Consider the following 57,671-nt stretch of genomic DNA (forward strand, 5'->3'; position numbering starts at 1 on the left):
CGGAAATCAACATTTTCTATTATTACTTCCATTGTAAAAGAAAAAAGACTGTAGGCAAACTCTGTAATTTCTCGAGTTTGTCTACAGTCTGAAGCGCCATCCATTTATTTGGATGGCGCTTTTTATTACCGCGCGGCAAGCTCTGATTCAGGTTTAGGAACGAGATAAAGAATCGTTCCACCGATGATAAACAAGATGACCAAGCTAAAAACACCATATGCGGAACTGCCTGTTAGCTGGGCCGTGACACCGAGCAATAACGGACCCATTACAGACGCAAATTTACCAAAAATATTATAGAAACCGAAAAACTCGTTCGCTTTTTCCTTCGGCACGAGCTGCGCATAATAAGAACGGCTCAATGCCTGAATGCCGCCCTGCGACGAAGCGACTAACATGGCCAATATCCAGAAGTCGAGCGTCGTTTCAAGGAAGAAGGCGTACACACACACTGCAATGTAAACAAAGATGCCGACATAGAGCATTCGCTTTACAGAAAACTTCTGAGCCAGCCGGCCATATAAAATAGCAAACGGCGCAGCAACAACCTGTGTAACAAATAAGATGATTAGAAGACTTGTTGCATCAATGCCCAAGTCCGTCCCATACGCAGTCGACATGGAAATGATGGTGCCTACCCCATCGATATAGAAAAAGTACGCAAGCAGAAACAGGAAAACCGTCCGATACTTGCGGATTTCTTTAAATGTCGCTCCTAAGCGGCGAAAACTCCCCGCCAGCAGTCGAGGCTCCCGTTCAATCCCGTACTGTTGCACAACATTTTTAAGCATTGGAATCGTAAAGCTGAACCACCAGATACCTGTAATGACAAAGGCAATCCGGCTCGCCGTGGACGTTCCGATCGGCAGCACGCCTTTCTGCGCCAGCAGAATAACTGCGATGCTTATAATAAATGGAATGGTACTCCCGATATACCCTAGCCCAAAGCCCCTAGCTGACACATCATCCATTTTATCTTCCGATGTTACATCCACAAGAAAGGCGTCGTAGAATATATTCGCCCCATGAAAACCTACCGCCGTGATTGTATATAAAACAAGTAACATGAACCAATTGTCTCCGGGAACGAACGCTAATGAAACGGTCGATAGCGATCCCAATAAGAAAAAGGCGAAGAAAAACTTCTTTTTTAATCCTTGGTAATCTGCAATTGTGCCAAGAATCGGGCCGATCATCGCCAGGATGAACGTTGCAATGGCCACCGTGTAGCCCAAATAAGCCGTTGAATGGGCCAGGCTCACTCCCGCATCAGTCGCCACCGCTTTGTAGTACAGCGGAAAAACTGCTGTCGTGATGATAATGGAATAAGCTGAGTTGGCCCAATCATAGTACATCCAACTCTTCTCCGTTTTCGTATATTTCTTTTTCAAAATGCTCCCCCTTCCCTCTTACTCTCAGTTTACAATCAAAACGACCAGAACAGTAGAGAAAACTTGTTTTTATTTGTAAAAATTCCGTCAATCTTCTTCCAGACTGCAAGTAGATAACGAGATAGTAAGATGGTATAATCGGATAAACAATAAATAAGAAAAAGGTCATTATGATTTCGTAAAAATTATATATGAATTATCATTCATAGTACCAACGGATTACTTGCATTGCCACCCATCTAGTGGAAAGGAATAGAAGCTATGATTATAGAGGAATTAAAAAAGCATCCATCTATTTATCTGCTCGTCAATCAAAAATTTTGCATATCCACGGCAGACCGGGACGGAATCCTTCTTCATGTAAACGAAAACTTTTGTACTCTTTCTCAATACGATGCATCTGAATTGATCGGAAAAGATTTTGGTTTATTAAACCCCGACTATGATAAGGACAAATTCTTTGCCGAGATGAACGAGGCTTTTCTGAGCAATCGCTACTGGCATCGCAAAATTAAAAGTGTGGCAAAAGACGGTTCACCCTACTGGGTCGAGGCGATCATTTCCCCTATTTTTAATGAGCAAGGCGAATTTGATGGGTTCATTTCCGTAGATACGGACGTGACGGCATCGGAACTCACAAGCGAGCAATATATCGAGACTGTCGAGAATCTACGGAATATCGAAAATGCACTCGATCACTCTTCAGTCGTGGCAATAACCGATTCAAAAGGGATCATCACGTATGTGAATGAGAAATTCTGTGAGCTCTCGCAATACTCGGAAGTTGAACTGATCGGCAAAACACACCGCGTCGTCAACTCGGGCTTTCATCCAAAAAGCTTTTTCCAAGACATGTGGGAGACGATTGGAAGCGGACAAGTCTGGCAAGGAGATATCCAAAACCGGGCGAAAGACGGTTCGCTCTATTGGGTGGCGACCACTATCGTCCCCTTCCTGGGTAAAGAAGGGATGCCAGTTCAATATATTTCAATCCGCCACGACATCACTGCACGGAAGCAGGCGGAGCAATCACTTGAAATTGCATTGCTCAATGACTTTAGGCAAACGGTTAAAAATCTGCAAAATGCGATCTTCAAATATAAGCAGGATGAAAGCGGAACGATCACGTTTACGTTAATGGAAGGAAAAACTGCTGAGAAATTAGGGGTTACAGCTGATTCCTTAAACAATGGAAAACTTAGCGTGGAGTACGGCGAAAAAGAGCTATCATGGCTCTCTCCATTGTTCCATCAAGCACTTGCTGGCGAAACCGTTCAATTTGAGCTCCCCTTTTCATCCATGACGTTTCTCGTTTACCTCTCCCCTATTTTTAGGGATGGCCAGGTAGAGGAAGTGGTAGGCACGGCGATCGACATTACCGAACGCATGGAAGCGGAACGGGTCATTGAACATATGGCTTATTACGATTACCTGACCGGATTGCCAAACCGGCGGATGCTCCAGGAACAGGTGGCAGATTGGATCCAATATGCACAAGAGGGCAACTCAGAATTTTCCTTGCTCTTCATGGACTTGGATCGATTTAAAATGATCAACGATACGCTAGGGCACCATGTCGGGGACGAATTGTTACAAGCAGTCGGCAAAAGATTGTCTCTCTCTGTGGGTGAAAAGGATTTTGTTGCACGGCTAAGCGGCGATGAATTCGTCGTCCTCGTTCGTTCAGGCGATCGCCCTGCAGTGCAAGCCATTGCTGAACGAATCGTGGAGGATCTGTCTTATCCGTACCTGTTGGGGCAGCACGAAGTCTTCGTGGCGCCAAGCATTGGCATCAATTTCTATCCGGCAGATGCCACGGATTACAATTCCCTGATGAGAAATGCGGATTCCGCCATGTATCTGGCAAAGGAATCCGGCCGCGGCACGTATCAATTTTTCACAAAACAACTGCACGATGAATTAGTAGAGCAAACCATGGTAGAAATGGAATTGCGGCAAGCCTTGCAGCGCAATCAATTATCTCTTGCCTACCAGCCACAATTTGATTTGAAAACGGGCCAGATGAAAGGAATGGAAGCCTTGCTCCGCTGGTATCATCCGATACGCGGATTCATTTCCCCCGCCTATTTCATTCCGATTGCGGAGGATAACGGATTCATCCTGCCCATCGGCGAGTGGGTGCTGAAAACGGCCTGCCGCGACGCAAAAGAATGGCAGCAGCAAGGCTTGCCGCCCATGCGAATCAGCGTCAACGTATCCATCCGGCAATTCCGGCAACCTTCTTTCGTATCAGATGTCAAAGCAATTCTGGACGAAACAGGACTCGAACCGCAATACCTCAACTTAGAAATCACCGAAACCATCATGTCCGATGTCCAGCATGGCAAACTAATATTGCAAGAACTGCGCAACCTGGGAGTCAACGCAAGCATCGACGACTTCGGTACAGGCTACTCCTCCTTGATCTATTTAAGTAAATTTCCACTCACTCACTTAAAAATCGATCAAGCATTTATTCGCGAGCTGGACGAAAACAACACAATGATCGTCAAAGCCATCATCGACCTAGCCAAAAATCTGAATCTGCAAGTCGTCGCAGAAGGCGTCGAAACCCAAGACCAAGCCTGCTTCCTCAACAAGCTGCACTGCGACGAAGTCCAAGGCTACCTGTACGCCAAACCCCTCTCAAAAGCAGACTTCACCCGCTTGCTGGAGGAACAAAAAAATTAAAATTGAGCCGCGCCCTCTATTGCAGGGCCGGCTTTTTTTAATGAGCATCTGCTGAAGGAATCAGCGGACGCGGAGCGCTGTTATGAAAGGCGGCTCGCGGCATTATACGAGCGGTTGGCAACAAAATACGAGTGGTTGCTGGCATTATTCGAGCGGTACCCGGGATATTCGAGCGGTTGGCAACTGGATACGAGTGGTTGCTGGCATTATACGAGCGGACCGGCGATCGAAGCGTGAACCAACCTCATAGGAGCGCCCGGACTTAGGTGTCAATCCGCGGCAAACCCTCATGTACTGGAACACTTCATTCCGCGCTGAATGCTTTTGACAATTTAGGCTTTGTTTCATAGATATCGCAGGCGGGCTTATGCGCCATCTTGGTACGCCGAAGATGTGATTCGAGCACGCATGCGCCACTGACCCAACGTTAAAACACCTGTCCTCATTTTCATTGAACATTCTAATTTATCTATCATTATATAGTCAGGCGGAATACTTTTATGGTATAGTAGCTCCTAATTAATTGTTTCGTAACCTAGAGTAAGTGCTTGGGGAGGTTGGTGTTATGCATGAGGGCTAGTCAATCCGTTACACTGCTGGCGGGATTTCAATGGTTGTTTTTCATGTTTGCAAATACGGTGGTCATTCCGATATCGATAGGCAGTGCATTTGATTTGGAGCAGGTGGAAATTGTGTCAGCGATTCAGCGATCATTCATCCTCACGGGGATCGCTTGCGTGCTACAAGGTTGGATCGGCCATAAGCTTCCATTGATGGAAGGACAGTCAGGGCTGTGGTGGGGTGTCATTTTGAGTTTGGCGGGAACCGCGGATGCGCTCGGAATGGAATTGACAACGGTCGGTGGAAGCATTGCAGTGGGTGCCATGATTTCGGGAGCACTTCTAGCGGTTTTCGGTCTGCTGGGCATAGGTGAATTGTTGAAGAAGTGGTTCACGCCAGCCGTCATGTTCGTGTTTCTTTTATTGCTAGCCAATCAATTGATTTCTATCTTCCTGAAAGGGATGGTCGGCTTGAATGAAGGGTCTGTCATTGATATGAAAATGGCCGGCTTTTCCTTTCTGCTCGCTACCTTCACGATTCTCATCCATGTAAAGGGCAAAGGTATAATCAGCCGGTTGAATCTTTTGATCGGCATGGTGGCAGGCTGGGTGGCGTCATCTTTCTTTTTCCCGTCTGAATCGGAGGAAGCGATACATACAACCCCCTTCCTTCAGTGGTTTCCCTGGGGCGAGCCGGCATTGGAGTGGGGCATTGTCCTGACTGTCATTATGGCGGGTTTGTTGAATACGACAAATACGGTCGCTACCTTAAAGGAATCCGAGGATCTATTCGGCAAAGTGACAACCCGTTTTCAATATAAGTCTTCTTTCTTTTTAACAGGAATCCTGACAACCTTATCCGGAATGCTTGGTCTTGTCCCCTTTGCGCCGTACGCCTCTTCTCTTGGCTTCCTCCAGTCGACCGGCATTCGTGAACGCACTCCTTTTTTTCTTGGGGCCGCCTTGTTCATTGTTTTAGGTCTCTCCCCTTCCCTGACAGCTTTCTTTTCCACCATCCCGCACAGTGTCGGCAACACCGTCCTGTTCGTCGCTTATTTGCAATTATTCCGCTCTTCGCTACGCAATATCGAAGGGTTATCATTCGAACCGAAAACGGTGTACCGTGTTGCTTTGCCTGCGCTTGTCGGCCTGGCCGTCATGACCTTTCCGGCAACGGTGTTTACTCCGTTACCGGAACTCGTCCAGCCTTTACTTTCGAACGGGCTTTTAATGGGCATTCTATCAGCTCTTATCTTAGAACTCTTCTACTGGTTCGGGCCACGGATCAAGCGCTTGCCGATCGGAAAATGAGTTATAATGGAGGGAAGCTGAAACGACGAGGTGTACACGATGTTTAAAACGATAGGAATTCTTGCACATGTCGATGCGGGCAAGACAACATTTTCCGAGCAATTGCTCTTCCACACGAACAGCATCCGGACACGGGGACGGGTCGATCATCAGGATACTTTCCTCGATAACCATGAAATCGAACGGAACCGCGGCATCACCATCTTTGCGGAGCAAGGAAATTTCACATACAACGATTCCATTTATACAATTATTGACACGCCAGGCCACGTCGATTTTTCACCGGAAATGGAACGGGCCATTCAAGTAATGGATTTTGCCATTGTTTTGATCAGCGCAGCTGATGGCGTGGAAGGACATACCGAAACGGTTTGGCAACTCCTGCAGAAACATCGGATTCCGACCTTCTTTTTTCTCAATAAAATCGATCGGGAAGGCACCGATATTCCTGGCATCTTAAATGAAATGAGCATGTCCTTTACAAGCGAACTTCTGGATTTATCCCAATTAAATGACGGGACCTTAACTGACGAACTCATTGAGTTTATTGCAGAAAGAGACGAAGAGCTTTTGGAGCGTTATATGGATGGGGAGTATGATGAGGCTGCATGGATGAATGCACTGAGACGCATGATCCAGGAGCTTCAAGTTTTCCCGTATGGCTGCGGCTCCGCGTTAAAAGATATTGGCATCCAGGAGTTTTTGGACGCCTTCGACCGCCTGACGGAGACGAATTATTCTGCGGAAGGTGAATTGGCAGCCCGGGTCTATAAAATACGACATGACGAGAACGGCAGCCGGGTAACGTTTTTAAAACTGACGAGCGGTACGCTCCGTGTGCGTGATGAAATAACTACCGCCACAGCGGTTGAAAAAGTGACCCAGTTGAGACGCTACAACGGGAAGAAATTTACGAATGATGATCATGCGGTCGCGGGTGAATTGATTGCCGTGACGGGGCTGGCTGAATCCGCCATCGGGGATGGAATCGGAACAATGCTGGACTCCGCTTCCTATGATTTGATTCCTACATTGCGATCCAGCGTCCGTTTTGATTCGTCCATCCCACTGAAAGATATGCTGCACGCCTTTCGAACACTCGATGCGGAGGATCCATCCTTGCAAGTCGTCTGGAATGAGCACGTCCAGGAATTGCATGTTCATGTGATGGGCGTCATTCAGCTGGAAGTGCTGAAGCAAGTCGTTCGTGACCGGTTCGGCTATGACATTGATTTTGGACAGCCGACTATTCTTTATAAAGAAACAATCTCAGCACCTGTGAACGGCTACGGGCATTTTGAACCGCTCAAACATTATGCGGAAGTGCATCTTCGAATTGAACCAGCAGAACGGGGTTCAGGCATATCCTTTGCAAATGAATGTCACGCGAACGACCTATCCGTTGGCAATCAAAACCTGATCAAGCACCATATATTTGAACAGGATCATCATGGCTTATTGACAGGTTCGGCACTTACTGACGTAAAAATCACATTGCTGACCGGTAGAGGCCATAATGAGCATACATCCGGGGGCGATTTCCGGGAAGCCACGTTCCGCGCCTTGCGACAAGGGCTTGAGAAAGCGGACAATGTCCTGCTTGAGCCGTATTATGACGTGAAAATCAAAATAGACATGGATCACATCGGCCGGGTCCTTTCGGATATCCAGCAGGCGCACGGCACGTTTGATCCTCCTGAAACACTCGGAGACAAAACGATCATCACTGCCCGCGTTCCCGTCGCTACCTTCATGAATTACAGCACCGTATTCGCTTCGTTCACGAATGGCAAAGGGGCGATGACACTGCGATTCAGCGGCTACGACGTCTGTCATAATCCAGACGCGATTATCGAGCAGATCGGCTACAACAAAGACGCCGATCCAGAGTACACGTCGTCCTCCATCTTCTGCGCCAAAGGGAAAGGCTACGCCGTCCCGTGGGATGAAGCGGAAGAAGCGATGCATTTATTATGAAATCAGGCCACCTTTCTGTAAGGTGGCCTGATTTGTATTGATTAATACGAACCTGCGTTCTACTATATAGAGAGGAGGTAAGTTCATGAGACCAATCTTAAATGCAGATATTTCAATTGAAGAGTTCTTGGATTATTACTGGCTTAAAGTAGAACTACAAGAGTTTTGCAGGGGAAACGGACTGAGCGCAGCAGGTTCAAAAGGAGAAATAACTGACCGTATCCGTACATTTCTACAAACCGGGGAAATAACAAAGCCGATGCGCCAGGCAACTGCTCGGCCAAAGAAACAAAAAGAATTAAATCTTGATACGGTCATTACAGAAGACCACCGATGCAGCCAACATGTACGGGCCTTTTTCAAAACGGTCATCCCGACGTTCCATTTTTCGACGTTCATTCAAAATTACTTTAAGCAAAACATCGGCAAAACTTATCGTGATGCAGTGACCGCTTGGCACGAGGAGGAGGAGCGAAAAAAAGATCCTTCCTATAAAAAGCAGATCGCTCCCCAATTTGAATACAATCGATTCATCCGAGACTACTTCGCCGATCCGAATAATAAGGGTAAAAGCCAGGCGGAGGCCATTGCAGCGTGGGATAACTGCAAAGGTCTGCCGGGAAGTCGTACATACCATCCTGTTTCTTCAAATGTCACGCCTGAAGCTGATAAATGAGAAATCGTTCGTCCTCATTATTTTCATAGATTCCGCCCAATTTGATTTCTTTGAGCAAATTGAAGGCCGTTTTGGTTTCAAGATATTGCACGTAATCCATCGATGGGTAATATAGAATGAGATCGATCGGCCGCCCGTGATCCGCAACCGATTCCAAAATGCGGCCGACGACCTTAGTGAAGACTTGCACGGAAAACGGATTGAAGAAATAGAAGCGGTTATCGGTCGGTGCCACTTCAAATGTTTCCGCGTAGCAGCGCTCAAAATGAAGCGGCCCATCCTTTTTCCTTTGTGCCTTGCCGCGATAATGAGATAAATTCGTCAAGGCATCCTCGTACAGTCGGCCATTCATCTCAATCCCGGTCACTTTACAATGAAAACGGTTGTGGATGTAAAAGGAGACCCGTCCCTTCCCACATCCATAATCGACAAAGCCATCTGACTTCTGAAGCTCGTATTCACGAAACAACTCGTCTAACGCATCATACGGAGTGGCTTCATATCGGTTATAGTGCGGAGACTGACTTAAGAGCTCAAGCGTCCCCTCTGTTTTAATACGCAGTTGATTGTCCATTTCCTTGGCATTCATGATGGGCGTCTCCCCCTTTCTTCCTTTCATTGTACAGATGGAACGGCCTGCCGGTCGAGTCTTGGACAATAAAAAAAGCGCTTGGAACTTTTCATTCCAAACACTCTTGTAAATCAAAGAACTTCTTCTAGAAAATCAAGGAAGTCTTGACGATTTAAATAACCAATATACGTTTTGACAACTTCACCGTTTTTGAAAAGATACAACGATGGAAATGCAACGATGTCGTATTTCAATTGCACTGGGTTTGATTTCGCTTCAAAGTCTTCATATGTGACCCAATGTTTAACGAACTTGACTTTATCGGATAAATCTTCTGCCACATCTTCTAAAACCGGTTCGAACGCTTGGCATGGACCGCATTCATCTGTAAAAAAATCAACAAATACCGGTAATTCGCTTTCCAATACTTCTTTTTGAAAATCCTCTGCTTTAACTGTCAATACGTGAGACATTTTGTTTCCCCCTATTCCTAAATCGCTTTGAGTGTTTCCCTGAATCCGGATTTCTCAATACTTGTACTCTAACGGGAATTGAAACGGACTACAATAGAGTGCGTTAAAGGCATCCTTTTTTAGGTTAATTCGGTCAGGTGGGACAGCTTTCCTGGCGTTCCGTTCATATGGCGTCTGTGGCTATTATTTGGTGCGGGCTACAGGTAATTTGGCACCTGTTGTGGCTAGTATTTCGCGCGGACTACAGCTTATTTGGCGCCCGCAATTATTATCTGGCGTTCGGCTTGATTTTCTGGCGTTCAGCCCGGTTTTCTGGCGTTCGTCCTGATTTTCTGGCGTTCAGCCCGGTTTTCTGGCGTTCATCCTGATTTTCTGGCGTTCAGACCGGCTTTCTGGCGTTCATCCTGATTTTCTGGCGTTCAGACCGACTTTCTGGCGTTCGTCTTGACATTCTGGCGTTCAGACCGGCTTTCTGGCGTTCGTCTTGATTTTCTGGCGTTCAGACCGGCTTTCTGGCGTTCGTCTTGATTTTCTGGCGTTCAGCCCGGCTTTCTGGCGTTCGTCTTGATTTTCTGGCGTTCAAACCGGTTTTCTGGCGTTCGTCTTGATTTTCTGGCGTTCAGACCGGTTTTCTGGCGTTCATCCTGATTTTCTGGCGTTCAGCCCGGTTTTCTGGCGTTCGTCCTGATTTTCTGGCGTTCAGCCCGGTTTTCTGGCGTTCGTCTTGACATTCTGGCGTTCAGCTCGGCTTTCTGGCGTTCATCCTGATATTCTGGTGTTCAAACCGGTTTTCTGGCGTTCAGACCGGCTTTCTGGCGTTCGTCTTGATTTTCTGGCGTTCAGACCGGTTTTCTGGTGTTCAACTATTATTTGGCGCGGGCTACAGCTTATTTGGCGCCCGCAGCTTTTATTTGGCGCCACCAACGGCTAATTCGGCGCCACCTGTAATTCACTCAAGTATGCAATGACCAAACATAACCCCTGCCTGCACAAAGTGGCAGGCAGGGGCTGTAAGATGAGTTATTTCACAAATTCCGGCACGCTTTTCGTTAGCGCTTTGTCTGTCACCTTCTCTGTTTCTTTCACGGCAGCCACTCGTCTAGTGACAAGACGGTACACCGCAGGAATCAACAGCAACGTAATGATAGTGGCAAACAACAATCCGGAGATGAGCACTGTAGCGAGCGGCGCCTGGTAATTGCCGGACGCACCGGATGCCAGGGCGAGCGGGAGCATGCCGCCTACTGTTGTCAGTGTCGTCATGAAGATGGGACGGATCCGCTGCTTCCCTGCTGCGACAAGCGCTTCCTCCACTTGCATGCCTTCTCTTCGTAATTGGTTCGTCCGGTCAATGAGCAGGATGGCATTGTTCAGGACGATGCCGATGAGCATAATGACGCCCATTCCGGATAATAGATTGAGTTCTCGCTGCGTCAGGAAGAGGCCAATGATGACTCCGATAATGGCCATTGGAATGACGGACATGACAATCAGCGGATGGCCGAGATGATTGAATTGGACTGCCATGACGAAGTAGACTAGGAACATCGCGATGCCAAGCACGATCGCCATTTCCATCATTAGCTGCTGTTGCTGCTCGATATCGCCGCCTGCGTCGATTGCATAGCCAGCTGGCAGATCGAACGAATTGATCACCTTTTGGACGTCCCGATTAATCGTTCCTAAATCTTTGCCTTCGATATCGGCCCCAATCGTGATGAAACGCTCTCCATCCAGATGCGCAATCTCTTTTGGTGTCTGTACCGATTTGAATTCAATTAATGAGGAGAGCTTTAACTCTCCCGCCGCCGTCGGAATTTCCATGTTCAAGACATCATTCGACGAGTTCGTTTTGGTTGCCCATCTGACCATCAGAGGGAGCTGTTCCTCGTTATAAGCCATTTCACCGACAGGCATGTCAATGAACGCTTGCTGTAGAAATTGTTTCACCTGCATCCTAGTTAATCCCGCTTCTTCAATTGCGGAATCCTTCAAAACGACCTGTTGCTGTGTCTGGCTGTTATCCATGGAATCCGTGATGCCGACAAGCCCTTTAATCGATGAAAGCTTCTTTGTAAAATCCTTCCCGATCGATTGAAGCTTCGAGAAGTCTTCCCCTTTGATCAACACTTGGACAGGTGACCCGCCTGGACCATCCATTGCACTTTGGACATTCTTAATTGGGGTTTGTTCCGTTAATGCCCGTAATGATTTTAGAATTTCCTCGTTCACTTCTTTTTGTTCCGTCTTGATCGCGTCGCCTTTTGTCATATTAATTATTCCGATGAGCAGATTCCCATTGTCGATAATGAACGTAGAGTCTACATCATCAATTGAGCCTAACTGCTGTGACACCTTTTGCACGACTTGCTCTTTTTCATTGCCTTCTACGCCAGGCTCCAACTCGATGAGAATTTCCGAATATCGATTGAAGATATCCGGCATGACGGTCATCGGAATTTTATTCACTAACGTGAGCGAACCTCCAAACAAGAGTAGGAAAAGGACAATGACAAGACCGCTTCTCCACTTCTTTCCGACAATCCAGGAAATCGAGGCGCCGTACTGCCTCATGACCTTGCCCTCCGCCTTTCCTTTCGTCGATTTTCGGTAGCGCAAAAACCGTTCCGAAAGTGTCGGAATGATGGTGAAAGCGACAAGGACGGAGCTGATCAATGTCACCGCCACGACGATAGATAAGATGATCATGAACTGACCCATGTCTCCTCCGATAAAACCAATCGGCAGGAATACAACGATCGTTGTCAGCATGGAGGAAATGACAGCTCCGGCGACTTCTTTCGTTCCAACTAGAACTGCATCGAGTTTGCCTAAACCGAGTTCTTTCTGCCGATAAATGGACTCCAATATGACAATTGAGGAGTCGACCATCATGCCGATGCCAAGCCCAAGACCGATCAGCGTCAGCATATTCAAGCTATAGCCCAGCAGGTAGACCGTCAAAAATGTCAGCAAAACAGACGTCGGGATGGAGATGCCGATAATCAGCGTCGCGCGGACGTTTCTCAAAAATAGCAATAAGATGGCTACCGCTACAATACTTCCGATCAAAATATTATCTGCCACGCCATCAATTGATTCCTGAACAAAGTCGGCTTGCGCCACCATTTCATTCAACTCAAAGTCTTTAACCAGCCCTTTCTCCTGAATTTTATCTACTTCCGCCCGGACAGCCTTTGCCATATCAAGCTGAGTCGCACCATTCGCCCTCCCAATCTGGATGAAAATCAAATCCTTAGAGCCGTTTTTCCATACATAGGATGCATTCTCAAGCGGCTCAATGGAGATCGAAGCGATATCGCCAAGAGGGATGTTCCCTGTAGCGGTCGGTATCTCCACTTTACGCAAGTCCTCTACATCCTCCACTTTTGTTTGCCAGCGAAGCAAGGAGCCATTCCCATCCTCAGCCTTCAGCTCACCAAGCGTCATTTCCGAATTGCCTTCCGAGATGCTTCCGATTACATAAGAGGCATCTATACCGAGCTCCGCCATCTTTTTACGATCCAATTGGATAGACACTTCGCGCTCTACCGTGCCTGATACATTGACGTCCTGTACTTCTTTCAAGCTTTCCAATCTCGGTTTTAACACTTGCCGTGCGAAAGAGGACATTTCCTCCATATCGCCGCCGGAAGCTTCCATGAAGAACTCATACCCTTGGCGCACCCCATATTGGCCTGTGTATGCTTCTTTAATTTCCGGATGCTCCGCACGGAGGCTGCTCACAACCCGCTCCACTTCCTGTATGGCTCCCGCTCCTTTTCCTCTGGCGAAAACCATATCGAGCTGCGTGCCGCCGAGCTTTGTTGAGGACTGGACCTTCTCCACATCCCCGAGCGCCAGCAATTTCTGTTCCAACGTGTTAGTAATTCGCTCTTCCACGTCGATCGCCGCCATATCCCCCGCCTCGATGACGATATATCCGCCGTCCGTTCCGACAGAAGGCATGATCTCTTTATCGAGCCGGAAAACGGCCAAGATCCCTAACAAAATGATCATGGCGGATAATAAACCGACCAACACCTTTTTCTGTACGATGCTTTCTAAAATTTTCACAAGTAAACCCCTTCCATTCATAATCAACTGACTGACTTAACCGTACCACTTGAGGCCAGCACTCTATAACGAGCCCCCGTCCGATTTCTCATTCAGCCTTAGGTCGTAGATTCAGACAAGTGACACTTAATCGTATAATGGGTCTACTCAGAAAGGTGCTTTCCAGTTAAGATTAGGAAAAGGAGGCGTTCGTCATGGAAGTGGATTTTGGTAAGGTGGCGAAAAGTTACGCGCAGTCTCGAAACGATCTGCCGGCAGAACTGATACCGGGCTTACATGCAAGAGGCGTGGATTTTTCCCAGAAGCGAATTGCAGATTTAGGTTCCGGAACAGGCGTGCTGACTCGTCTGTTGCATGACCAAGGAGCAAATGTCATTGGCATTGAACCGTCTAGCGAATTGATCGCAGAAGCCCAGCGGATTGATGCAGAAAAGGGAAATGAAATTGAGTATGATAATCGATTTTCCGAAGCCACGGGGCTGCCGGATTCTTCATACGATATGGCCGTTGCGTTGCGCGCCTGGCATTGGTTCGACCGGGAGGCCTCCCTGCGGGAAATCAAACGAATCCTGAAACCGCATGGACAGCTGCTCGTCATGGACTCAGGGTTTATGTCCATCGATCCGATTGTTGCGGAATCCATGGGGATTTTGAAAGATCATGTGCCCCCGGGTCTCATGAAACCGGCCGGCTCAAAAGCAGAGGCTTCCCAGTTCATCAACAGCTTCCCTATTGAGTGGTTTGAAGAATGGAAGCAGCACGGTTTTGATTTATTGGACACGTACAATTTTGAGTATACGGTTTCCTTCACAGCGGCTGAATGGGGAGAAAGGTTACGTTCTCTTTCCTGGTTTGTGAATCTGAAGGAAGAGGAACGGTTGTCCCTGACTGAAAAAGTGAGCTCAGCTCTTTCTGCTGTTCACGGCACTCAGCCTTTCACTATTCGACATCGTTTTTATATCGCCATACTTCAGAATTAATGACAATTAAGTTGGTGCTCGAAACATGAAAAAAGACGAATCGACCAATTTCATACTTCATGCCAAAAGCGATGAGTTCTACTGGGAAGGAGATGGGCAGCTGTCCATCAAAACCTTCTATGGAGGACGAGCGCTATACAAGACGGATAAAGGATTTTTCGCTGTGGAAGAAAATCGGTATTTATTGCTGAATGAAGGGGACTATACGATCGCCATTGACGAACTGCAAGAGGTCGAATCGTTCTGTCTCTTTTTCCGGCATGGTTTTGCCGAGGATGTTTGCCGGACGCTCACTGACACCTCTGATCAGCTATTGACCGATCCCTTTCGAGACAAGAAACAGATTGGATTTTTCGAGAAAACATACGAGATGAATACCGGCTTCTTCCGCCATCTTCAGAAAATGAAGCAGCACTATCCAGATCACAAACACGACCCACTTTGGCTGGAGGAGCAGTTTCATCAGACTATGCTTCACCTTGTATCGACCCACCAGTTTGTGGGGAAAGAGATGGAATCGCTACAAATGCAGCGAACCTCCACTAAAGAGGAGTTGTACAGGCGGATTGCGATCGCCGATGATTTCATACGTGCCTTTTACAAGGAGCCGATTCAATTACAGGATATTGCTCAGGCGGCATGCATGTCTACGAATCATCTATTGCGGTCCTACAAGCAGGTTTATGGCAGAACTCCTTACCAGCAACTGTCCGAGCTGCGCATAGCAGAGGCGAAGAAACGATTGGCTACTCATGAATGGACGGTCACCGCCATCGCACACGAACTCGGTTTTCAATCTTCCGCTTCCTTTAGCAAAGCATTTAAACTAGCTACTGGTCACTCACCTCTCGACTATCGAAAAAAGGTGATTTTGGACAAGTAGGCTTCAACATAATTCTGTAAGATAAACGTAAGAAGGAAAGGAGTGATGAGGGTGAATCAAACAATTACTAAAATCGGTCAGATTGCTGTACCGGTAAAGAACTTTGAAAGAGCGGTCTCCTTTTACGAAAATGTCCTCGGCGTACCGAAGCTGTTTGAGGCAGGCCAATTGGCATTTTTTGATTGTGGAGGCGTGCGTTTGCTGCTGAGCCCACCAGAAAAAGAGGAATTTGCGAATGCCAGCTCCGTTATTTATTTTCACGTGGAACATATTGACGAAGCGTATGCTGATTTCAAGGAAAAAGGCGTTCATTTCGCAGATGAACCGCACTTAATCGCCAAAATGGGCCAAACCGAAACATGGATGGTCTTCTTTACGGATACAGAAGACAACACGCTTGCCTTCATGAGTGAAAAGGTTGTAGCTGAATAATGAAAAGGAGCCCGATCGATGGATGGGCTCCTTTTTGTTTATGCTTCTTCTGCAGTCTCGAAGTATGTCTTCTGTTTTTGTTCATCAAAACGGCCTTCCCATTTCGACATGACAACCGATGCCAGCGAGTTGCCGACAACGTTCACAACCGTACGGGCCATGTCAAGAATCCGATCGATTCCCGCAATGAATGCCAACCCTTCAAGCGGAATACCAACAGTTCCGAGGGTTGCGAGCAAAACGACGAAGGATACACCCGGGACTCCTGCGATCCCTTTTGATGTGATCATCAATACGAGCACAAGTGTAATCTGCTGCATGATGCTCAAATCGATATTGTACATTTGCGCAATGAAGATAGCTGCAATGGCCTGATACAAGGTGGACCCATCCAAGTTAAATGAGTAACCTGTCGGCACGACGAAGGATACAACATCCTTTGGACAGCCAATCTTCTCCATCTTCTCAAGCACTTTCGGCAAAACCGTTTCCGAGCTTGATGTCGAATAGGCGAGGATCAACTCGTCCTTCAATACTTTAAAGAGGAAGAAAATGTTGAATCCGACGAGTTTCGCGATACCGCCAAGCACAATAAGGATGAAGAACGCCATAGCTGCATAGACGAGGATAAGCAATTTTCCAAGCGGCAGCAATGAGGATAAACCGAACTTCGAAATCGTTACACCAATTAAAGCGAATACGCCAAATGGAGCAAATCGCATGATCAAATTCGTTACCCAGAACATCGTATCCGCAACACCTGAGAAGAACGCCAGAACCGGCTTTCCTTTTTCCCCGATCGCGGCTACGCCAAGACCGAAAAGAACCGAGAAGAAAATGATCGAAAGCATATTGCCTTCCGCCATTGCTTGAATGACGTTACTTGGCACAATATTGACAAGTACATCCAAGAAGCTTTCATGTTGCACTTGCTCTGTCGTCTGGACATATTGGTCGATATTCCCCTTCGAAAGGGCTGACATACCTACCCCAACACCCGGTTTAACAATATTTGCAGCCAACAGCCCGACTACGATCGCTATCGTTGTGACAATTTCAAAATAGATAAGTGTTTTCCCGCCCAGTTTCCCAAGCTGCTTAATATCGCCTGTTCCTGCAACCCCAAGGATGAGCGTCGAAATGATGATCGGCACTACGATCATCTTAATCATATTAATAAACATTTTACCGATTGGATCTAAATATGTCTCTACAGCTGGATTTCCGTAAAAAATGGCACCTACTATGATACCTAACACGAGACCGATTAAGATCTGATACGCCAGTGGAAGTTTGAACAACTTTTTCATCTATAGGTCACCTCTTTCGTTTTGCAAGCGCTTTCTTTTCAAAAGAACCTTACGTTCAACTATAAGGTCAACCTACAGAAAACGACGCAATCCGACAAATCAGGATTGCGTCGTTTCTCATATTTTTTCAAATCGGGAGGCTCCGCTTTGTTTTTCCATTGCCTCAATACATAACACTTGAATGAATTTCTTACTGTTCACTTTAATTTTCGGGAGTGGATCATTCTCTTCCATCGCATTTACGAGCAAACGGATATCCTGCAAGTCGAAGTAGCGAGGCCCATAATACTCAAATTCCGGCAACGTGTAGTCAAGCACAGCAAGCGACGCGATATGTTCCATCGCTGCGTGGACAGCCCGCCGGATGCGCTGCTCAATTGCTTTGCTTTCTTTATGCAACGCTTCGCCCTCATATCCTTTTTGACGGGCGGATTGTTCGTATAACTCCTTCAGAGGAGGAAAAGAAGTAGTGAATTCATCGCGGGTGATCGTTAATTCCACTAATGAAATCAGATCGTCACTCCCCGCTTCCCCGGCGATACCCATATCCTTCAGAATGGATAATACGGTTCCCCGGAGCTGGACCGGTTTTCGCGCACTTTGATTTGTACCAAGATGAGATAGGGATTGCTGAATCGCCAGCAAGGATTGTTTGAGCTTCGCTTGCTCCGCCGTCTTGTTCAAGACACTTTGCACTTCGACCCGATTAATCGGCTTATGGATAAAAAACTCGATGCCCAGTTGATAGGCCTGGCCGACCATCTCTTTATTATCCACTTGGGAAATCATGATGAACTGTCCGATGTAGCCCAGTTCCTGCAAGCGTTCGATCATTTCCAAACCGTCCATATCAGGCATGAGCAAGTCGATCAACACGATATCGGGCCGGAGCGTCATCACCGTTTGGATGGTGGATGAACCACCGCCTTCTTCTCCAATGACCATGCCAAGACCGCCCTCAATAATGATTTGCTTCAACATGGCGCGGCTCGCCCGGTCATCGTCGATAATGAAATAACGCATTGTCTACTCAACCCGTTTCTGAATGTTTTTACAAGGTAATGCTATAGTAAAGATGGTTCCCTGTCCATTCGACCGCACTTCTATCGTTCCCTCTAAAGATTTGATAATATCCTTAGCGTGGGAAAGACCAATTCCCGTCGCCGCCACGCCTTGCTCATTGTATTTTGTCGTAAAACCGGGTTCAAAAATGATTGGCAGCAACTCTTCCGGAATGCCTTTCCCCGTATCCTGCACGCGAATAATGAGCTGGCCTTCATCAATTTCTGACGCAATTATAACCTGCCCTTCCGAAGGCAGTGCTTCCACCGCGTTTGCCACTAAATTATTGATGAGGGCAAGCAGTGCTGTCGCTGAATCCGTCTCCATATCTATCACGGAGTCCACTTGGAACGAAACTTGTTTACCAAGATATTCGGCGTATGTCCCGTTTGCCGTGACGACAAAACGGAGCAGTTCCGACAACCGGTAGGTGTTTCTGCTGTCTGGCCGATTCAGTTTTGCCAGTCCTGTTAACACGCGCTGTGCATCCTTTTTCACTTCATGGATTTCTTGGGCAATGGACAGTGCCTGCCTGCTGTAATCGACCAGTCCATCTGTTTTCAATTTCTGATACAGATCATGGCTTGCGAGTGTGACTTGTTCTATATGTTTCATCGACTTTTCAATATAAAGCGTTTCTGTATAAAGACCTGAACTCACTTCCATCATTTCTTGGATGCGCTTTTTTTGTTCATTCACTATCAACGCACTGTAAAGCCCAATGGCAAAGTAATTCCGGATGATCGCCACTCCGATCAGCAATAACCATTCTCCCATGCCGAACGAATAATGCGCCACCCATATGGAGCGAATCAGGTGCTCCGCGGTGTTTCCCGTAAGTTCTACGAAAGCGGCCCATGCACCTAAACGCAAGGGGGACGTCTGGGGGAACTTGAATATGGCCAAGTGCAGACCTGCCGCATAGATGAAGTAGAAAGCGAAGGCAGGCAAATGCTCCCGCACACTTTCTGCAAGCTCCAGATGACCGGACATCCCGTCTCCTGCCACCCGCAACAGAACGACAACAACCCCGGTCATGATTCCTGTCTGAATCAAAGACCGGGGAGGCCGAATGAGAATGTATAAGAAAAACGCAATGCTGCCCAGCCCGAAACGGAACAGCTCCCCATTAAACGGGATGACTTTAATTTCACTTGCAAAAGCCGTCAAGAAAGCAATGACAACCATCTGCATAATCTCTTTACGCCGGGTTGGCTGGGCATGGTTTCTCATGTTGTTCACCTGTCCATCTTAAACTTATTGCTTTGCTTCCATCGTACCTTTTCCACGTTTCCCGAACAACAAAACAAAGACGAACAAGGAAAGAAGCACAACGGCAGTCAACGTCAAATACATGCCGCTATAGCCTGTGTGTGGGATGACCTGGCCTAAGAAATACGGGCCAAAACCGAAGCCGCAATCCAAAAAGATATAGAACGTGGAAGTGGCAACGCCGATTCGATCCATTTCAATCCCTTTCAAGGCGATGGCTTGGGCACATGATTGGAAGTTCCCAAAACCCAGCCCGATAATCGCACCTGCCGCAAGCAGCATGAAACCATTATGCGCTTGGCTCAGCAGCAATAGACCTCCAGCAAACAAGATCAATGCCGGATAGACGATAAACTTCGCACCCTTCTCATCCAAAAGCTTGCCTGAGAAAGGGCGTGACAGCAAGACAACGAACGCATACACGAGGAAGAAGAAGCTTGCCGCTTTTACGACATCAATTTCCTTCGCGTAGAACGAAAGGAACGAAAGAACACCTGAATAGGATAGTCCGACAAATAAAGTGATGACCGAAATAGGCAATGCTCTTTTTTCGATAAACTGGGAATGGCTTTTTTCCTTCACCTGAACAGCAGCTGGTGCAGTTTCTTCTTCTCTGACGAAGAAAAACATGAGCATATTGATGATACTCAACACGAGGCAAAGCCAAAAAATAACTTGGAACGGATAATGCTGGCTCATGAAAATTCCGAGGAATGGACCGATAGCTGTAGAAAGAACGGTACTCATACTAAAATAACCGATTCCCTCCCCGCGTCGGGTCGGCGGAATAATTTTCGCCACCATCGTACCGGTCGCAGTTGAGGCAAAGCCAAGCCCAACGCCATGAATTAAACGGGTTGCCAGAAGAAGAGGCAATGTTGCAGCGCCAAAATAAAGACCTGTACCAATTAAAAAAACTACTAATCCGATGAATAGCAGTTTCTTGCTGCCGATTTTGGCAATTAAATTACCTGATCCGATCCTTGCGATCAATGTTCCGATAATAAAAATTCCCGACACGAGACCCGCTGTACTCGTTGAAGCACCGAACTCCTCTGCAGCGTAAGGCGCAATGGTCACCATGAGTAAATACATGACAAGCATAATAAAGAAATTGATGATCGAAATAATAATAAAATCCTTTGTCCATAAACTTTGTTTTTCCATCGACTCACTCTTTCGTTAGTTTAGATTTTCTTGGATGTTTTTCAAGACGGCCGTGGCGATTTCAATGTTTTCTGCAGGAACGCCCTTCAAAAAACCTTTATATAACGTATCCAGTTTCCCCATGATCTCATGGCATGCGGAGCTGCCGGATTCTGTCAATCGAATCCATTTTTCGCGCTTGTCCTGCCCCGGACGCACTTCGATATATGTCAGCTCCTCCAAACGCTGCAGAATTTTGGTGACACTCGGTTTTTCCACCTGCTGCCTCGTTGCAATCTCTGCCGGCGTCATGTCGCCCTCTTGGAAAAGTAATTTTAGGATGGTCCACTGTGAATTAAATAATCTGTATTCCGCAAGGACGGCATTTATTTCATTTAGCATCGGACGATGCACTTTGGCGTATTGCCCGAAAAACTGCAATTCCCTTGTTGTAATGTTCAACGCCTCCTCATAATTAAAATCATTAGTTAGCCTAATTAACTATACTAGTTAATCATAATTCAGTTTTATTGTCCAGTTTTAAATATTTCCTGTAGCAACCGTTAGTAAGCAATCCGCTGACGATAAATCCAGATCTATTTCTATTCTTACCGGTTGACAAATTTTATTTATCGTATTATTTTTAACTTACTAATAGTTTCCTTAGGGAAACTTATTACTTTGCCTGAAGGAGTGATAGTCTTCTAACGTTTACGAAATTACGATATTGCACCCAGGGAAAAGCTTACTACTCTCCATTCAGCTTTTCACAAGTCACCATAATCCGACATATAGTAAAGACAGTCATTACAAATGTGGAGGTCTTAGGTTTTTACCTCAAAAACAGCTAGGCAGTAACACCGGTTGGCTGACTGCCCCAAATACTCATTCAGCAGTACCTTTCAAAGTGTTTCCCTGTCAGCGGCTTGATTCCTGTATAATGCCCACGCTTTTCGTTCTTGGTACAAAGCTTTCAATTCTGTTTCAAAGATGAGACCGGCCTTTCAGTAATGAAATATAAAAAGAAGCATCTACGTTCAGTCGTTTTGTGCTTCTTTGAAATTCGGAAAATAAATTTCCGCATTTCCGCCATGTAAATTTTTTTATAGTATTTGTTGCACAAGGGAAACACTATCACCATTGATTTTAGGAGGAACGGAAATGAAGAAGAAGTACGGCGTATTATTAATTGCCCTATTCTCAGCGCTGCTTATGTTAGGGGCTTGTGCAGAGAAAAAAGCGGATGAAGTGGACACGGAGGGTAAAATCCACATTGTGACGACGATCGCGCAAATCGCAGAGCCGCTTTCCATTATCGGAGGCGAGCATGTCGCTATAGAAAGCTTGATGGGTCCAGGCGTCGATCCGCATTTGTATAAGGCAACGCAGGGAGATATTAAGAAGCTGGAAAGCAGCGATATCGTGCTGTACAGCGGCTTAAATTTGGAGGGGAACCTGACAGAGGCCTTTGAGAAAATCGGCCAAAAGAAGCCCGTACTTGCCATTTCTGAAGCTATTCCAAAAGAAAAGTTATTGCATGATGAAAATGGAGCCATTGATCCACACGTCTGGTTCGATATTGAACTCTGGAAGATTTCAATAGAATCGGCGACCGAGGAGCTGAAGGCATATGCGCCAGATCATGCAGACGACTTTGAAGCAAATAAAGAGAAGTATTTTAGCGAACTGCATGACCTGCTTGAAGAATCCAAAGGAAAGCTTGCGGAAATCCCGAAAGAAAAACGGGTGCTCGTAACAGCTCATGACGCATTCGGTTATTTCGGCAGAGCGTATGACATTGATGTAGTCGGCTTGCAAGGGCTAAGCACAGAGGATGAAATCGGCATTTCGGACATTGACGATACGATTGCCATCCTGCTCGATTATAAAATCCCGGCGGTTTTTGTAGAAAGCAGCATTAACCAAAATTCCATCAAAGCCGTAATTGAAGGGGCTGGCAAAAAAGGGCTGGATGTCAAATTAGGAGGGGAACTATATTCTGACGCGATGGGTGACTCGGGTACGCTAGAAGGCACGTATATCGGTATGTACCGTCATAACATAACGACCATTCATAAGGCACTCTTAGGGGAGGGAAATTGATGTCAGTCCTGAAAGTGGAAGACTTATCTGCTTCCTATCGAAAAAACAAAGTGTTATCTGATGTGAATTTTAATGTGAAACCCGGATCATTGACCGGCATCGTCGGTCCGAACGGTGCGGGCAAATCAACCTTGCTGAAAGTGATGCTGGAATTGCATCCTTCGCTTTCGGGCAACGTTTCGTTTTTTGATTCGACGTTAGCAAAGACCAAAACGCGCGTCGGTTATGTCCCGCAACGTGGTTCTGTCGACTGGGATTTCCCGACGAATGCTCTTGATGTTGTGTTAATGGGACTGTATGGGAAAATCGGCTGGTTCAAGTGGCCGTCTAAACAAGATAAGGAATTGGCATTGGAATCTCTGGCTCAGATGGGAATGGCCGACTATGCCGACCGCCAGATCAGCCAATTGTCAGGCGGCCAGCAACAGCGCGTCTTTCTAGCACGGGCACTTGTTCAGGATGCCGACCTCTATTTCATGGATGAACCGCTGGTCGGTGTCGATGCGGCAACAGAGACGGCGATTATGACGACATTGAAACGCTTGAAATCTGCAGGCAAAACCGTCATGGTCGTCCATCATGATTTATTGACAGTAGAGGATTATTTCGACCATGTCATGCTGCTGAATCGAACGATCGTGGAATACGGGAAAACCGATGAAGTCTTCACGAAAGATAATGTCCAAAAGACATACGGTGGTTCCCTGCGCTGGATGAAGGAGGCGTAATGATGCTGGACGTATTTTTATCTCCTAATGCCCAATGGGTTCTTTTCAGCACATTGATTCTCGGAACGGCAGCCGGCATGGTCGGATGCCTGTCTTATTGGAAAAGGCAGAGTCTCATGAGCGACGCCTTATCCCACGCGGCACTCCCTGGAGTGGTTATCGCCTTTTCGATACTCGGGTACAAAAACCTGCCATTCATGATTTTCGGTGCAGCTGTCAGTGCATTTATCGGCGCTTGGCTCATCCAGTTGATCCGTTCCTCCAGCCGGGTGAAGGAAGATGCGGCCATGGGGCTTATCCTATCTGTCTTTTTCGGACTCGGCATTATGTTGCTGACAGTTGTCAGTCGAAAAGGCGGCGGGAATCAGGCAGGACTGGATAGCTTCATCTTCGGTCAAGCGGCTTCGATGGTGCGGACGGATGTTTATACGATGATGGCGGTCGCGATTGTGATCATTGCTGTTGTCATTATCGGGTTCAAGGAATGGAAACTGTTCTTGTTTGATCCGGATTTTGCAAAAGGACTTGGCTTGTCGAACCGCCTCATGGATGGCCTCTATTTAGCGATGCTTGTGCTTGTGATCGTCATCGGCATCCAGGCGGTCGGCGTAATCTTAATGGCCGCCTTGCTCATTATTCCACCGGTCAGTGCCCATTATTGGACTATGTCCTTCAAACGGATGCTTGTGCTTTCCGCAATTTTCGGCGGCGGCTCAGGTTTGCTCGGCACATTGATCAGTACAATGGGGAAAGGATGGCCGACCGGTCCTTTTATCGTCATTGCCTCCGCTTCCATCTTCCTCATTTCGGTAATAGCCGGCTCGCAGCGCGGTCTATTGGTCAGGGCTCTTCAATTACAGCTGCAACGGAAGCAACATCGGCTGGAAAGCCGGCCCATCCCTCGCCAGCCCGTCAAGGAGGGTAAATAACTATGAGTTATGAAGGATGGATTTTACTGACCGCATCCTTAGTCGGCATTTCATGCGGCATTATGGGGGTCTTTCTCATTTTACGCCGGATGGCCATGATGGCGGATGCTATTAGCCATACTGTCCTGCTTGGCATTGTCACCGCTTATTTGATCACCCGTGAGCTGAGTGGATGGCATATGCTCGTTGGCGCAATTATTGCAGGGCTATTGACTGCCGTATTAGTGCAGTGGCTTCACTCGCTCGGCGTGCAGCAAGATGCCTCCATCGGCGTTGTCTTTACGACTTTGTTCGCTATCGGGGTCATCCTGATCGCAACGAAAACAGGAAATGTTCATTTGGATGTGCAACATGCCTTGATGGGCGAAATCACCTTTGTCCCTTGGCAGACGATAGAGGTTCCGCTGATTGGCGAAGTGCCCCAAGCCACTTTCATCTTATGCATTGTCCTTGCGATTGTACTGGTGATGATTCTGGCATTTTATAAGGAATGGAAGATTACGACGTTCGATGCGGCGCTTGCGGCTAGTCTCGGTATTCCAGTCATGCTTATGCATTACGTCTTCATGACCCTTGTCTCGATTACGACTGTCGCATCCTTTGATGCAGTCGGTGCAATTATGGTCGTCGCCATGCTGATCACGCCAGCAGCCGCAGCTTACCTCTGGACCGATAAACTGTCGATCATGCTCGTTCTCAGCGCCGTCTTCGGCGTCCTATCCGCAATCGGCGGATATTACATCGCTTCGTGGATCGACACGTCCATTTCCGGATCTATGGCGTTCGCGACTGGCATTCTATTCCTGATCAGCTTTATCGGCTCGCCGCGTCATGGATTCATTTCCCGCTATATCCGTCCTGTCACACTGGCGAAGGAATAAAAAAAGATGGAGGGGACTTGTTCGAATCCCCTCCATCTTTTCGTTTATACGTTCATTGGCAAGCCGAGCCATCCGTTGCGCATAGCTCCTTATATGCGACCGCTTTTAGGGCCAGCAGCTCCTCTTCGGACAGGCGGCTTTGCAGCTTGTTCATCAATTGCTGCTGTTCTGCAGAAGTCATCCCGTTTCTTGCTTGGCTTTGCAGTTCATTGAGCTCGGACATATTGAACTTCTTTAGGAGAGCACGGGTCGCCTCTTCCTTCGTCTGGAAAGGCAACTTCGCCGGATCCGCATTCTTTCCTTCTTCAATGAACGCCCGCAATTCCGGATCGTTCTTCACTTCCTGCCTGATGGCATCCATCTGGCCGCTTGACTCCAGTTCCGTTGTCACCTTGTCCATCACCTGGTCAGCGATGAGATTTGTTCCAATAAAATATACACCAACGGCGAGAAGTCCCAATAAGATGACAGTGGCAATGAAAGCTTTTAGAAATCTCATATCCGTTCTCCTTTACTGCTTCATTCATGTTAACAATTCCACAATATCCTCCTCGGTTAAGGACATTACTGAATTTCCTTGCGAATCAATGATTTCTTCAATTAGGTTCCTTTTTTTCTCCTGCAGTTCATTCATCTTGTCCTCAATCGTGCCGCGTGCAACGAGTTTAATCACTTGAACCACTTGCTCCTGGCCAATCCGGTGGGCACGGTCTGCCGCTTGTTCCTCCACCGCCGGATTCCACCATAAATCATACAATATGACAGTATCGGCACCCGTCAGATTAAGGCCTGTTCCGCCTGCTTTCAATGAAATCAAAAACAAGTCACGCTCTCCAGCATTGAATCGCTGGCATAGCTCCAGCCGCTCTTCAGAAGGCGTTTGGCCATCGAGGTAGAAAAAGGGCACTCCTTGGAAAGCCAAATCCCTGCCGATCAAATCAAGCATCTTGGTGAACTGGGAGAAAATCAAAACACGCCTTCCAGCCAGTTGGGATTCCTGGATGATCCGCTTTAGCTGTTCGAATTTTGCCGAGCTCCCTTTATAGCCGTCGACGAATAAAGCAGGATGGCAGCAAATTTGCCGCAGTCTCGTCAAGCCGGCGAGAATCCTAATTTTATTCTTCCGGAGTGTGTCCTTATCCAGATGCTTTAACGTATCATGCCGCAGTTTTGCCAAGTAGGCCGCATACAACTTCTTCTGCTCTGGCAGCAGTTCAGCAGAATCAATCGTTTCAATTTTCTCCGGCAGCTCTTGCACAACATCGCGTTTCATCCGGCGAAGCAGGAATGGACGAATCCGACGAGCCACTTCTTTTCGCTGGAGCTCACTGAACTCCCGCAATCCCCCAAATAACTCAGGCAGGATGACATGGAAAATGGACCATAGTTCTTCTAACGCATTTTCCACGGGCGTTCCAGTCAACGCAAAACGATGGGTTGCCCGAATTCGTTTCACTGATCTCGCCGTCATCGTAATCGGATTTTTGATCGCCTGCGCTTCATCCAGAAACATCGCATGGAACGTTAGCTTTTCAATCCACTGGATATCCCTTCGCACAAGGGGATACGAAGTGATGATGACATCTGCCTCTTCGTCCAGCTGCCATAACTTCATCCTCTTTTTACGGTCGCCGTCCACAATGACAGCTTTCAGGTCAGGTGCGAACTTCTCCACTTCTTGCTTCCAATTATACGTAAGGGAAGAAGGGCACACTATAAGGACAGGCTGTTTCTGTCGGCGGATGGCAGCTAGCTCAGACAGGATGAAAGCAATGCTTTGCACTGTTTTGCCAAGCCCCATATCATCTGCCAAAATGCCACCTGTTCCAAACGAAGCCAATGTTTTCATCCAGCGATAGCCTTGCTTTTGGTACGGCCGTAAAACGGAATCCAGTACTTCGGGAACAGCGATGCTTTCTTCCGGATTTTTCAGCCTGTCGAGGAAAGCCCTAGCGGATTCCTCAACTGAAAATGCCTCCGCCTCTTCTCCGGAATGCAGCAACCGGATGCCCCTTACAAAAGGAACCGTCAGCCCTTTCTCCAAGTCTTCCAGGCTTTCCGGGAGTTCATTCATCATCTGCTGCAACCGCTCAAATTCTTTGGTTTCCAATGAAAGAAGCGTACCATCCCGCAACCGGTAGTATTTCCGCTTTTCTTCGAGAGCCACCAGCAAAGAACGGATTTCCCGGTCTGCAATGCCGTCCATCTCAAATTTAAATTCCAGCCAATTGGTCCGCTCCTCAAAGTGCTTCACACGGATTCGCGGCTGCGGGTGCCCCTTGAAAATCCGGTTTCGGATGGCTGTTGTGGCATAGACGCGAACATACTGCTGAAGCTTCGGCAGGATATGATAAAGAAAAGCATATTCCAGTTCTTCATTGTGCAAAAAATAGCCTTCGTCTGTTTCAGCGAACTGGCTTTCTTCCATGAGCTGTAAAATGGCCTCTTCCTTTTCGATATCCCGCAAGACTGTCGCCTTTTTTGGCAGCTCCCGATCCGCCACAGGATTGATGACGATATGGCCATACTGAAACTCCAAACCGGCCAATAAGCGGTTATTTAAACGGTCGATGTACAGCTTCGCCACTAAGGGGGATTGGACCAACCGGCTCGTAACCGAGGAATCGATTTCGACCTGGCCGATGCTTCGGAGACCCGGAACGACTTTCTCCAGGAAGAACCCGACTTGTTCATCCGGAATGGTTATATGCCTCGCTTGCGCGGTCTTCAGCATCCGTTCCAAATCCGCGAGCCGTTTGCAATCTTCAGGCGCAAGCCGAAAGATATTTCCTCTCTGCACGACTGTCCGGTATGCTTCCAAAATGACCACTTCATCCATACCGTCTATTTTCAGCAAATGGTCAGCAGTTTTTGATTGCCCGAAATGAAAGCGAATCGGCAACGTGCCTTCTTTACGCTGAAATGGATACCTGGATCCTGTCTTCTCCAGCTGAACGTCGGCAGCCTCGAGGAGCGGCAACAATACTTCCCATGCATAAGGAGGAATAACCAGCATGGAATCAGGGATCGTGATGTCCTCATGTTGATCTGTTTGTATCGCAATAAGCTGCTGCAAGACGGCATCCGTTTCTGCCAGAAAGCAGTGGATATGCGGATCATACAACTCACTTGGCAGGCCCCTGTCCAGTTGACGGAGAAAACGCCCAATGGGTTCCACCTTATGATCACCGAACCAGATTTCAACACCAAGAAGCGGCCCTTGGCTTGTCACGATCGGTTTGAGAATAAATTGCAACGGCTTCACCTGGCGTCTCTCAAAATGCCGCTGATGTTTACTAGGCGGGGCTGCGGGTTTTTTAAAAAGGGTGAGCAATTCATCCGCCAGCTTTGCGCCATTCCCTTCCTGTTGCGCGATGGCAAGCAGAACGGCTGCGACATGCTGGCATTCGTATTTGTAGGAAGCCCCAAGGGAAGGACAGCTGCACGACGTTTTCATTTCATTACCAGCAGTGAATTCAATCTTCACTTGAAACGGCTCGTTGCCGTGTACAATTGCTTCACAGCGACTGGAATCCATAATGGCAATGGAGACTTTGCCTGCTTGAACATACGACTTCCCTCGCCGATATGACACAGTACCGCACAAATCCGTCACCTTTTTATCTGTAATGACTGGAATCATTCTTCTCGCCCCCCTGCTCCGTCCTATTTCGGTATCCTTCATTATACGCGAACAAAGGCTCCCTTTACAGTCCGGGGAACAAGGCAAACGTGTCACTGACTCATCGATCTTTTACGAAATGAGAAACGCCATGTTATTACGGCAACAACAAGCAGCATTGCAATATACACATAGATCCCAAAGGCAAAACGATTGGCAAACACGTGCGCAGCAACAAATAACAACGTTAGCAATCCAATCAAAAACATTTTAAACGAACCGCCATCCTGAGCAAATTGGAAGGATAACGAGAAGGGAAACGAATCCCGATCCATCAACAGATAAACAATTGCTGTAAACAGGACGCCTCCAACTGCTACGGCAATGAGATCCGGGATAACAGAAGTTGAGAAAATCCCGATGAAAATAACCGATAACAATAGAAAAACTGGCGCATACATAGTCATCAAAAACGCCTTCAATGTCCCGCTAAATACGATATGAGGCTGTTCTATCGGTGCTGCTTTGAAAATCCAGCCACCTTTATAGCTGCCCGAATAGCGAAGCATATGAACGACGGTCGGGATAATGAAATTCAGGAAATAGATGAACAAAAACATGCTTCCTGTGCCGATCTCTGCCAGAGACCGTTCCCTAAGCTCCATAACGATAAATATGAAAGGAAAGACAATACCCATTGCCAGCACCGGATAGACTTTTAGTTTAAATTCCCTCTCCTGGCGCATCATTAATGTGGCAAACCGGAAAAAGACCCTCTCCTCTTTGGAGTGGCACGTCATCTTAGCCAACATTTCAATGATCCGATGGGGCTTCCTCTTCCGTTCCTTTGCCACGCCCATCAATTTATCAAGACTCCGCTCAAAAGCAGGCATTAAACGGATATACAACAGGACAGCGAGGATCGGCACAAGCACCCCGAGAATCGAACCGAGGACAATGCCAGCGGAGTAATTTCCATTAAGAAGCATTTCAAATGTGGAGCCATACCATAAAGGCGGCAGCAATAGATGCCACCAGTTGAATGTATAAGAGATATCAAAATTTACAATATCAAAGGAACGGGCTACGACCTGATAGCCAATAATCGTCCCGACCGATAGAAGGATCTGCACATAATTAATAATATCCTTTAGCTTTTCCCCATCAAAAAATCGCAGCACGGCTAAGTAAAGCAAGGAAGTGATGACAATGACAAGCGCGATGGTCAACCCGATATCCACGAGAAACAGCAACGTAAATAGAATGCCTTTTGTAAAGAGACTGACCAAAAGCGGCAATAGCAGAAGCGAGCCGCTGACAAAAAACATGTAAATGAGAATATGCAGTATTTTAGCTGCATTGATTGTCTTGCTGTCGACCGGTTTCGTATGCAATATGTTTTTATCCCGGATATCCAGCAAGACGGAAGAGAAATCCGCGATCATCGTCGTAGATAATATGAAAATGATAATGCCGAAGCTGATGCCCATTTGAAAGACTAATTGATTCCCAAAAAATAAAAAAGGAGTGATCAACAGGCCATATAGTGCGTAAATCCACAGTGATTTCAGAAACTGGTTGCCTTCCTTTTTCCCCCGCGTATCATTAAAAATCGTCGGCACTCTTCTGCCATCCATCGTCAATTTCATTCGCAGGATGATCAGAAGCGCATTATAATCGATTCCCAGTTTTAGTAACAAAGGCTTGAACAACGAAATGACTTGAAGAGATCGGTACTCACGCATCGGCATCCCCATCCTGCATAATGGAGATGAAACGGGACGCCCGTTCCCCATGATCTGTGAAGCCCGTCAATTGATTGAAAATACCGGACAAGGTGCCTTCCTGGCTTAACTCCTGCAGCTCCTCAAATGTCCCGTCTGCGATTACCTCTCCCTTAACGAGAAGGACAATTCGGTTGCTGATCTTTTCAACGACATCCATAATATGCGACGAATAGAAAATCGTCTTTCCTTGTTCCGCGAGCTGCGCCAGCATTTCCCGGATGATCATCATACTGTTGGCATCCAAGCCGCTCAGCGGTTCATCAAGAAATAACAAATCAGGATTATGCAGCAAACTCGATGTGATGAGCACCTTCTGCCTCATTCCTTTTGAAAAGGAAGAAAGTCTCGTATCCATTACACTGGTGAGATCAAATTCCTTCAACAGTTTTTCAGCCTTCTGCTCTGCGTAGTGGCGTTCCATCCCATAGAGCTCCCCCGTAAACACTAAAAACTCCATCGCCGTCAAATTATCGTAAAGCTCCGCCTGTTCCGGCACATATCCGATTCTTCTCTTATATGAAATATCCCCTTGGGCAATATCCTGGCCGAACAGTTCAACCGTCCCTTGATAGTTTTGAATCAAACCGAGCATTATCTTTACCGTCGTACTCTTCCCCGCTCCATTCGGTCCAATATATCCGATGATCTGGCCACGCTTCACTTCCAAATTAACTCGGTTCAGCACCAGCTTTTCGCCATAATCCATCGTCAAATCTCGCAAGACTAATATGTTTTCGGTTGTTTCCATACACACACCCCGCTCCTAAAGATTCTTTCTTGTTAGTTTATACGAACGAAATTGGAAATGGTTCCCTGAGGAAACGATGAGAAACTTCTTATGAAACTCTCATTTTCCTCACAGAGTCCTCTCAAAATGCGGCGGTATGATAAGGACATACCAAAACAAAGGAGACGATGAACATGAACAAATTACTAGCAACTACACTAAGCGCAGCACTTTTATCAGCAGGAGGATTCAGCGCAGCCAACGTACTACATACGGACAAAGTGGAAGCGGCACAAACGCAGCAAGTAACAACATCCCAATACGGCTCTAACTATCAATTGCAAATCGCAGCCGATACGCTTGCACAACTTCCTGAATACGCTACAGTGGCAAGCAAAGTCGATGTATCCGGACTGCAAGCAAAAATTACAGAGGACTCCAACTACAAGCGCGTCATCCTCTTCAAAGATGCGAACGGTCAAGGCAAATTCAAATCCATCTTTGTAAAAAACACTAACATGTTGGAAATCGTTGATTTGAAAGCGGGACAAGTATTCTACGGGAAAATTACAACTGAAGACACAACACCGGCACCTGAAGTAAAACCAGAACAACCGGTTCAAAGCGACATCAGCTCATTACCGGAATACACAACACTCGCATCCAAGGTCGAGGTCGGTAGCTACAATGCAGCAGTCGTCGAAGACAACTTCAACAAACGAGTAATCGTTTTGAAAGACGACAATGGCCGTGAGCAGTTCAAGTCCATCTTTGTGAAAGAAACAAACACATTGAAAATCATCGACACAACAGGCGGCCAAATCTTTTACGGCGTTATCACTGCAGAATCAACACCGAGCGCGGCTCAACCAGTTGAACAACAAGCAGCACCTGCAGTCGCTACACAACAAGTGAAAGAGCAAGCAGCCCCTGCAGCAAGCGGCATCAGCGCGCTGCCTGAATACAACAAGCTCGCTTCCGTTGTAGATGTCGCAAGCTACACAGCACAAATTGCCGAAGACAACTACAGCACACGCACCATCCTATTAAAGGATGCGAACGGCAGCGTTCAATACAAATCCATTTTTGTGAAACGGACTAACATGCTCAAAGTCATCAATACACGCGGCGGCATGGTATTCTACGGATCTCTATAAGAGAATATGATAAGGAAGGAAGCAGGCGCTCTTATGCGTCTGCTTTTTTAGGGTGTGTGGATCGAATTAGCTGGGGTTATCGGTCGCTTCGCAAGAGGCATCGGTCAGTTTTCATATTTGATCAATACTATCGAAAGCTTATCGGTCACGCCCGGGTTTATCATACAGCTCGCGACGTTTCCGGCAGTCTGTCTTTCTGTCATTCTCCAAACAGTACAATCCTTCCAGTTTTGATTTCCATCAGGCGGGTAATGAATGATTACATAATTGATTGTCTCTGTAGCATTACCAGTTTAGCAGGAAGGAGGTCGTTGTATGGCTGATCACCAAAAGCGTGACCAGGACGAGTATTTCGAGGATCGGGCTGGTACAGACGATGCCCGGTACCATGTTGTTCCGCATGATGAGGACGGCTGGGCTGTGAAAAAAGAAGCCAACGACGACCCGGCTTACACGTCGGGATCGCGCGATGAAGCTGTCGAGGAAGCGAAGCGGATGGCGCAAGAAGCCGGCACGATGGTCTATCTTCATGGTGAGGATGGCAAGATTGAGAAACAGCTGGAATATGGTGATTGATTTAAAAAATGCCCAGGGTGCACTCCCTGGGCATTTTTTATTGTAGTTCCTGATAGCCTTCATAAAACGGCCGCCGTCTTTGACGTCAGAATGATATAACGCTTTTAACGCAAAGCTCTTTTCAAGTTCATGTTCCTTCATAATTTGCTGCAGTCGCTTGGACAGCTCCGCATTGTTTTTTACGAGACGCTCCATTTTCGGTTTGGAGTATTGCATTCGGCATCCCTCCTACTTCTTACCTTACCATGAATCCCTATTTATAAACGATCATGACGTAAATATTTTCGTAAGGTTAGACATCTAAAGCACTTCATACTACAATTGAAAATGATTATCAATATCATTGAGTGCAGGGGGAATGCTTCATGTTTTATCAAATTAAGAAAATGATCGTTAAGGAAGGGACATCTTCCATTGTCATTGACCGCTTCAGTGGTGAAGGATTGATTGAAAAGCAACCAGGTTTCGTCGGTTTAGAGGTCCTTCTGAAAGAAGTGCGCCGCGGCGATGAGGAAGTTCTTATTGTCGTCCGTTGGCAATCAAAAGAGGATTGGAAAAATTGGGAGAAGAGCCCCGAGCATATCGCGGGCCACAAAGCGAATGCCGGCAAGCCGAAGCCTGATCACATTATTGAAGTGCAGCAGTCTACTTATGAAACAAAGTTGTCCAAGTAACTAGCTATGCTCTTTTGAAAAAAAACAGCCGGCCCTCGCAAATGGACCGGCTGGTTTCATTATTTCAAATATCTTCTCGCGCCTGCGTAATTCGTTTTATAAATTCCAGCGTTTATCGAGATGATTTCAATCTTCCTTGAGGAATTCGGTGCATGAATCATTTTCCCATCTCCAACGTACATGGAAACATGATACACTTTCCCCGTTCCGCCATTATAACCAAAGAACATGAGGTCCCCTGGCTGCAAATCGCTTCGTTTCACGGCCGTCCCATGTGTCGCTTGGACAAACGAATCTCGGGGAATTAAAATTCCATGGTTCCGATACACGGCATACATTAACCCGGAGCAATCATACCCGTACGCCGATGCACCAGCCCAAACATATGGCAGTCCAAGATACCGCTTGGCACTGTCGACGATGTCCTTTTGAGTTGGTTTTGGTATAGATGCGTAGGAATCGTGCACTTTCACGTCAGCTTTTCGAATATATTTGATTCCATCTGTGTTCGTGTTCACTTTCAGCCAATCGCCTTCCTCACTTAGGACCGTTAGGATTGTCGAATAGCTGATGTCTATGAATTTGTATTTATTGTGGAGTTTTGGTTCCTTGTACAATGTCGCGATTTTTGCTTCTACGATGGCAATCGGGCAACCTTCATAGTTAGAATAATATTCTTTCACATGTGATTTCGGCACCCAGCCTTGATAGCCGTTTTTATGTCCGGTCTTTGCTTGGCTCTTCACTGCAATGTACAGCCAATCCCCCTGCGACTTGATAACTTCTACTTCATCACCATACAACGCCTGGGTGTCCGTCCGTCCGACAAGCCACAATTTTTGAACGACGTTCATACTCTTTGACCACTTTGCCATATCCGGCATCGGAGCAATGGAAATATGGTCCATTGAACGAGTCTGATTCGGTTTATGCCACACATTGGTCACCGGCACACGTATCGCATAATGCTTCTGATTTGAAGGATGATAGCATGCTTCGAACTTCGGCTTTAAATCAGGATTTAGAATACGCGCCAAAAATACAGCAAAATGCGATTTAGTTAAAAATCCGGTCGGCTTGTATGTATTATCCTCGTACCCCTTCGTCACACCGTTTGCAAACAGGGTCTGAATGGATGGCGCTGCCCAATAGGTCGGGTTTACGTCCCTGAAAAGATAGTCGCTCGTTCCTTTCAAATCAAATGCGTTCACTAAAATGGAAGCCATCTGCCCTCTTGTCAAATTGTCTTGCGGTTTAAATTCGCCCTGTTCGTTTCCACCCATGATTCCGGCTGCCACTATAGCTTGAACAGTTGCATACCCTTCATCCCCGGGGCTCACGTCGGGAAACGAGACATCCGGCAAGTCCTCAACCGGCAGCTGCAACGCTTTCACGATCATTTCAGAAGCTTCCAGTCTTGTAATCAACTTTCCTGCTCCAAACGTTCCGTCTGGCATGGCTGTAACGATCCCTTGACTCGCTAGATATTCAATTTCCGCCTTGGATGAGTGAGTTTCACCGACGTCTGGAAATAGTGGAGCGGCTAATGCTTGAATAGAGTAGGACAACGTACACAACATAACAACGAGCGACAGTAACAATTTTTTCAGCTGGATCGCCTCCCTAAGATGATGTTCATTTCCATAATTATACGGTACATCATGAAAGGTAGATAGATATTTTCATAAAGTTATTTAAATTTGCAAGACGTTGAAACCGTATGACAGGAATCGAACAAAATATACCCTTGATTGCGAGGGCTTTGTAAGTGTCCGCAATCAAGGGTACAGAGAGATAGATTCTTCTTAATCAATAAATATCGTTTTCAACGCAGCATCCCAGCGTACGGTTCCATTATAAGATTCCTCCACTAGTTGAAGCGGTATCATTGCATTGCCTTTGATCAGTTTCGGCGCTGCCGGCAGCGTTACGGACTTCCCTCCGACAGTAGCAGCTTTGGAGTTGATCGTCACCTTGACGGCTGGGTTGGAGATTGTAATGACATCGCCTTTTTTCGTCAGCTTCATTTCCGGGTTAACGTTCTCAAATACAGCTCTTACCGGGACATACACGACATTGTTTTGAATGACCGGCTGATGTGGTAAGGCGATCCATTTCCCCTTCATCATAATTTGCGGTTCTCCGAGATCCGGAATGAGATCACTGAATGGGATGCCTTCGCCGAAGTAGTTTTTGCGTGTATCCGATATTTCCTGCAAAGTCTTTTGGCGCTGTTCTAAAATGCCGTTTACCGTTTTTGATTTTTGGCTCAAGATATCATTTGATGTTGTTGTACTAATTGTCGTAATGTCTTTTTTCGTCTTATCGCCAATCGTTTGAATTGATTTCGTCTCTCTTTTCAAAATGGAATTCCACTCGGCAAGGGCCTGCTTTTGTGTTAATTTACCCTGCCTATACTTTTGCATGACGCTTGCCAATGAAGTCGGGCTGCTTTGGTGTCGCAGTTCAGACATAGGGCTGGCCAGGCTGTTCGCGCTGACCGCTTGGCGATAAAAACTCATCGGGCTGGCCAGTGAATGTTCGTTCACTGCATTTCTGTATTTCATCATCGGACTCGCCAATGAATTTTCATTGATTGCGCTTTTATAATGCGACATCAGACTTCCTAAGGAATTCGGGTTGATACTTTGCGCATAGTTTTGCATTGGGCTGCCCAATGATTTGGCATTAATCTGACTCTTATAGGTCCGAAGCTTGGATGAATATTCTTTATTGGCGCCAAACTGGGCTTCCAGCTTCGCCACATCCGCTTCGAGCAGCTGGTTTAACTGGGCCAAATCATCACTGGTCTGCTTCCCAAATGTGTCAAAAGAGGCTTGTTCCTTGTCCCGATAGGCCCGATATTCTTTATTCGTATCATCTCGATATTTTTCATAAGCTTTGACCGCCTTCTTTTCATAGGACGTATATTCATTTCGGACCTGATTCAGCACCTTGTTACTCGCTGCAGCAGATGCATTGGCAGTCAGCCCAAGAAATAAAGTGCATGCCAAAACAAGGCTGGCTGCCTTACGAATGCCTTTCATCTCACCATCTCCTTACCAATGATTTACTATTAAGAATAAAGGAACGCTTCCTTGTTTGGAATATGTAGGAAGTCTCATTACTTGACCTATGTTTTTCGTCTCATCTAAACGAAAACATGCCCGCCTTCTCATCAGGCGAGCATGTACATCATCGTATATTCCATTCAGTTTGCAATAATGCATACATATAGACATCCTCGAACTTGTCCCCGGTCCGCTCGTAGCTGCGCAGCAAACCTTCCCGAAGAAAACCGAACTTCTCTACAAGCTTCTGGGAAGCGACATTGGCCGGATCAATCAACCCTTGAATGCGCATCAGGTTCATCTCCGTGAAGCCATATTCTAAGACGGCCCCAAAAGCTTCTGTCATGATCCCACTCCGCCAATGTTCCTTTGATAGTTCTGCCCCGACCTCGGTACGTGCGTGCCGCTGGGCATAGGCCAAGAAACCACAACTGCCGATCACTTGCTCTGGCTGGCTCTTCAATGTGATCCCCCAGCGGATGCCGGTTCCATTTTCAAAGATGGAGCGATACCATTCGATCTCCTCTCCTGCCTCACTGACGTGCGTGAATGGAAGCAATCCATAATATTTCATAACTTCCGCATCCGACAGGTAACGAAAGATTGCCGGTGCGTCCTCTTTTGTCACTTCCCGTAATAAAAGCCGTTCTGTTTCTAGTACCGGAAACTGTTTACCGTTCATCATTTCCCCACTCCGAACTTAGATCTTTTTCACAAATTCCGTCTTTAATTGCATCGGGCCAAAGCCGTCAATTTTGCAGTCAATATCATGATCTCCGTCTACGAGACGGATGTTTTTCACTTTCGTCCCCATTTTCACTACGGAAGAACTGCCTTTTACTTTCAAGTCTTTGATGACCGTAACGGTATCTCCATCTTGCAAGATATTCCCGTTTGCATCTTTAAACACTTTCTCTTCTTCCTGCTCTGTTCCTTCAGCACCAGGCAGCCATTCATAGGCACATTCCGGGCAAACGAGCTGATTTCCATCTTCGTATGTATATTCCGAGTTGCACTTCGGACAGTTTGGCAAAGTAGTCATGCCATATTCCCCCTCACCTGTATAGATGGTCCCATCGTACCATGTTCCTTTCGCTTGGTCTACTTGCCTAGAGAGAGAACCACTTCTGTATAAAATGGGAAACCACTTGCTGCAAGCGTGGTGCCTGGTGATGCATCTTCAAGGCAAAATAAAACGTCTTCATGAAGTGAAGTGTGTTTGTTCTCGCTTGGAAGAATTGGCGGCTGTAACCGCTTCTAGACTTTTCAACTTCCAGCCGGTCAAACACTTGCTCCACCCACTCCACGAGAACCTCTTCAGGATATTCCTTTTTCACCAGCGCCATGATGACAGCCACAAGGCGCTTGTCTTCATCGTCCGTATAGACAGTCCCTTTCCAAAAGCTGTCACTCACTCCTTGTAACAGGATCGGCATAAGCCGTTTTTCGGTAAGTGGATGCCCTGCCATCACTGCAGCGAGGTCTGCTCCATGTGCGATACTATGCGCCCAGCCCTTATCCTCTACAAATCCACGGACATCGCGCTCCTGTTGCAAATACGTTGAACACCGCTCCATAACCAAACGTCTCACGGCTTCCTCCAAATAAGGAGTCTCTTGATCAATCGTTAGCAATCCGGCTAACCAAAGGGAGGCGAAAGAGCGTGTAAAGACGCTGTCTGTATTCATTTCACCTATGGCATAAAACAATCGCCTATCACTGATCAGCTCTACAGCCAAGTTCTCCATAACTTCATTTTCTATCAGCTGCTCCGTAAGCATGATAATAAACAGCCTATAAATCTGCTCATCTCGCAAAACGGGGTCAATTGAACCGATTTCTTCCAGCATTTGATCCAATAATTGCCCGCCACTTTCCTTCATATAGTCCATTCGCTCTTCCGGACTCATAGCAATCACTTCTTGCAAAGTTGTCTTTATCATCTCTCCAGCCCCTTTATCCTGTTCCTCCTATTATAGACTTTGCCCATAAACAGGTGTAGGAATTTTCAACAAATGTTTCACCCGTAAAACGGTTGACTTCAGTTATAAAATGATGTAAATTACAAAAGTACGAACGTTAACATTTAAATTTAAAATAATATTCGCCTTTAGGAGTGTTATATATGGATGCAGTATTCGATTATGAAGATATTCAATTGATTCCCGCAAAATGTATTGTCAACAGCCGCTCGGAATGTGATACATCGGTCAAGCTAGGAAAGCATACTTTCGTGTTGCCAGTCGTTCCTGCCAATATGCAGACGATCATTGATGAGAAGATCGCATTACAGCTGGCTGAAAACGGTTACTTCTATATCATGCATCGCTTCAACCCAGAGACGCGCGCTGCCTTTGTGAAAGATATGCACAGCAAAGGATTGATCGCTTCCATCAGCGTCGGAGTAAAAGAGGAAGAATACGGATTTGTGGAGCAGCTTGCAGCAGATGGTTTGGTTCCTGATTACATTACGATCGATATTGCCCACGGCCACTCCAATGCGGTCATCCAGATGATTCAACACATTAAAAAGCATCTTCCCGAAACATTCGTCATCGCAGGTAATGTCGGTACGCCGGAAGCGGTACGTGAATTGGAGAACGCGGGAGCGGACGCAACAAAGGTCGGCATTGGCCCCGGAAAAGTATGCATCACGAAAATCAAAACAGGCTTCGGCACAGGCGGCTGGCAGTTGGCTGCATTGCGCTGGTGTGCAAAAGCCGCTTCCAAGCCGGTCATCGCGGACGGCGGAATCCGGACACACGGAGATATCGCCAAGTCTGTCCGATTCGGTGCATCCATGGTCATGATTGGGTCCCTTTTTGCGGGTCATGAAGAGTCCCCTGGCCAGACAGTCGAGAAGGATGGCAAGCTGTTCAAGGAATACTTCGGTTCCGCTTCTGAATTCCAAAAGGGCGAGAAGAAGAATGTGGAAGGCAAAAAAATGTACGTCGAGCACAAAGGCAAACTGCAAGATACACTGACTGAAATGCAGCAGGATCTACAGTCGTCCATCTCTTATGCCGGCGGTACGAAACTTGAAGCTATCCGCACAGTTGATTATGTAATCGTGAAAAACTCCATTTTCAATGGAGATAAAGTCTATTAATAGGAAGAGCTGCCTTTCCCGGGCAGCTCTTTTTTATTCGGAACAAAAAAGGCAGAGGGGGTTTCCCTCCACCTGTTCTTTATTCGCTTTGCTTCGCTTGGACAATCGTCCGGTTCCGCCCGGTCTCTTTCGCTTCGTAAAGCGATTGATCGGCGAGTTCCAGCAATTCCGCGGGATGCAATGCATGCTCTGGAAAAGCGGCTACACCTGAAGATATGGTGACAATTTCACCACATGGACTGACGGTCGACTCCATTCTTTTGCGAAGCCGTTCGGCCGTTTGATACGCGCCTGCCGCATCTGTTTCAGGCAAGAGAATGACAAATTCCTCTCCGCCAAACCGGCAGCACCGATCTTGCTCGCGGGAGACGGCTTTCATTTCGGAAGCTAGGAACTTCAGCACTTCGTCGCCTGTTGAATGGCCGTACGTATCGTTGACTCGCTTGAATTTATCCATATCCAAAATAATCAAGGCATACGGTCTTCCCTGTTCCGTCCATTTTTTCATCGTTTCGTCCATTGACCGCCGGTTCCACACTTTCGTCAACGGATCGGTCGTGGACTGATGGATGAAAAAGTTCACTCGATCTTGGAAGAAATTCAAGCTGTAGTTCAGCGCCTTCTTCAATTGATTGGCTTCATAATACCAGGTTGTTACCTTGTTGATTTTCTCTTCCTGGCTGTTCTCCGTACTCGTTTCCGTGTAGTACGCAAGTTTCTGAAGTGGCAGAGCGATCTGTTTGGAGATTATGAATAACAGGATGAGGACCACCAGAACGAAGGGCAGTGTCTTTCCAATCATTTCATTCGTCATAGAAACAGACGGGGCAATGGCAGACGTTTTCTCTTTTTGGGACACGACACCCCATTTGGCCAGCGGAATGGTCGCATAGCCTGCCAGCATCACTTTGTTCTGGGAGTTCGTCACTTCCATTGCTCCATCATGTCCCGCCATCAATTCTTTAATTACTTTGTTATCATCTATGACCTTGTCGACTCTCTCAGGATCCGGATGATAAATGATACGCCCTGACTGATCGACAACATAGACGTAAGAACCGTCTTTGTAAAAATGCTCTCCCAGTACCGTCTGCAAGATGTTTTCTTCTTTTAAATAAATAGTTCCCCCGACTAACCCGAGAAACTGTCCATTTGCATCAAAAATCGGCTGAGAAATGAATATGACGAGCCGGCCAGTCAATGCGGTATATGGCTGAGAGATAAACGCTTCCCTCTTTTGCAGTGCTTCTTTTCCACCGACCGATACAAGCTTCTCTCCTTTGAGCCCCAGCGTTTGGGGGGAAGTCGCCAATATTTCGGCCTCTTTATCGACAATTAACACAGAGTTGAATGTATCCGTTTGTTTCTTTAATCTCTCCGCCTCATGCAAGAGCGCTTCTTCGTCTCTATTTTCAATTAAGGAAGCTAAGTTTTCCGAACTCATCTCCAACATTTGCAACGTCATCGTTAAGTATATTTCCGTCGAGTTGGCCAGTTTATCCGCATATGCTTGGTTCGTTGCCAGTGTACTGTTGATGAGCGTTTGTTTGCTCACCCGATACCCTGAATAGATACTACTCACCAATGTAAGAATCACAGACATCAACGCAACCAAAGATATTAAATATTTCAAGGACAGCCTCATGGCCAGTTACAATCTCCTTCTATTTCAAAAATCGCATAATGAATCTACTATACCATTTCTCTTCCTATATAACAGTACTTTTTTGCCAGAATAGAAGAGTCCTCTTCCGATTATTTTCAGAAGAGGACTCTTTTTTAGGCAACTTGCACTTCCACTTTCATATCTAACTCGCACATTTTAAAGTAGTTGGCAAACCTTCTCGTCAGGGCGCTTTCTAGTTCCTCACCGGTTTCATCTGAAAATGCCTCTTGCGTAAACGCCTGGACGCCGCAAAAACAATCTTCCACCGGATTCAGAGCGGTTCCTTCTCCGCCTTCCCCTTTGCTCACAACAATAAGCGATATGGTCATCGCCGTCATATGGACGACGGTCACATCCAAAATCTTTTGTGTCTGTTCATCCAATCCCGTTTGGTCGTACACTTTTACCGTAACACTTTGCTTCATTCATTCGTCCCCTTTTACTTGAAATAACTTCCAATTATTACGTAAACCAACAGGTAAAGCAATGGATTTCTGTATTTTCTTTCATTCCACTAAAACGAGTTTAGGAGTCAGCAACCTGCTGTAGGGGTATATACAACCAACTGAGATAAGTTGGAGGGATAGTGGATGTTCAAAAATAAACTAAGACATTCCAAGCGGATGCAGGAGATCATCAATGCTTTTGTAAAAAATGGCCTTCGCCATTTTCTTTTCAGGCTCGGATTAACCAAGCAAGATTCAGCGGACACAGATCCAATCGATCAGGTAAACCTCCAAGATGTCGGAGTGAAATTAAGGCAAGCGCTGCAGGAGCTTGGCCCCACTTTCATTAAACTCGGTCAGATTGCGAGTACCCGGCGTGATCTCGTGCCACCCGAAATTTCAATTGAACTAGCAAAACTGCAGGACCATGTTGCGCCCTTCCCTTTTGAACAAGTGAAGGAAATTATTGAATACGAACTAGACGCACCGATCGAGGAATTGTTTTCAACTTTCGATCCAGAGCCATTGGCCACTGCTTCCATCGGCCAAGTGCATGCAGCGCGCCTGCCAAGCGGCGAACAGGTTGCTGTTAAAGTGCAGCGACCTAATATCCGGCCTGTCGTTGACACGGATCTTTCCATCTTGGCGGATTTCGCACGTTTTTTGGAAGCCAATACGGATTGGGCAGAAACGTATCATCTTCGTGATATGATCGATGAATTCTCCTCGTCCCTGACCGACGAACTGGATTACCGGATTGAAGGACGCAACGGGGAACGAATCGCCAAACAGTTTGCGGAACAGCCTGACATCCGCATACCCGCTGTCTTTTGGGATTACTCGACTAATAAAGTGCTGACAGCCGAAATGCTGCATGGCATTAAAGCCAATGATGTACAGCAGCTCGATGCAGAAGGGTATGACCGCGGTTTGATCGCCCAGCGGATTGTCGATTCGATGTTCTATCAAGTGCTGGAGATGGGTTTTTTCCACGGCGATCCTCATCCCGGCAATATTTTTATACGTCCGGGAAATATTATTGCTTATATGGATTTCGGCATGGTCGGACGCCTGACCGACGAGCTGAAATTCCATTTCGCCTCTCTCATCGTCAATATGCGAAACGGCGATTCGGATGGGATGATCGATACGTTTGAAGAGATGGGTATCTTGCCGGATGATCTTGACTTGCGCTTGTTTAAACGGGACTTAGATACGTTACAGACGAAATATTATGATGTGTCATTGAATGAAATACACTTGGGGGCTATTTTCATGGAGCTTTTTCAGGTCGCCTATCATCATCACATTCAAATCCCATCCGAAATTTCAATATTGGGGAAGGCTATCTTGACATTAGAAGGGCTCATCTCGGAACTCGATCCTGAGTTCAGCATTATGAAAGCCGTCGAACCGTATGGGGAGAAGCTCATGAAAGAACGATATAACCCATTGAATTTTGCGCAGGATTCAATTAAACAGTGGATGGAAAACTATCAAATTCTCACTCATTTACCTAAGGATATTAAAGACATCACACGAACGATAAAAAAGGGCAAAATGCAGCTAGATATTAATCTAAAACAAACCCACACATTTTTAAATCGGCTCGATCAGATTAGCAATCGCCTATCCTTCAGCATTATCCTGCTGTCATTCAGCATTCTCATGGTCGGTGTCATTATCGGTTCTTCGATTGCGGGACAACGGAATCTATTATGGGATCTGCCCGTCATTGAGATTGGTTCAATAATCGCGGGGCTCATGTTTGTATTCTTGCTGTACCGTATTTTCCGTTCAGGCAAAATGTGATGTCAATTACATTCTGGTAGGTTGATAGGTTTCATTATGTTGATATAGGGAATGAAAGACCTATCTAACTATCTAGGGGGAACAACCAATGGAGACTACTGAACCACCACGAAGGAAAAAGCTGCAGAAGACACTTAAACCGTCATGGGTATTTGCAATAGCACTTGGGTCGTCAGTTGGGTGGGGGGCCTTTATTCTACCAGGGGATTGGATTAAAGAATCAGGGCCGCTCGGTGCAATTCTCGGCCTGCTAATCGGTGCATTAATCATGATGGTCATCGCGTCCAGTTATGGCGTGATGATAAAAAAATTCCCTGTTTCGGGGGGCGGCTTTACGTATGCCTTCATCGCCGCAGGGAAAGTGTGGGCCTTTATTTGCGGTTGGTTTTTGTCGCTCGGTTATATGTCCATTGTTGCGTTAAATGCATCCGCTTTCACACTGCTGTTGAAATTTTTAGCTCCTGGATTTATGAAGCAGGGCTATCTTTACTCCATTGCAGGATGGGATGTCTATTTGCCGGAAGTTCTAATCGCTTCCTTGCTCATCCTGTTGTTTGCTTTCATTAACTCAACAGGAACGAGCGTCTCAGGAAGAATTCAGTTCTACTTCAGCGTCCTGCTCATCGGAGGTGTCGTCTTGCTTGGAATGTTCACCTATGGATTCTCGGAGCAGCCGCTTGAAAATATGAAACCGCTATTTAGCGGGAAACAGTCGATTTTGACATCCATTCTTGTCATCGTAGCGATTGCACCATGGGCATATGTCGGATTTGATAATGTTCCGCAAGCAGCTGAAGAATTTAAATTTTCGCCGCGAAAGGCAACGATTTTGATTGTCGCTTCGCTGTTTACATCCTTTCTCATCTATGCCGTTATGATCGGTTTGACCGCATGGTCCTTCCCTAGCACGGCAGGCATTGGAGAAAGCAATTTATGGCTCACCGGAGACGTCATTTATTCATCACTCGGCATGGCCGGTCTTGTCATTATGGCAGTCGCCATTATGATGGGAATCTTTACAGGACTGAACGGGTTTTTCATGTCTTCAAGCCGCCTGCTGTTTTCCATGGCACGAGCGCGGGCATTGCCGAATGGATTCCGTTCGATGTCTAAAAAGCATCAGACACCGGTTTGGGGCATTTGGTTCGTTGCATTGGTCACGCTCCCGATGCCTTGGTTTGGCAGACAGGCATTGACGTGGATCGTCGATATGTCATCGACTGGCGTTTCTGTCGCCTATTTATTCACCTGTATCGCTGCCTATCGGGTGCTGGCATGGAAATCAGAACAAGCCGGACGTGAAATCGCTCCCGTGAAGAAGGCATTGGCACTGGTTGGTATCATTGCGAGTGCATCGTTCCTTGCGCTATTGCTCATTCCAAATTCACCGGCCGCTTTATCGACGCCTTCCTATTTATTATTGCTGGCTTGGGCCGTTACAGGATCCGTTTTCTATCTGGCCATGCGGAAGAAATATAACAGCCTATCACAAGAGGAGACCGAGTATTACTTGCTTGGTAAGTCCATCGAGTCTGAGGTGCAAAATGGAGGAAATGAAGAACCGATCCCGGTCGATTCCTTATCCATGAATAAAAGCTAATCACTCTCCACTTGTAAAGTATTGATTCACGAATTTCGTCCACGATAGTAGGGGAACGTTCTCATTGGCACTTTTTCAAAATGAATGTATAGTTCGTGAAAAACAGGCCACGATAAGAGTACAACTTTCCGGAATAGCTCAGCGGTAGAGCAATCGGCTGTTAACCGATAGGTCGTAGGTTCGAATCCTACTTTCGGAGTTCCCCGGCCTCTCCTTTCGAGTGAGGCACATTAGGCTGTCCCGGTTGCAAACGCAACTTGCGGGACAGCCTTTTCTAGTACAACTACAGTGGAGGGTTTAATGTGGAGACAACTGAAAAAATGATATCCGTGTTTGCGCTGGGCGGCGTGAATGAAATTGGGAAGAATATGTATGTCATTCAATATGGAGATGACATGATTGTTGTGGATTGCGGATCTAAATTCCCCGATGAAACACTATTAGGCGTTGATTTGATTATCCAGGACATCTCTTATTTGCTGGCTCATCGGGACAAAGTACGCGGACTGATCGTCACACATGGACATGAGGATCATATCGGCGGCATCCCTTACTTTTTAAAGCAGCTGAATGTCCCTGTTTATGCTTCCCGATTGACGCTCGGGTTAATTGAATTAAGACTGAAAGAACACGGGCTGCTAAGGGATACCGAACTTGTAATGATTAACGTGGAAACAACACTTCGTCTCGGAGAGATTGATCTCTCCTTCTTCCGTATCAATCATAGTATTCCCGATTGCGTTGGCGTCGCCTTCGAGACACCGGCAGGCACGATTGTGCATACGGGGGATTTCAAGTTTGATTTGACGCCGATCCATGATGAGTTTGCGGACTTCCATAAGATTACGGATATCGGGAAGAAGGGTGTCCTGCTTTTATTATCCGAAAGCACCAATGCCGAACGTCCAGGTTTCACTCAATCAGAGCGGATTGTCGGCGAGCGGATTTTGGAGGAATTCAGGAAAGCGGAGCAAAAGGTTTTCATCTCGACATTCGCTTCTAATGTCCATCGTGTTCAGCAAATCATTGATGCGGCGCGGATGACAAACCGGAAAATTGCGTTGGTCGGCCGGAGTATGGTGAATGTCGTGGGAGTAGCCGAGGAACTTGGCTATTTACAAATTCCTGAAGATTTATTGATTGATGTGAAAGAGATTGACCGTCTGCCTTCAGAGAATGTTGCAATCATTTGTACCGGGAGCCAAGGCGAACCGATGGCGGCCCTTTCCCGTTTATCCAGCTCCTCGTATCGTGACGTAGCGGTTCATCCCGGAGACACCATCATCTTTTCCTCAAGCCCCATCCCAGGAAATGAAAAAAGCGTCTCCCGGATTGTTGACAATTTCTATCGGTTAGGAGCCCGTGTCGTTTATGGGTCAGGAGGAACAACGGGTCTTCACGTGTCTGGTCACGCCTTTCAGGAAGAGCTGAAACTGATGCTCACTTTATTGAAGCCTACCTACTTCATTCCCATACACGGAGAATACCGAATGCTCATAAAGCATAAAGAACTGGCGGAATCGGTAGGAGTGAATGGAGAAAATATCTTTATTATCTCAAACGGGGATATCGTGGATATTAAAAATGGTGTTGCCAGACAGACGAGACAAGTCGACGCAGGCAATGTGTTTGTCGACGGCCTCGGCATCGGGGATGTCGGAAAAATCGTCTTGCGTGATCGGAAAGTGCTGTCTGAAGAAGGCATGCTCGTCATCGTTGTATCGATTAATAAAACGGACGGCCAGTTGATTACCGAACCGGCCACCCTGTCCCGCGGTTTCGTATTTGAACGCGATGCGGAAGCTTTATATGACGAAGTCAACCGGCTTGTAAAAGAAACCATCCAAGCAGCACAGCCTTCCAGCCGGCGTCAGCGCAACGACGTCAAGCACGACATTCGCAAGTCTGTAGAAAAATTGCTGTATGCCCGGACAAAGCGACGGCCGATGATTTTGCCTTTCTTGATTGAAATTTGAGTCCTCAAAGACAGGCTGGAGAAACAATCTCTCCAGCCTGCTCGTTTTTTTAAAAAATTATCATCCCTCATTTTCTCTCAATCAGCTCTACAAACTTCGTCGATGCCGGAGAAAGTGGGACGCTTTTCAAGGAACAGACACCGATGCTGCGTGGGGGAATCTGCTCGGTAAACTGAACTTCGCGAAGAATTCCTCGCTCTAAATAATCCTCCGTAAATTCCTTCGTCACACAAGCAATCCCCATATTGATCCGCGCAAATTCTACTACGAGATCATGGGAACCGAGTTCGAATTCTGGTGAGATTTTTACCCCTTTGGCGAGTAAAAATTCCTCGACATATTTCCGTGAATTCGAATTGGGCTCCAAGAAAATCAATGGAAGCTTCGCAAGCTCCTGAAAATCGATCGGTCTTGCAAGCAGCTTCTGGTACTTCTCCCCGTAGACAAATGTGTCATGTATTTCAAGACAGGGCGTGACATGCAGCGACGCGTCGTGAATCGGTAAATTGCAGATGCCGATATCCACCTCTCCAGACTTTAAATAAGCAATCAGTTCATCTGTCGTGCCGTTTACAATTTTTAACTTAAGGCTCGGATACCGATTTCGGAAGGCTTCCAGCTTGGGAAGTAAAAAATATTTGGATATCGTATCACCAACCCCGACCCGAAGTTCACCAGTCGTAAGATTTTTAAATTCCGCCATCTTTTCTTCACCGATTTCGATTAAATTGATGGCAGAGTTAACATACTCCAAAAGAAGGGTTCCTTCAGTCGTAGGCGTGACTCCTTTTGGCGTCCGGTTGAACAGCCGCGTACCGAGTTCATTTTCGAGTTGCATGATCGCCTGGCTCACTGCCGGTTGTGTCATAAAAAGCACTCGTGCGGCCTTGGAAAAGCTTTGATTCTTGCCGACGATACTAAAAATGCGATACAAATCTAATTTACAAACCATATAACCACTCCTTATACCCATTATTACATATATTAATTTTACTTATATCAGTTGCCGTTGTATAGTACAAGTAGATCGATAATCAAAAAAGCGTTAGGAGCGATTTAAGTGGAACGAGTAGTCGGAACCGTTGTAAGAGGTCTTCGTAGCCCTATTATTAATCAAGGGGATCAGATAGAAGAAATCGTAGTGGATACTGTATTAACAGCCGCAGAAGTCGAAGGAATCACAATTCAGGATCGAGACATCGTCACGGTGACTGAATCGATCGTTGCCCGGGCTCAAGGAAACTACGCGACCATCGATCACATTGCAAAAGACGTTCAATCAAAGTTTGGCGATGAGACAATCGGCGTTATTTTCCCGATCCTCAGTCGGAACCGGTTTGCGATCTGCTTGCGCGGTATTGCAAAAGGGGCAGCTAAAAAAATTGTTTTGATGCTCAGCTATCCATCAGACGAAGTCGGCAATCATTTAGTCGATATCGATATCCTTGATGAAAAAGGCATCAACCCATGGACGGACGTGCTGACAGAAGCTCAATTCCGTGAGCATTTTGGTTATAACAAACATACATTTACCGGTGTAGATTACATCGAATATTATAAATCCATTGTGGAAGAGTATGGCGTGGAATGTGAAGTGATTTTCTCCAACCATGCAAAAACAATCTTAGACTATACAAAAAATGTACTGACATGTGATATTCACTCTCGTTTCCGTACAAAGCGCATCTTGAAAGCCAATGGCGGAGAAAAGATTTACAGCTTAGATAACATCCTCTCCGAATCTATTGACGGAAGCGGCTATAATGAAGCGTACGGATTGCTCGGCTCCAACAAATCGACGGAAGACAGCGTCAAGCTCTTCCCACGCAACTGCCAGCCTGTCGTCGACACAATCCAATCGATGTTGAAAGAGAAAACAGGCAAAACAGTGGAAGTCATGATTTATGGAGACGGCGCATTCAAAGACCCAGTCGGCAAGATTTGGGAGCTCGCGGACCCTGTCGTTTCTCCAGCTTACACAGCAGGACTCGACGGAACGCCAAACGAAATCAAACTTAAATATTTGGCAGACAACGAATTCGCCAACCTTCGCGGAGAAGAAGCGAAAAAAGCGATCGCCGAATACATCCAAAACAAAGAATCCGACCTCGTCGGCTCCATGGCAGCTCAAGGCACAACGCCGCGGAAATTGACGGACTTGATCGGTTCCCTCTCGGACTTAACATCCGGCAGTGGAGACAAAGGAACGCCTATCGTCTTCATTCAAGGGTATTTTGACAACTATACAAAATAAGAAATGGCCTGCAACCAAGAAGATCGGTTGCAGGCTTTTTTGATTCAAAAAATTATGTCTAGTAAACCCCTACCTGACGGTCCCTTCACTAAACAGCCGTCTTCTTCAAAATCAATAAATCAATCACAAGGATAACGATAAGAATGATCCCTGTTGAAAGGCCAATCGGCAAGGCCATCCAGAGCAAGCTGAAATGCAACCCAGAAACGACCAGCAATACAGGCAAGCCATATAAAAGACTAATGATTACATTCGGATTTGATTTAACTGCTTCCGAAGGGTTTTTCCATTCCGTCAATGGATGCTTTCGATCATGTAACGGAGCCAGCAAATTATAACTGACCATTAACAAAAGAACGACTGCCAATAGCAGGAGCGAGTGCATTGTAGCGTAACCAGTCAAAAGAAAAACTGCATAGCTGATAAGGATCGATATGGCTCCAATCATGGACGAAACCAAAACTTTTGAAAGGTATATTTTCCTCTGATCGAATGGCAAGCCTTGCAATAAATAATAATACTTCCCCTCACAGGAATAGGGAGTTCCGCTTGTATTATTCATGCAGCTCATAAATAGCACGATGTACGCAAATACAATCTCAACATACCCGCCTTCCAACCAATCCATTGGAATCCATTGCTTCCGATCGGACAGCAGCAAGCATATTGAAATTACGGGCGTCATGACTAAGCTGAGAAGTACTTGTAGCTTAAAATATGATTCGGATTGGAGCACCCATCGTTCCCTCTGAAGATAGCGCCGCCATTCATTATCCCCTGCATACACTTTCGCTTTTCTGAATGTCGAAGACCCCATTTCTCTCCTGCCATTCTGCATGTAGTGTAGCGCCATACTTTGAACAGCCCCTCGATACAGCAGAAAACTAGCCAACCAGAACAAGAGGAGCATAAACAGGAAGCGCAACGATATTTCTGGAGCAGTATAAATTCCGATGATTTGCTTTACTACTGGCACTTGCCCCACTGCCATATAAATGCGGGTCATCAATGTATCGATTGATTGGACTACAGAAGAAAACGTGTCCATGGATATGTCTGACCATAGGACCTTTACGTTTACTTTTGAGCTAGTGACCACCCATAGAATAAAACCAGCTGCAATCCCGAGCGAAGCGATTCCATTCAACAGCAAGGAAGCCATTGTCGTCAAATGTCTGCGCCAGAGCTGAACTAAGGACAGCAGGAATAGGAGCAACAGGACGGTAAAGATGAGTAACGTCGGCAACAGTAAAATTGTTTTTACAAGCTCCGCCCATTTCATTCCCCAGACTAATATAATCAAGGCAGGCATTTGAAGAACGGTTGTCAGGAGGAGGGGCAGCAGTAAACTGCTCATGACTTTGGCACTGACAATCCGTTGCGGCTGAATCGGCAACGATGCCATTAATTCATATTCACGGTAGCTGAACACGACAGAGACAGAGAAATATACCGTCAGGAAATAGACAAGGACTATAGAAATCGCCAAATTATAAAATAGATAGACCGGCAATGTACTGATGTGATAGATAGCTACATTCAGGACCGCTATCTGAACGGCCAAGTAGGCAAGGGCAATCAGGAGCGTGACCCGCACCATCACTTGCTTTGGAATCGTGTAAGCAGAAGAAGCAAAAAAGAAAGGCAATGGATAATTATGCTTCATGTTTCTGCTTCTCCAAGAAAATCGATTCAAGGGAACCTTGTGCCATCAGTTTGTGAATGTCTTCATGCAAAATGATCCGGCCGCCCTTCAAAATGGTGATCGAGTTGCAAATCTTTTCGGCAACGTCCAGCAAATGCGTAGAAAAGAAAACGGTTCCTCCTGCTTTCACATAGTCTCGTAAACAATCTTTAAATGTTACAACGGCATTTGGATCCAACCCATTCATCGGTTCATCCATGATCAGGATCGGCGGCTGGATCGTAAAGGCCGCAATGAGCGACATCTTATGGAGCATTCCATATGAATAGGACCCCATCGGTTTATGAATGGATGTCTCCATGCCAAATCGTTCGATATACATAGATAGTTTTGCATCGTCTCTCTTCTCGTATAAAGGCAACAAGAATTGAATCCAATCATAGCCCGAGACATTCTGAAAGACCTGAATGGTATCCGGAATATAATAAAATTGTTTTTTGTACTGAAGGGAATCCGATTGGGAAACCCCATTGATCGATACGTGTCCGGCATCCTGTTCTAAAATGCCTGTAATGCAATTGATCGTCGTGGTTTTCCCCGCCCCATTGGCACCGACAAAACCTAGAATCTCTCCTTTTTTAACTTGCAGATCGACCCCATGTAATATCGTGTTGGCTCCAAAGCTTTTTCTAAGATTATTTATTATTAACATACATGCCCCCCCTTTTACTTTTAAAATTTCTTTTCGGCAAACTAAAAATACGTGACACCTAATTTTCATTTTTTGTTATATTAATTGTAGAACAGATTTTAGTGAAGGTCAATATTTTGTAGGTGTGTGATTTGATGCTCAAATACTATCGGGCAAGCGAAAAGAACTCGACGACGGCTAGCACTGTAGCTGTGACTTTCGAGTTTAAGCATTAAAGAAGAGGCCAAAAGGGGGGGTTCCTTATTATAGGATTTTAATTTCATTGTTATATCTCCAAGCTTTCTATTTAATAGTGTTTTCAGTCGGTTTCGGTGGTGGAATGGGCTTGTTGTTTTATGCTCGATTCGGTTGGGCGCCATCAAACGGCTACCTGTACCAAATTGCAATGGAGATGGAGGAGACCGGTCTATTAGTTGGAGAATGGCCAGATGAGCAAAGGACGGTAAGGATGCTCAGAAAGAAGGAAGAAGGGGCGGAGTTCTACAAAATCGTCTCCCAATCGCTGAATGATCGGATCACGCAGATTCATTCCTACCTCCATTACATCCTGGAGTTTTTAAGAAACGAATGACCGCCGGAATTTTGCACACATTTTCATATTGTCATAGAGTGAAGATAATGAAAGGAGTTGTACAATATGCAACCAATGATCAATGGATTGACAAAGTTCGATGTAGCTGTATTGCTTGAAAAAGCGGTTTTGCTAAACGGGATGCTCGTTCATGGTACACCGGAGCAAAAAGAGTACGCTAAAAAAGAATGGGAACTCCTTGAGCAACAAATCAAGGTTCATACCAACTTGGATGCTGACGAAATGACCAAAAGGGAACTTGCCTTGGAACACGACACAATCGACCTGAAGATGTTTGACCTACTCTGTGAATAATGAAAGTTTCATCAATAACGGCCATTTAGAAGGCTTTGTGTTCGGGCGTTTTTACGATGGATATGCTAACACTAATCTCCGTGGCGGCGCATGTCGTGACCATATCGGCAATAGGCATCTATGTAATCAAATTTGCAGTCAGCAAGTATAAGAACTTTCCCTTGCTTTGTTTGCAGCTGTTAGGACCTCTTATAGCCTTATTGATAGTCCTAAATGCCGACGACATCGGCGCCACATTATCGCGTTTCAATAGGGCAGTTTCTTCGTTCCATGTTTATCTCGGAGCGATCATGTTTCTGTTTTTCCAACAACTAATGCCTGGCGGAATCCGTAAGTAAGTCTCGAACTCCACAAAATTTTCAATGTGAAATGCAAAGAAGAGAACAATGCTTAATTTCTTGAGCGTGAAAAGAAGACTCAGATTTATCCATTTCCTTACCTTCCCGAGAGGACAGTAAGGTAGTGATTTTCTTATAATAGTAAATGGTGTAATTAATCCTAAAGGAGACTGTTATGCCCAAAAAGTTAAGTAAAATGAGAGTTAAAGATCCTTTTGTAATGAATGAGGATACTGTCAATTTTGCAGTTTGGGAATTCCTAAAGCAAAGAGATTTTGATTGCCCTAATCCATTAATAGGTCAGCAGCAAGGCGTTGATGTCCAAGGTGAAAAACTTGGTTGGAAAATCTATATAGAATCTAAAGGGTCACATGGAAATAAGCATGATACTGACACGGTCTTCGGTCAAGGGCAAATTAAAGTTCATACTTACAATCAAATTGGCAAACTGATGGAGTATAAAAACAGTAGTAGCAAACAAAGCCTGTATGCTATGGCTAATCCAGATATCCCTAGAATTAGACAAAGAGTTAATAAGGTAGCTAATTCGCTAGATCTTTTAGGCTTTATTAGGTTTTGGGTGCATGAAGATAAATCAATTAATACAGAATATCCTGACCATTTAGAAGCTCAGTTGCGGTTGCTCGGTATAATTGGGCAGTTGGACCATACTGTGAATTAAAGTGATTTTGTCGAATGAAGTGGAATTCTGATTGAATAATCCAACGGGTTTTCACAGTCAAAGTTAATTACTCAGTGGCACTCGCGAATTCATTTGCGGATGTCCCGCCAACACACGCCACCACTATCAAGAAATTATGCACTTGCTTGAACAGGGCGTTATCGGACCCGGTTCAAAATACGGCGTCAATGACATAGTAACTCGTGAAGAAGTCGCTGTTATGGTCAGCAAGGCGGTCGGACTGGACGGCACACAGCGGAATACGAAGTTTCCAGACGTACCGAAAAGTCACAACTCCTCCGGGTATATCAGTTCTGCGGTTGAAGTAGGCATTATTAATGGTTATCGCGACGGAACCTTCAAGCTTAATGACAAAGTTACACGCGGACATTTCTGCGTTCATGCGGTTACAAAGATGTGAAATAATCATAAGAGGGTTCCGATTAATTGGGTCCTCCTTTTCATTTCTAATTAAAATCATGAGACGTAAAGGACACTCATTAGCTAATTGCTATGTGAATGAGAGAAGCATGGTTGTTAACTTTAGTGAACTCAGAAATAAAAGCCGTCTTTAGGCCTTATTCCCTCCGTAATTTTCCCATCATTACAAAGACTAACAGTAAGGTATTTCTTTGGTAAACTAGCAGATAAGAGAAAGGGGGGTAAAGGGGTGGGAATCGGTTCGAAAATTAGATACTTCCGCAACAAGAACAATCTAACACAAAAAGAGTTGGCTTTGGGAGTGTGCGCTACTTCCTATTTAAGCAAAATTGAAAACGAGATCGTAGAGCCAAGCGATGAAATGTTAGATATCTTCAGTTCCAAGCTTGGATTGAAAACGACAGATTTGAAGCTAGAAGTTGATCTTCATCATCAACTGCAACTGAAAGCATTGGAACTTCACCGGGCAATCCGGAATGGATGCAATGAGAGTGCGATTATCCTATATAACGATTTCATAGCGAAGAATCGAATGATGATCGATCCAGCATTGCAGGTGTTTAAAGTGTTGTTCGGATTGCGCATTGCATTAATGAAGAAAGAGCGCGAGGAAGCCTGCGAACTCTACGAGGAGACAGCTAAGCTACAAGAGTATCTACCCGAAATGATGAAACCATATTACAACCGGTATGGCGGGCTTTTTCATTACATGTATGGCAGCCTAACAAAGTCGCTCATTCTGTACAAAGAAGCCGAAAAACTTGTGCCCCAGAGTGAAATTGAGGATGTGTATTACCAGCTTGCACTCGTACATCATCTTCTAGGTGAATATTCCATGTCGACATTTTACGAGGAAAAAGCCTTGGAACTTTTTGCTCGAAAGATGGATTATGAGCAATGCGTGAATTGTCAGCTTCTATTAGGAATCAACTACCGGAAAATCGGGAACTTGGAGCGAGCAAAAGGAACTTATCTTAGCATCCTGGAGAAAGTGGTGCCCTCACACAACCAGGAAGTCATCTCCAAAGTTTACCATAACTTAGGGTTGGTCTGTTCCGATGAAGGTAAGTCCTCCGAAGCGATTATGGCATTTGAAACAAGCCTTGGCTATCGTGACGACGACAGGGCACGAATGAAAACTTGCTACAGCATTTCTAAAGAGTTTCTACGCATTGGAAATGACTCGAGTGCAACTGAGTACGTTAATCTCGGAGAAGAGATTGCTGAAAGTGTTAAAGATGAAGAGCATATCATAAAATTTCAAGTTCTCAGGTACAAACTGGAGAAATTGGAACATGATCCCATTTTCGAATTTTATATTACAACGGTAGCATTGCCATATTTCGAGGAGCGTTCAGATCAACAAATGATCAAGGAATATATCCATGAATTGGTTGCGTACTTCGAGGAATGTCGCCAGTATAAGTCAGCTCTCAAGTATCTAAAAAAAATACTATAAAGGGGTAATGATTTATGAAAAAAGCAAAAGTTTGGGGCATATTATCTGTTCTTGTATTGTCGCTGTTCTTTGCGGGTGCAGTTTCCGCAGCAGACGACGATCTACCAGAGCCGCTAAAAGGGAAGCCGCCGGTTCATCAAAAAGTGAACTAATCTATATACTCTAGGGGGGCCTGATTCTTCATGAATTGGGTTCTTTTTTATTTGTCATGAAAGGAAAGACCGTAATCGTCTTCATAATCAAACAAGGGCAACTCGAATATTTAATAAACAATCGCTCAAAAAGAGGCTTAAGAATGGTTATTGCTTTTCATTTTCCCAACACTCTATATGTAAGAAATTCTTTACATTATGTAAAAAACAATTTACATTTGAGATAAGAGCTAAGGAGGGAAGAAATGGAGATCAAGAATAGAATAAAAGAGCTACGGGCAAGATCGAACCTTACGCAAAAGGACTTGGCTGAAAAAGTGGGGGTTACACGTCAAACCATTATCGCGTTGGAGAAAGGTACCTATGTGCCTTCACTATTGCTTGCGATGAATATTGCAGAAGTTTTTCAGGAGCCGGTCGACCAAATCTTTTTCAAGGGGGACGCGTAATGAAAGTCGTCATATTTGAAAGTATAAGCAAGATTATCATTACTATTGTATTTGCTTACTCCATGGACGTAGCATTTCGAGAAATTTGGTTAATGGATGAATTTGACAGAGCTTACGCTAGAGGGAAATACATTCCAGTTGATGTAGAATTAAATCTATTCCCATTTGCATTATGTTTCTTCCTTGTTCTCATATATGTGGTGATGTCATGGAAGTTAAAGCCAAGAAAAACATCAGAGTTAATGATGAAATCTGGAGAACTTCAAGACTCAGATGAACGAGAACGATTTATCACAAATAGGGCTGCTCGTACTTCTTATGTGGTTGCGAGTACAGGTGGAGTTGTCGCCATGATTCTTATTGTCTTTTCCACATCCATTATTTACCGATTTCCATCCTTTCCTATTTATTTAATCGCATTGATATTAATCACTTCGACTATTGCATATGCGATAACTTGGTGTCTTGAGTTTAACAAATGACAAAAAGCCGCATCGAGCAATTTACTCCGTGCGGCCTTCTGTTTCAGTTATTTATTTGTCACAAACGAAATTGTAACCATCAACGTATTCGGCATGAAACTCATCCACTTTGAAGTCAAAACCAAAGCGGTCGCGATCATCTAATCTAGGCTTTCCATTCATGTTGTAGCAACCATTAATCAAACTTCTCTTGGTGGATTCTTTCCAGTATTTAGAAATTAAATAAGTGAGTGCTACAACAACAATTCCGATGCCAATAAGCCAAATAATTGGTGCTATATTTGGCACATATTGACCGTCTTCCAACTCATCTAGATCATAACCCGCTTCAATGAGGAATTGTTCTACTTCTTCTTTTGATAACTCGGCAAGTTCTTCATTAGCCTGTTTGATTTGAAGCTCTTCATTCATGCTAAGATGGAACATGCTACCTACTTTTTCGCTGTCAATGAAGACCTTTCCTGATTCTTTGTCATAATACAGTGATTGAGCAAC

55 protein-coding genes, 1 tRNA gene and 1 pseudogene (1 of these 57 running past the window's edge) are annotated in these 57,671 nt (G+C 45.8%); 32 read left to right on the forward strand and 25 right to left on the reverse strand.

Annotation, left to right across the window (positions count from 1 at the left end):
- Positions 1-125: 125 nt before the first annotated feature.
- Positions 126-1,355 (reverse strand): MFS transporter, encoded by a 1,230-nt coding sequence (locus tag L7D49_RS04765; RefSeq protein WP_238079830.1) that lies wholly within the window; start codon positions 1,353-1,355, stop codon positions 126-128.
- 297 nt (positions 1,356-1,652) lie between these two features.
- Between L7D49_RS04765 and L7D49_RS04770 the strand changes: the two genes are divergently transcribed.
- The 5 genes from L7D49_RS04770 to L7D49_RS04790 all read left to right on the forward strand — a co-directional run bounded on the left by L7D49_RS04770 (position 1,653) and on the right by L7D49_RS04790 (position 8,606).
- A complete protein-coding gene (locus L7D49_RS04770) occupies positions 1,653-4,082 on the forward strand; it encodes an EAL domain-containing protein (RefSeq protein ID WP_238079683.1) in 2,430 nt (809 codons plus the stop codon).
- Between the two features lie 82 nt (positions 4,083-4,164).
- Entirely contained in the window at positions 4,165-4,332 is a 168-nt protein-coding gene (locus L7D49_RS04775; protein WP_238079684.1) for a hypothetical protein, read from the forward strand.
- A 319-nt stretch (positions 4,333-4,651) separates the two neighbouring features.
- Positions 4,652-5,953, forward strand: coding sequence for a uracil/xanthine transporter (locus L7D49_RS04780; RefSeq protein WP_238079685.1), 1,302 nt, complete (start codon positions 4,652-4,654; stop codon positions 5,951-5,953).
- Positions 5,954-5,992: 39 nt separating this feature from the next.
- On the forward strand, positions 5,993-7,930 hold the full coding sequence (locus L7D49_RS04785; protein WP_238079686.1) for a GTP-binding protein: 1,938 nt from the start codon (positions 5,993-5,995) through the stop codon (positions 7,928-7,930).
- Between the two features lie 85 nt (positions 7,931-8,015).
- Positions 8,016-8,606, forward strand: a complete 591-nt coding sequence (locus L7D49_RS04790; protein ID WP_238079687.1) for a DUF6434 domain-containing protein — start codon at positions 8,016-8,018, stop codon at positions 8,604-8,606.
- Here the strand turns inward: L7D49_RS04790 and L7D49_RS04795 are convergent.
- Together L7D49_RS04795 and L7D49_RS04800 are read right to left on the reverse strand one after the other, a co-directional pair.
- Entirely contained in the window at positions 8,584-9,195 is a 612-nt protein-coding gene (locus L7D49_RS04795) for a class I SAM-dependent methyltransferase (protein WP_238079831.1), read from the reverse strand. The two genes, L7D49_RS04790 and L7D49_RS04795, sit on opposite strands and share 23 nt — an antisense overlap.
- Positions 9,196-9,308: 113 nt before the next feature.
- Positions 9,309-9,650, reverse strand: a complete 342-nt coding sequence (locus tag L7D49_RS04800) for a thioredoxin family protein (protein WP_238079688.1) — start codon at positions 9,648-9,650, stop codon at positions 9,309-9,311.
- 137 nt (positions 9,651-9,787) lie between these two features.
- On the opposite strand from L7D49_RS04800, the gene L7D49_RS04805 reads away from it, so the two are divergent.
- Both L7D49_RS04805 and L7D49_RS04810 read left to right on the forward strand, forming a co-directional pair.
- Positions 9,788-10,018 (forward strand): hypothetical protein, encoded by a 231-nt coding sequence (locus L7D49_RS04805; RefSeq protein WP_238079689.1) that lies wholly within the window; start codon positions 9,788-9,790, stop codon positions 10,016-10,018.
- A gap of 356 nt (positions 10,019-10,374) precedes the next feature.
- Positions 10,375-10,581, forward strand: coding sequence for a hypothetical protein (locus L7D49_RS04810; RefSeq protein WP_238079690.1), 207 nt, complete (start codon positions 10,375-10,377; stop codon positions 10,579-10,581).
- An 89-nt stretch (positions 10,582-10,670) separates the two neighbouring features.
- Here the strand turns inward: L7D49_RS04810 and L7D49_RS04815 are convergent, their stop codons facing one another.
- The gene (locus L7D49_RS04815; RefSeq protein WP_238079691.1) at positions 10,671-13,727 is read right to left on the reverse strand and encodes an efflux RND transporter permease subunit; all 3,057 of its coding nucleotides are present in this window, start codon (positions 13,725-13,727) and stop codon (positions 10,671-10,673) included.
- A gap of 194 nt (positions 13,728-13,921) precedes the next feature.
- On the opposite strand from L7D49_RS04815, the gene L7D49_RS04820 reads away from it, so the two are divergent.
- From L7D49_RS04820 to L7D49_RS04830, 3 genes are read left to right on the forward strand one after another with little or no spacing between them, the layout of a single operon-like run.
- Positions 13,922-14,707 carry a class I SAM-dependent methyltransferase gene (locus L7D49_RS04820; protein ID WP_238079692.1) on the forward strand — a complete coding sequence of 262 codons (786 nt, stop codon included), beginning with the start codon at positions 13,922-13,924 and terminating at the stop codon, positions 14,705-14,707.
- Positions 14,708-14,732: 25 nt separating this feature from the next.
- Entirely contained in the window at positions 14,733-15,590 is an 858-nt protein-coding gene (locus L7D49_RS04825; RefSeq protein ID WP_238079693.1) for a helix-turn-helix domain-containing protein, read from the forward strand.
- 51 nt (positions 15,591-15,641) lie between these two features.
- Positions 15,642-16,022 carry a VOC family protein gene (locus L7D49_RS04830; protein ID WP_418895848.1) on the forward strand — a complete coding sequence of 127 codons (381 nt, stop codon included), beginning with the start codon at positions 15,642-15,644 and terminating at the stop codon, positions 16,020-16,022.
- Between the two features lie 38 nt (positions 16,023-16,060).
- Here L7D49_RS04830 and L7D49_RS04835 read toward each other — a convergent pair whose 3' ends face one another.
- The 5 genes from L7D49_RS04835 to L7D49_RS04855 all read right to left on the reverse strand — a co-directional run bounded on the left by L7D49_RS04835 (position 16,061) and on the right by L7D49_RS04855 (position 21,274).
- Positions 16,061-17,332, reverse strand: a complete 1,272-nt coding sequence (locus L7D49_RS04835) for a cation:dicarboxylate symporter family transporter (RefSeq protein ID WP_238079695.1) — start codon at positions 17,330-17,332, stop codon at positions 16,061-16,063.
- Positions 17,333-17,449: 117 nt separating this feature from the next.
- A complete protein-coding gene (locus L7D49_RS04840) occupies positions 17,450-18,355 on the reverse strand; it encodes a response regulator (protein ID WP_238079696.1) in 906 nt (301 codons plus the stop codon).
- A gap of 3 nt (positions 18,356-18,358) precedes the next feature.
- A complete protein-coding gene (locus L7D49_RS04845; protein WP_238079697.1) occupies positions 18,359-19,627 on the reverse strand; it encodes a sensor histidine kinase in 1,269 nt (422 codons plus the stop codon).
- 24 nt (positions 19,628-19,651) lie between these two features.
- Entirely contained in the window at positions 19,652-20,833 is a 1,182-nt protein-coding gene (locus L7D49_RS04850; protein ID WP_238079698.1) for an MFS transporter, read from the reverse strand.
- A 15-nt stretch (positions 20,834-20,848) separates the two neighbouring features.
- Positions 20,849-21,274 carry a MarR family winged helix-turn-helix transcriptional regulator gene (locus L7D49_RS04855; RefSeq protein WP_238079699.1) on the reverse strand — a complete coding sequence of 142 codons (426 nt, stop codon included), beginning with the start codon at positions 21,272-21,274 and terminating at the stop codon, positions 20,849-20,851.
- A gap of 699 nt (positions 21,275-21,973) precedes the next feature.
- Between L7D49_RS04855 and L7D49_RS04860 the strand changes: the two genes are divergently transcribed.
- Genes L7D49_RS04860 through L7D49_RS04875 form a run of 4 tightly spaced genes read left to right on the forward strand, consistent with a single transcriptional unit; the run spans position 21,974 to position 25,453 of the window.
- The gene (locus L7D49_RS04860) at positions 21,974-22,915 is read left to right on the forward strand and encodes a metal ABC transporter solute-binding protein, Zn/Mn family (protein WP_238079700.1); all 942 of its coding nucleotides are present in this window, start codon (positions 21,974-21,976) and stop codon (positions 22,913-22,915) included.
- Positions 22,915-23,643 (forward strand): metal ABC transporter ATP-binding protein, encoded by a 729-nt coding sequence (locus L7D49_RS04865; protein ID WP_238079701.1) that lies wholly within the window; start codon positions 22,915-22,917, stop codon positions 23,641-23,643. Before L7D49_RS04860 ends, L7D49_RS04865 begins: the two co-directional genes overlap by 1 nt.
- 2 nt (positions 23,644-23,645) lie before the next feature.
- Positions 23,646-24,572, forward strand: a complete 927-nt coding sequence (locus L7D49_RS04870) for a metal ABC transporter permease (RefSeq protein ID WP_238079702.1) — start codon at positions 23,646-23,648, stop codon at positions 24,570-24,572.
- A gap of 2 nt (positions 24,573-24,574) precedes the next feature.
- Positions 24,575-25,453, forward strand: a complete 879-nt coding sequence (locus tag L7D49_RS04875) for a metal ABC transporter permease (RefSeq protein ID WP_238079703.1) — start codon at positions 24,575-24,577, stop codon at positions 25,451-25,453.
- A 52-nt stretch (positions 25,454-25,505) separates the two neighbouring features.
- Here the strand turns inward: L7D49_RS04875 and L7D49_RS04880 are convergent, their stop codons facing one another.
- The 4 genes from L7D49_RS04880 to L7D49_RS04895 all read right to left on the reverse strand — a co-directional run bounded on the left by L7D49_RS04880 (position 25,506) and on the right by L7D49_RS04895 (position 31,610).
- Positions 25,506-25,952: a hypothetical protein gene (locus L7D49_RS04880; protein ID WP_238079704.1), complete on the reverse strand. Its 447-nt coding sequence runs from the start codon at positions 25,950-25,952 to the stop codon at positions 25,506-25,508.
- Between the two features lie 24 nt (positions 25,953-25,976).
- The gene (locus L7D49_RS04885; RefSeq protein WP_238079705.1) at positions 25,977-29,096 is read right to left on the reverse strand and encodes a DEAD/DEAH box helicase; all 3,120 of its coding nucleotides are present in this window, start codon (positions 29,094-29,096) and stop codon (positions 25,977-25,979) included.
- A gap of 92 nt (positions 29,097-29,188) precedes the next feature.
- Positions 29,189-30,820: a hypothetical protein gene (locus L7D49_RS04890; RefSeq protein WP_238079706.1), complete on the reverse strand. Its 1,632-nt coding sequence runs from the start codon at positions 30,818-30,820 to the stop codon at positions 29,189-29,191.
- Complete coding sequence (locus tag L7D49_RS04895; protein ID WP_238079707.1) at positions 30,813-31,610, reverse strand: ABC transporter ATP-binding protein; 798 nt, start codon at positions 31,608-31,610, stop codon at positions 30,813-30,815. Before L7D49_RS04895 ends, L7D49_RS04890 begins: the two co-directional genes overlap by 8 nt.
- A gap of 173 nt (positions 31,611-31,783) precedes the next feature.
- Between L7D49_RS04895 and L7D49_RS04900 the strand changes: the two genes are divergently transcribed.
- Positions 31,784-32,746, forward strand: a complete 963-nt coding sequence (locus tag L7D49_RS04900) for a hypothetical protein (protein WP_238079708.1) — start codon at positions 31,784-31,786, stop codon at positions 32,744-32,746.
- 315 nt (positions 32,747-33,061) lie between these two features.
- Positions 33,062-33,322 carry a DUF2188 domain-containing protein gene (locus L7D49_RS04905; protein WP_238079709.1) on the forward strand — a complete coding sequence of 87 codons (261 nt, stop codon included), beginning with the start codon at positions 33,062-33,064 and terminating at the stop codon, positions 33,320-33,322.
- 33 nt (positions 33,323-33,355) lie between these two features.
- Here the strand turns inward: L7D49_RS04905 and L7D49_RS04910 are convergent.
- Positions 33,356-33,487 (reverse strand): annotated as a pseudogene (locus tag L7D49_RS04910) (hypothetical protein); the annotation flags it as partial.
- Positions 33,488-33,687: 200 nt separating this feature from the next.
- Here L7D49_RS04910 and L7D49_RS04915 point away from each other — a divergent pair.
- Positions 33,688-33,996, forward strand: coding sequence for an antibiotic biosynthesis monooxygenase (locus tag L7D49_RS04915; protein ID WP_238079710.1), 309 nt, complete (start codon positions 33,688-33,690; stop codon positions 33,994-33,996).
- Positions 33,997-34,055: 59 nt separating this feature from the next.
- Here L7D49_RS04915 and L7D49_RS04920 read toward each other — a convergent pair whose 3' ends face one another.
- From L7D49_RS04920 to L7D49_RS04940, 5 genes are all read right to left on the reverse strand, one after another.
- Positions 34,056-35,564, reverse strand: a complete 1,509-nt coding sequence (locus tag L7D49_RS04920; protein ID WP_238079711.1) for an S-layer homology domain-containing protein — start codon at positions 35,562-35,564, stop codon at positions 34,056-34,058.
- 237 nt (positions 35,565-35,801) lie between these two features.
- Positions 35,802-37,043 (reverse strand): copper amine oxidase N-terminal domain-containing protein, encoded by a 1,242-nt coding sequence (locus tag L7D49_RS04925; RefSeq protein WP_238079712.1) that lies wholly within the window; start codon positions 37,041-37,043, stop codon positions 35,802-35,804.
- A 148-nt stretch (positions 37,044-37,191) separates the two neighbouring features.
- Entirely contained in the window at positions 37,192-37,752 is a 561-nt protein-coding gene (locus tag L7D49_RS04930) for a GNAT family N-acetyltransferase (RefSeq protein ID WP_336246373.1), read from the reverse strand.
- A 15-nt stretch (positions 37,753-37,767) separates the two neighbouring features.
- Positions 37,768-38,109, reverse strand: coding sequence for a zinc ribbon domain-containing protein YjdM (locus tag L7D49_RS04935; RefSeq protein ID WP_238079713.1), 342 nt, complete (start codon positions 38,107-38,109; stop codon positions 37,768-37,770).
- 67 nt (positions 38,110-38,176) lie between these two features.
- A complete protein-coding gene (locus L7D49_RS04940; protein ID WP_238079714.1) occupies positions 38,177-39,010 on the reverse strand; it encodes a DUF2785 domain-containing protein in 834 nt (277 codons plus the stop codon).
- A 182-nt stretch (positions 39,011-39,192) separates the two neighbouring features.
- Between L7D49_RS04940 and guaC the strand changes: the two genes are divergently transcribed.
- Entirely contained in the window at positions 39,193-40,176 is a 984-nt protein-coding gene (gene guaC / locus L7D49_RS04945) for a GMP reductase (protein ID WP_238079715.1), read from the forward strand.
- A gap of 79 nt (positions 40,177-40,255) precedes the next feature.
- Here the strand turns inward: guaC and L7D49_RS04950 are convergent, their stop codons facing one another.
- Both L7D49_RS04950 and L7D49_RS04955 read right to left on the reverse strand, forming a co-directional pair.
- Positions 40,256-41,809: a sensor domain-containing diguanylate cyclase gene (locus tag L7D49_RS04950; RefSeq protein WP_238079716.1), complete on the reverse strand. Its 1,554-nt coding sequence runs from the start codon at positions 41,807-41,809 to the stop codon at positions 40,256-40,258.
- A 146-nt stretch (positions 41,810-41,955) separates the two neighbouring features.
- Complete coding sequence (locus L7D49_RS04955; RefSeq protein ID WP_238079717.1) at positions 41,956-42,267, reverse strand: hypothetical protein; 312 nt, start codon at positions 42,265-42,267, stop codon at positions 41,956-41,958.
- 165 nt (positions 42,268-42,432) lie between these two features.
- Between L7D49_RS04955 and L7D49_RS04960 the strand changes: the two genes are divergently transcribed.
- From L7D49_RS04960 to L7D49_RS04975, 4 genes are all read left to right on the forward strand, one after another.
- Positions 42,433-44,100: an ABC1 kinase family protein gene (locus L7D49_RS04960; RefSeq protein ID WP_238079718.1), complete on the forward strand. Its 1,668-nt coding sequence runs from the start codon at positions 42,433-42,435 to the stop codon at positions 44,098-44,100.
- An 88-nt stretch (positions 44,101-44,188) separates the two neighbouring features.
- A complete protein-coding gene (locus tag L7D49_RS04965; RefSeq protein ID WP_238079719.1) occupies positions 44,189-45,700 on the forward strand; it encodes an APC family permease in 1,512 nt (503 codons plus the stop codon).
- A 127-nt stretch (positions 45,701-45,827) separates the two neighbouring features.
- Positions 45,828-45,899, forward strand: a tRNA-Asn gene (locus L7D49_RS04970).
- Between the two features lie 103 nt (positions 45,900-46,002).
- Positions 46,003-47,676, forward strand: a complete 1,674-nt coding sequence (locus L7D49_RS04975; RefSeq protein WP_418895849.1) for a ribonuclease J — start codon at positions 46,003-46,005, stop codon at positions 47,674-47,676.
- 67 nt (positions 47,677-47,743) lie between these two features.
- On the opposite strand, the gene L7D49_RS04980 is transcribed toward L7D49_RS04975, so the two are convergent.
- A complete protein-coding gene (locus L7D49_RS04980; protein WP_238079720.1) occupies positions 47,744-48,628 on the reverse strand; it encodes a LysR family transcriptional regulator in 885 nt (294 codons plus the stop codon).
- A 108-nt stretch (positions 48,629-48,736) separates the two neighbouring features.
- Between L7D49_RS04980 and L7D49_RS04985 the strand changes: the two genes are divergently transcribed.
- The gene (locus tag L7D49_RS04985) at positions 48,737-49,930 is read left to right on the forward strand and encodes a coenzyme F420-0:L-glutamate ligase (protein WP_238079721.1); all 1,194 of its coding nucleotides are present in this window, start codon (positions 48,737-48,739) and stop codon (positions 49,928-49,930) included.
- 88 nt (positions 49,931-50,018) lie between these two features.
- Here L7D49_RS04985 and L7D49_RS04990 read toward each other — a convergent pair whose 3' ends face one another.
- Both L7D49_RS04990 and L7D49_RS04995 read right to left on the reverse strand, forming a co-directional pair.
- Positions 50,019-51,596 (reverse strand): hypothetical protein, encoded by a 1,578-nt coding sequence (locus tag L7D49_RS04990; RefSeq protein ID WP_238079722.1) that lies wholly within the window; start codon positions 51,594-51,596, stop codon positions 50,019-50,021.
- The gene (locus tag L7D49_RS04995; RefSeq protein WP_238079723.1) at positions 51,586-52,287 is read right to left on the reverse strand and encodes an ABC transporter ATP-binding protein; all 702 of its coding nucleotides are present in this window, start codon (positions 52,285-52,287) and stop codon (positions 51,586-51,588) included. The genes L7D49_RS04990 and L7D49_RS04995 overlap by 11 nt, the downstream gene beginning before the upstream one ends.
- Before the next feature lie 262 nt (positions 52,288-52,549).
- Here L7D49_RS04995 and L7D49_RS05000 point away from each other — a divergent pair, with 262 nt between their 5' ends.
- The 9 genes from L7D49_RS05000 (at position 52,550) to L7D49_RS05040 (ending at position 57,176) form a co-directional block, all read left to right on the forward strand.
- Positions 52,550-52,858, forward strand: a complete 309-nt coding sequence (locus L7D49_RS05000) for a hypothetical protein (protein WP_238079724.1) — start codon at positions 52,550-52,552, stop codon at positions 52,856-52,858.
- A 66-nt stretch (positions 52,859-52,924) separates the two neighbouring features.
- Positions 52,925-53,173 (forward strand): hypothetical protein, encoded by a 249-nt coding sequence (locus L7D49_RS05005; RefSeq protein ID WP_238079725.1) that lies wholly within the window; start codon positions 52,925-52,927, stop codon positions 53,171-53,173.
- A gap of 56 nt (positions 53,174-53,229) precedes the next feature.
- Positions 53,230-53,511, forward strand: a complete 282-nt coding sequence (locus L7D49_RS05010; RefSeq protein ID WP_238079726.1) for a hypothetical protein — start codon at positions 53,230-53,232, stop codon at positions 53,509-53,511.
- 175 nt (positions 53,512-53,686) lie between these two features.
- Positions 53,687-54,193: a hypothetical protein gene (locus L7D49_RS05015; RefSeq protein WP_238079727.1), complete on the forward strand. Its 507-nt coding sequence runs from the start codon at positions 53,687-53,689 to the stop codon at positions 54,191-54,193.
- 142 nt (positions 54,194-54,335) lie between these two features.
- Positions 54,336-54,614, forward strand: coding sequence for an S-layer homology domain-containing protein (locus L7D49_RS05020; protein WP_238079728.1), 279 nt, complete (start codon positions 54,336-54,338; stop codon positions 54,612-54,614).
- Positions 54,615-54,863: 249 nt separating this feature from the next.
- A complete protein-coding gene (locus L7D49_RS20315; RefSeq protein ID WP_238079729.1) occupies positions 54,864-56,093 on the forward strand; it encodes a helix-turn-helix domain-containing protein in 1,230 nt (409 codons plus the stop codon).
- A gap of 14 nt (positions 56,094-56,107) precedes the next feature.
- Positions 56,108-56,245, forward strand: a complete 138-nt coding sequence (locus L7D49_RS05030; protein WP_238079730.1) for a hypothetical protein — start codon at positions 56,108-56,110, stop codon at positions 56,243-56,245.
- Between the two features lie 245 nt (positions 56,246-56,490).
- Positions 56,491-56,694, forward strand: coding sequence for a helix-turn-helix transcriptional regulator (locus L7D49_RS05035; RefSeq protein WP_238079731.1), 204 nt, complete (start codon positions 56,491-56,493; stop codon positions 56,692-56,694).
- The gene (locus L7D49_RS05040) at positions 56,694-57,176 is read left to right on the forward strand and encodes a hypothetical protein (RefSeq protein ID WP_238079732.1); all 483 of its coding nucleotides are present in this window, start codon (positions 56,694-56,696) and stop codon (positions 57,174-57,176) included. Before L7D49_RS05035 ends, L7D49_RS05040 begins: the two co-directional genes overlap by 1 nt.
- A gap of 51 nt (positions 57,177-57,227) precedes the next feature.
- Here the strand turns inward: L7D49_RS05040 and L7D49_RS05045 are convergent, their stop codons facing one another.
- Positions 57,228-57,671, reverse strand: the 3' portion of a protein-coding gene (locus L7D49_RS05045; protein ID WP_238079733.1) for a hypothetical protein. The gene runs 123 nt beyond the window's last position; 444 of the gene's 567 nt are visible here — the last part of the coding sequence; the start codon falls outside the window, past its right edge; the stop codon is at positions 57,228-57,230.

Source organism: Sporosarcina cyprini (assembly GCF_022048975.1).
Lineage (GTDB): Bacteria > Bacillota > Bacilli > Bacillales_A > Planococcaceae > Sporosarcina > Sporosarcina cyprini.

Coding starts and splice junctions, on each gene's coding strand:
- L7D49_RS04765 (WP_238079830.1), bottom strand. CDS start 1,355: ATGTACTATGATTGGGCCAACTCAGCTTATTCCATTATCATCACGACA.
- L7D49_RS04770 (WP_238079683.1), top strand. CDS start 1,653: ATGATTATAGAGGAATTAAAAAAGCATCCATCTATTTATCTGCTCGTC.
- L7D49_RS04775 (WP_238079684.1), top strand. CDS start 4,165: ATGAAAGGCGGCTCGCGGCATTATACGAGCGGTTGGCAACAAAATACG.
- L7D49_RS04780 (WP_238079685.1), top strand. CDS start 4,652: ATGAGGGCTAGTCAATCCGTTACACTGCTGGCGGGATTTCAATGGTTG.
- L7D49_RS04785 (WP_238079686.1), top strand. CDS start 5,993: ATGTTTAAAACGATAGGAATTCTTGCACATGTCGATGCGGGCAAGACA.
- L7D49_RS04790 (WP_238079687.1), top strand. CDS start 8,016: ATGAGACCAATCTTAAATGCAGATATTTCAATTGAAGAGTTCTTGGAT.
- L7D49_RS04795 (WP_238079831.1), bottom strand. CDS start 9,195: ATGAATGCCAAGGAAATGGACAATCAACTGCGTATTAAAACAGAGGGG.
- L7D49_RS04800 (WP_238079688.1), bottom strand. CDS start 9,650: ATGTCTCACGTATTGACAGTTAAAGCAGAGGATTTTCAAAAAGAAGTA.
- L7D49_RS04820 (WP_238079692.1), top strand. CDS start 13,922: ATGGAAGTGGATTTTGGTAAGGTGGCGAAAAGTTACGCGCAGTCTCGA.
- L7D49_RS04825 (WP_238079693.1), top strand. CDS start 14,733: ATGAAAAAAGACGAATCGACCAATTTCATACTTCATGCCAAAAGCGAT.
- L7D49_RS04835 (WP_238079695.1), bottom strand. CDS start 17,332: ATGAAAAAGTTGTTCAAACTTCCACTGGCGTATCAGATCTTAATCGGT.
- L7D49_RS04840 (WP_238079696.1), bottom strand. CDS start 18,355: ATGCGTTATTTCATTATCGACGATGACCGGGCGAGCCGCGCCATGTTG.
- L7D49_RS04845 (WP_238079697.1), bottom strand. CDS start 19,627: ATGAGAAACCATGCCCAGCCAACCCGGCGTAAAGAGATTATGCAGATG.
- L7D49_RS04850 (WP_238079698.1), bottom strand. CDS start 20,833: ATGGAAAAACAAAGTTTATGGACAAAGGATTTTATTATTATTTCGATC.
- L7D49_RS04860 (WP_238079700.1), top strand. CDS start 21,974: ATGAAGAAGAAGTACGGCGTATTATTAATTGCCCTATTCTCAGCGCTG.
- L7D49_RS04865 (WP_238079701.1), top strand. CDS start 22,915: ATGTCAGTCCTGAAAGTGGAAGACTTATCTGCTTCCTATCGAAAAAAC.
- L7D49_RS04870 (WP_238079702.1), top strand. CDS start 23,646: ATGCTGGACGTATTTTTATCTCCTAATGCCCAATGGGTTCTTTTCAGC.
- L7D49_RS04875 (WP_238079703.1), top strand. CDS start 24,575: ATGAGTTATGAAGGATGGATTTTACTGACCGCATCCTTAGTCGGCATT.
- L7D49_RS04880 (WP_238079704.1), bottom strand. CDS start 25,952: ATGAGATTTCTAAAAGCTTTCATTGCCACTGTCATCTTATTGGGACTT.
- L7D49_RS04885 (WP_238079705.1), bottom strand. CDS start 29,096: ATGATTCCAGTCATTACAGATAAAAAGGTGACGGATTTGTGCGGTACT.
- L7D49_RS04890 (WP_238079706.1), bottom strand. CDS start 30,820: ATGCGTGAGTACCGATCTCTTCAAGTCATTTCGTTGTTCAAGCCTTTG.
- L7D49_RS04895 (WP_238079707.1), bottom strand. CDS start 31,610: ATGGAAACAACCGAAAACATATTAGTCTTGCGAGATTTGACGATGGAT.
- L7D49_RS04900 (WP_238079708.1), top strand. CDS start 31,784: ATGAACAAATTACTAGCAACTACACTAAGCGCAGCACTTTTATCAGCA.
- L7D49_RS04905 (WP_238079709.1), top strand. CDS start 33,062: ATGGCTGATCACCAAAAGCGTGACCAGGACGAGTATTTCGAGGATCGG.
- L7D49_RS04915 (WP_238079710.1), top strand. CDS start 33,688: ATGTTTTATCAAATTAAGAAAATGATCGTTAAGGAAGGGACATCTTCC.
- L7D49_RS04925 (WP_238079712.1), bottom strand. CDS start 37,043: ATGAAAGGCATTCGTAAGGCAGCCAGCCTTGTTTTGGCATGCACTTTA.
- L7D49_RS04930 (WP_336246373.1), bottom strand. CDS start 37,752: ATGATGAACGGTAAACAGTTTCCGGTACTAGAAACAGAACGGCTTTTA.
- L7D49_RS04935 (WP_238079713.1), bottom strand. CDS start 38,109: ATGACTACTTTGCCAAACTGTCCGAAGTGCAACTCGGAATATACATAC.
- L7D49_RS04940 (WP_238079714.1), bottom strand. CDS start 39,010: ATGATAAAGACAACTTTGCAAGAAGTGATTGCTATGAGTCCGGAAGAG.
- guaC (WP_238079715.1), top strand. CDS start 39,193: ATGGATGCAGTATTCGATTATGAAGATATTCAATTGATTCCCGCAAAA.
- L7D49_RS04955 (WP_238079717.1), bottom strand. CDS start 42,267: ATGAAGCAAAGTGTTACGGTAAAAGTGTACGACCAAACGGGATTGGAT.
- L7D49_RS04960 (WP_238079718.1), top strand. CDS start 42,433: ATGTTCAAAAATAAACTAAGACATTCCAAGCGGATGCAGGAGATCATC.
- L7D49_RS04965 (WP_238079719.1), top strand. CDS start 44,189: ATGGAGACTACTGAACCACCACGAAGGAAAAAGCTGCAGAAGACACTT.
- L7D49_RS04980 (WP_238079720.1), bottom strand. CDS start 48,628: ATGGTTTGTAAATTAGATTTGTATCGCATTTTTAGTATCGTCGGCAAG.
- L7D49_RS04990 (WP_238079722.1), bottom strand. CDS start 51,596: ATGAAGCATAATTATCCATTGCCTTTCTTTTTTGCTTCTTCTGCTTAC.
- L7D49_RS04995 (WP_238079723.1), bottom strand. CDS start 52,287: ATGTTAATAATAAATAATCTTAGAAAAAGCTTTGGAGCCAACACGATA.
- L7D49_RS05005 (WP_238079725.1), top strand. CDS start 52,925: ATGCAACCAATGATCAATGGATTGACAAAGTTCGATGTAGCTGTATTG.
- L7D49_RS05010 (WP_238079726.1), top strand. CDS start 53,230: ATGGATATGCTAACACTAATCTCCGTGGCGGCGCATGTCGTGACCATA.
- L7D49_RS05015 (WP_238079727.1), top strand. CDS start 53,687: ATGCCCAAAAAGTTAAGTAAAATGAGAGTTAAAGATCCTTTTGTAATG.
- L7D49_RS05030 (WP_238079730.1), top strand. CDS start 56,108: ATGAAAAAAGCAAAAGTTTGGGGCATATTATCTGTTCTTGTATTGTCG.
- L7D49_RS05035 (WP_238079731.1), top strand. CDS start 56,491: ATGGAGATCAAGAATAGAATAAAAGAGCTACGGGCAAGATCGAACCTT.
- L7D49_RS05040 (WP_238079732.1), top strand. CDS start 56,694: ATGAAAGTCGTCATATTTGAAAGTATAAGCAAGATTATCATTACTATT.